Origin of the sequence: Cupriavidus sp. H19C3 (assembly GCF_049393815.1) — a bacterium.
GTDB lineage: Bacteria > Pseudomonadota > Gammaproteobacteria > Burkholderiales > Burkholderiaceae > Cupriavidus.
In genome coordinates, this window is the sequence record NZ_CP184985.1 from 1,660,007 (window position 1) to 1,713,152 (window position 53,146).

68 protein-coding genes and 1 tRNA gene (1 of these 69 only partly in view) are annotated in these 53,146 nt (G+C 63.8%); 22 read left to right on the forward strand and 47 right to left on the reverse strand.

The genetic code is table 11. From position 1 onward, the window contains the following. The 34 genes from DFLDMN_RS07560 to DFLDMN_RS07725 form a co-directional block, all read right to left on the reverse strand. Positions 1 to 89: the 5' end (the start) of a hypothetical protein gene (locus DFLDMN_RS07560; RefSeq protein ID WP_423197844.1), read on the reverse strand. Its footprint begins 178 nt before the window's first position; the window shows 89 of its 267 coding nt (coding positions 1–89); it begins with the start codon at positions 87 to 89; its stop codon lies off the left edge, out of view. Continuing rightward, positions 86 to 400, reverse strand: coding sequence for a hypothetical protein (locus tag DFLDMN_RS07565; protein ID WP_423197845.1), 315 nt, complete (start codon positions 398 to 400; stop codon positions 86 to 88). The genes DFLDMN_RS07560 and DFLDMN_RS07565 overlap by 4 nt, the downstream gene beginning before the upstream one ends. A gap of 27 nt (positions 401 to 427) precedes the next feature. Then, entirely contained in the window at positions 428 to 2,461 is a 2,034-nt protein-coding gene (locus DFLDMN_RS07570; RefSeq protein ID WP_423197846.1) for a hypothetical protein, read from the reverse strand. A 127-nt stretch (positions 2,462 to 2,588) separates the two neighbouring features. Further along, complete coding sequence (locus DFLDMN_RS07575) at positions 2,589 to 5,054, reverse strand: glucosaminidase domain-containing protein (RefSeq protein WP_423197847.1); 2,466 nt, start codon at positions 5,052 to 5,054, stop codon at positions 2,589 to 2,591. Positions 5,055 to 5,056: 2 nt separating this feature from the next. Further along, positions 5,057 to 6,208 (reverse strand): hypothetical protein, encoded by a 1,152-nt coding sequence (locus DFLDMN_RS07580; RefSeq protein ID WP_423197848.1) that lies wholly within the window; start codon positions 6,206 to 6,208, stop codon positions 5,057 to 5,059. 8 nt (positions 6,209 to 6,216) lie between these two features. Beyond that, positions 6,217 to 7,227, reverse strand: coding sequence for a hypothetical protein (locus DFLDMN_RS07585; RefSeq protein WP_423197849.1), 1,011 nt, complete (start codon positions 7,225 to 7,227; stop codon positions 6,217 to 6,219). A gap of 2 nt (positions 7,228 to 7,229) precedes the next feature. Further along, entirely contained in the window at positions 7,230 to 8,078 is an 849-nt protein-coding gene (locus DFLDMN_RS07590; RefSeq protein WP_423197850.1) for a hypothetical protein, read from the reverse strand. Next, entirely contained in the window at positions 8,075 to 8,425 is a 351-nt protein-coding gene (locus tag DFLDMN_RS07595; RefSeq protein WP_423197851.1) for a hypothetical protein, read from the reverse strand. Before DFLDMN_RS07595 ends, DFLDMN_RS07590 begins: the two co-directional genes overlap by 4 nt. Positions 8,426 to 8,437: 12 nt before the next feature. Next, positions 8,438 to 9,175: a hypothetical protein gene (locus tag DFLDMN_RS07600; protein WP_423197852.1), complete on the reverse strand. Its 738-nt coding sequence runs from the start codon at positions 9,173 to 9,175 to the stop codon at positions 8,438 to 8,440. Next, positions 9,175 to 10,593, reverse strand: coding sequence for a hypothetical protein (locus DFLDMN_RS07605; RefSeq protein WP_423197853.1), 1,419 nt, complete (start codon positions 10,591 to 10,593; stop codon positions 9,175 to 9,177). The genes DFLDMN_RS07600 and DFLDMN_RS07605 overlap by 1 nt, the downstream gene beginning before the upstream one ends. After that, positions 10,593 to 11,000 carry a hypothetical protein gene (locus DFLDMN_RS07610; protein ID WP_423197854.1) on the reverse strand — a complete coding sequence of 136 codons (408 nt, stop codon included), beginning with the start codon at positions 10,998 to 11,000 and terminating at the stop codon, positions 10,593 to 10,595. The genes DFLDMN_RS07605 and DFLDMN_RS07610 overlap by 1 nt, the downstream gene beginning before the upstream one ends. After that, complete coding sequence (locus tag DFLDMN_RS07615) at positions 11,000 to 11,332, reverse strand: hypothetical protein (RefSeq protein ID WP_423197855.1); 333 nt, start codon at positions 11,330 to 11,332, stop codon at positions 11,000 to 11,002. The genes DFLDMN_RS07610 and DFLDMN_RS07615 overlap by 1 nt, the downstream gene beginning before the upstream one ends. Then, positions 11,259 to 11,693, reverse strand: coding sequence for a hypothetical protein (locus tag DFLDMN_RS07620; RefSeq protein WP_423197856.1), 435 nt, complete (start codon positions 11,691 to 11,693; stop codon positions 11,259 to 11,261). Before DFLDMN_RS07620 ends, DFLDMN_RS07615 begins: the two co-directional genes overlap by 74 nt. After that, positions 11,686 to 12,120, reverse strand: coding sequence for a hypothetical protein (locus DFLDMN_RS07625; RefSeq protein WP_423197857.1), 435 nt, complete (start codon positions 12,118 to 12,120; stop codon positions 11,686 to 11,688). The genes DFLDMN_RS07620 and DFLDMN_RS07625 overlap by 8 nt, the downstream gene beginning before the upstream one ends. Positions 12,121 to 12,179: 59 nt before the next feature. Further along, entirely contained in the window at positions 12,180 to 13,265 is a 1,086-nt protein-coding gene (locus DFLDMN_RS07630; protein WP_423197858.1) for a DUF4043 family protein, read from the reverse strand. A gap of 11 nt (positions 13,266 to 13,276) precedes the next feature. Further along, on the reverse strand, positions 13,277 to 14,020 hold the full coding sequence (locus DFLDMN_RS07635) for a hypothetical protein (protein WP_423197859.1): 744 nt from the start codon (positions 14,018 to 14,020) through the stop codon (positions 13,277 to 13,279). 24 nt (positions 14,021 to 14,044) lie between these two features. After that, complete coding sequence (locus DFLDMN_RS07640) at positions 14,045 to 16,132, reverse strand: hypothetical protein (protein ID WP_423197860.1); 2,088 nt, start codon at positions 16,130 to 16,132, stop codon at positions 14,045 to 14,047. Between the two features lie 17 nt (positions 16,133 to 16,149). Next, positions 16,150 to 17,739, reverse strand: a complete 1,590-nt coding sequence (locus DFLDMN_RS07645) for a terminase large subunit domain-containing protein (protein ID WP_423197861.1) — start codon at positions 17,737 to 17,739, stop codon at positions 16,150 to 16,152. After that, positions 17,705 to 18,244 (reverse strand): terminase, encoded by a 540-nt coding sequence (locus DFLDMN_RS07650; protein WP_423197862.1) that lies wholly within the window; start codon positions 18,242 to 18,244, stop codon positions 17,705 to 17,707. Before DFLDMN_RS07650 ends, DFLDMN_RS07645 begins: the two co-directional genes overlap by 35 nt. A 116-nt stretch (positions 18,245 to 18,360) precedes the next feature. Further along, the gene (locus DFLDMN_RS07655; protein ID WP_423197863.1) at positions 18,361 to 18,783 is read right to left on the reverse strand and encodes a hypothetical protein; all 423 of its coding nucleotides are present in this window, start codon (positions 18,781 to 18,783) and stop codon (positions 18,361 to 18,363) included. After that, a complete protein-coding gene (locus tag DFLDMN_RS07660) occupies positions 18,780 to 19,340 on the reverse strand; it encodes an HNH endonuclease (RefSeq protein WP_423197864.1) in 561 nt (186 codons plus the stop codon). The genes DFLDMN_RS07655 and DFLDMN_RS07660 overlap by 4 nt, the downstream gene beginning before the upstream one ends. 309 nt (positions 19,341 to 19,649) lie before the next feature. Then, a complete protein-coding gene (locus tag DFLDMN_RS07665; protein WP_423197865.1) occupies positions 19,650 to 19,862 on the reverse strand; it encodes a hypothetical protein in 213 nt (70 codons plus the stop codon). Beyond that, positions 19,859 to 20,044 (reverse strand): hypothetical protein, encoded by a 186-nt coding sequence (locus DFLDMN_RS07670; RefSeq protein ID WP_423197866.1) that lies wholly within the window; start codon positions 20,042 to 20,044, stop codon positions 19,859 to 19,861. Before DFLDMN_RS07670 ends, DFLDMN_RS07665 begins: the two co-directional genes overlap by 4 nt. 3 nt (positions 20,045 to 20,047) lie before the next feature. Further along, entirely contained in the window at positions 20,048 to 20,299 is a 252-nt protein-coding gene (locus DFLDMN_RS07675) for a hypothetical protein (protein ID WP_423197867.1), read from the reverse strand. 36 nt (positions 20,300 to 20,335) lie between these two features. Continuing rightward, positions 20,336 to 20,686 (reverse strand): crAss001_48 related protein, encoded by a 351-nt coding sequence (locus DFLDMN_RS07680; protein ID WP_423197868.1) that lies wholly within the window; start codon positions 20,684 to 20,686, stop codon positions 20,336 to 20,338. Positions 20,687 to 20,710: 24 nt separating this feature from the next. Continuing rightward, a complete protein-coding gene (locus DFLDMN_RS07685) occupies positions 20,711 to 20,833 on the reverse strand; it encodes a hypothetical protein (protein ID WP_423197869.1) in 123 nt (40 codons plus the stop codon). Next, positions 20,830 to 21,045: a hypothetical protein gene (locus DFLDMN_RS07690; RefSeq protein WP_423197871.1), complete on the reverse strand. Its 216-nt coding sequence runs from the start codon at positions 21,043 to 21,045 to the stop codon at positions 20,830 to 20,832. Before DFLDMN_RS07690 ends, DFLDMN_RS07685 begins: the two co-directional genes overlap by 4 nt. Next, entirely contained in the window at positions 21,042 to 21,656 is a 615-nt protein-coding gene (locus DFLDMN_RS07695; protein WP_423197872.1) for a hypothetical protein, read from the reverse strand. The genes DFLDMN_RS07690 and DFLDMN_RS07695 overlap by 4 nt, the downstream gene beginning before the upstream one ends. Continuing rightward, positions 21,653 to 21,820 (reverse strand): hypothetical protein, encoded by a 168-nt coding sequence (locus tag DFLDMN_RS07700; RefSeq protein WP_423197873.1) that lies wholly within the window; start codon positions 21,818 to 21,820, stop codon positions 21,653 to 21,655. Before DFLDMN_RS07700 ends, DFLDMN_RS07695 begins: the two co-directional genes overlap by 4 nt. Beyond that, the gene (locus tag DFLDMN_RS07705; RefSeq protein ID WP_423197874.1) at positions 21,817 to 22,551 is read right to left on the reverse strand and encodes a hypothetical protein; all 735 of its coding nucleotides are present in this window, start codon (positions 22,549 to 22,551) and stop codon (positions 21,817 to 21,819) included. Before DFLDMN_RS07705 ends, DFLDMN_RS07700 begins: the two co-directional genes overlap by 4 nt. Next, positions 22,548 to 23,423 carry a hypothetical protein gene (locus DFLDMN_RS07710; protein ID WP_423197875.1) on the reverse strand — a complete coding sequence of 292 codons (876 nt, stop codon included), beginning with the start codon at positions 23,421 to 23,423 and terminating at the stop codon, positions 22,548 to 22,550. Before DFLDMN_RS07710 ends, DFLDMN_RS07705 begins: the two co-directional genes overlap by 4 nt. After that, on the reverse strand, positions 23,420 to 23,626 hold the full coding sequence (locus DFLDMN_RS07715) for a hypothetical protein (RefSeq protein ID WP_423197876.1): 207 nt from the start codon (positions 23,624 to 23,626) through the stop codon (positions 23,420 to 23,422). Before DFLDMN_RS07715 ends, DFLDMN_RS07710 begins: the two co-directional genes overlap by 4 nt. Beyond that, complete coding sequence (locus DFLDMN_RS07720; protein ID WP_423197877.1) at positions 23,623 to 23,895, reverse strand: MarR family transcriptional regulator; 273 nt, start codon at positions 23,893 to 23,895, stop codon at positions 23,623 to 23,625. The genes DFLDMN_RS07715 and DFLDMN_RS07720 overlap by 4 nt, the downstream gene beginning before the upstream one ends. Before the next feature lie 57 nt (positions 23,896 to 23,952). After that, a complete protein-coding gene (locus tag DFLDMN_RS07725; RefSeq protein ID WP_423197878.1) occupies positions 23,953 to 24,159 on the reverse strand; it encodes a hypothetical protein in 207 nt (68 codons plus the stop codon). Positions 24,160 to 24,234: 75 nt separating this feature from the next. Between DFLDMN_RS07725 and DFLDMN_RS07730 the strand changes: the two genes are divergently transcribed. The 19 genes from DFLDMN_RS07730 (at position 24,235) to DFLDMN_RS07820 (ending at position 34,703) form a co-directional block, all read left to right on the forward strand. After that, positions 24,235 to 24,663: a hypothetical protein gene (locus tag DFLDMN_RS07730; RefSeq protein WP_423197879.1), complete on the forward strand. Its 429-nt coding sequence runs from the start codon at positions 24,235 to 24,237 to the stop codon at positions 24,661 to 24,663. 453 nt (positions 24,664 to 25,116) lie between these two features. Beyond that, complete coding sequence (locus DFLDMN_RS07735; RefSeq protein ID WP_423197880.1) at positions 25,117 to 25,329, forward strand: hypothetical protein; 213 nt, start codon at positions 25,117 to 25,119, stop codon at positions 25,327 to 25,329. An 86-nt stretch (positions 25,330 to 25,415) separates the two neighbouring features. Then, positions 25,416 to 25,631, forward strand: coding sequence for a hypothetical protein (locus tag DFLDMN_RS07740; RefSeq protein ID WP_423197881.1), 216 nt, complete (start codon positions 25,416 to 25,418; stop codon positions 25,629 to 25,631). A 91-nt stretch (positions 25,632 to 25,722) separates the two neighbouring features. Continuing rightward, a complete protein-coding gene (locus tag DFLDMN_RS07745) occupies positions 25,723 to 26,016 on the forward strand; it encodes a hypothetical protein (RefSeq protein ID WP_423197882.1) in 294 nt (97 codons plus the stop codon). 34 nt (positions 26,017 to 26,050) lie between these two features. Beyond that, entirely contained in the window at positions 26,051 to 27,085 is a 1,035-nt protein-coding gene (locus DFLDMN_RS07750) for a DUF7666 domain-containing protein (protein ID WP_423197883.1), read from the forward strand. A gap of 8 nt (positions 27,086 to 27,093) precedes the next feature. Beyond that, positions 27,094 to 27,681 (forward strand): hypothetical protein, encoded by a 588-nt coding sequence (locus DFLDMN_RS07755; protein WP_423197884.1) that lies wholly within the window; start codon positions 27,094 to 27,096, stop codon positions 27,679 to 27,681. Continuing rightward, positions 27,678 to 27,929, forward strand: a complete 252-nt coding sequence (locus DFLDMN_RS07760) for a hypothetical protein (protein WP_423197885.1) — start codon at positions 27,678 to 27,680, stop codon at positions 27,927 to 27,929. The genes DFLDMN_RS07755 and DFLDMN_RS07760 overlap by 4 nt, the downstream gene beginning before the upstream one ends. Next, a complete protein-coding gene (locus DFLDMN_RS07765) occupies positions 27,929 to 28,057 on the forward strand; it encodes a hypothetical protein (RefSeq protein WP_423197886.1) in 129 nt (42 codons plus the stop codon). Before DFLDMN_RS07760 ends, DFLDMN_RS07765 begins: the two co-directional genes overlap by 1 nt. 1 nt (position 28,058) lies before the next feature. After that, complete coding sequence (locus tag DFLDMN_RS07770; protein ID WP_423197887.1) at positions 28,059 to 28,475, forward strand: DUF7448 domain-containing protein; 417 nt, start codon at positions 28,059 to 28,061, stop codon at positions 28,473 to 28,475. Then, a complete protein-coding gene (locus tag DFLDMN_RS07775) occupies positions 28,472 to 28,663 on the forward strand; it encodes a hypothetical protein (protein ID WP_423197888.1) in 192 nt (63 codons plus the stop codon). Before DFLDMN_RS07770 ends, DFLDMN_RS07775 begins: the two co-directional genes overlap by 4 nt. Beyond that, positions 28,660 to 29,559, forward strand: coding sequence for a YqaJ viral recombinase family protein (locus tag DFLDMN_RS07780; protein WP_423197889.1), 900 nt, complete (start codon positions 28,660 to 28,662; stop codon positions 29,557 to 29,559). Before DFLDMN_RS07775 ends, DFLDMN_RS07780 begins: the two co-directional genes overlap by 4 nt. A gap of 2 nt (positions 29,560 to 29,561) precedes the next feature. Beyond that, positions 29,562 to 30,587, forward strand: coding sequence for a recombination protein RecT (gene recT, locus DFLDMN_RS07785; RefSeq protein ID WP_423197890.1), 1,026 nt, complete (start codon positions 29,562 to 29,564; stop codon positions 30,585 to 30,587). A 158-nt stretch (positions 30,588 to 30,745) separates the two neighbouring features. Further along, positions 30,746 to 31,111 (forward strand): hypothetical protein, encoded by a 366-nt coding sequence (locus DFLDMN_RS07790; protein ID WP_423197891.1) that lies wholly within the window; start codon positions 30,746 to 30,748, stop codon positions 31,109 to 31,111. Between the two features lie 8 nt (positions 31,112 to 31,119). Continuing rightward, positions 31,120 to 32,244 (forward strand): hypothetical protein, encoded by a 1,125-nt coding sequence (locus DFLDMN_RS07795; RefSeq protein ID WP_423197892.1) that lies wholly within the window; start codon positions 31,120 to 31,122, stop codon positions 32,242 to 32,244. Continuing rightward, on the forward strand, positions 32,237 to 32,485 hold the full coding sequence (locus tag DFLDMN_RS07800) for a hypothetical protein (RefSeq protein ID WP_423197893.1): 249 nt from the start codon (positions 32,237 to 32,239) through the stop codon (positions 32,483 to 32,485). The genes DFLDMN_RS07795 and DFLDMN_RS07800 overlap by 8 nt, the downstream gene beginning before the upstream one ends. Next, the gene (locus DFLDMN_RS07805; protein WP_423197894.1) at positions 32,482 to 32,988 is read left to right on the forward strand and encodes a hypothetical protein; all 507 of its coding nucleotides are present in this window, start codon (positions 32,482 to 32,484) and stop codon (positions 32,986 to 32,988) included. The genes DFLDMN_RS07800 and DFLDMN_RS07805 overlap by 4 nt, the downstream gene beginning before the upstream one ends. Next, positions 32,989 to 33,972: a DNA cytosine methyltransferase gene (locus DFLDMN_RS07810; RefSeq protein WP_423197895.1), complete on the forward strand. Its 984-nt coding sequence runs from the start codon at positions 32,989 to 32,991 to the stop codon at positions 33,970 to 33,972. A 78-nt stretch (positions 33,973 to 34,050) separates the two neighbouring features. Continuing rightward, positions 34,051 to 34,338 (forward strand): hypothetical protein, encoded by a 288-nt coding sequence (locus DFLDMN_RS07815; protein WP_423197896.1) that lies wholly within the window; start codon positions 34,051 to 34,053, stop codon positions 34,336 to 34,338. Continuing rightward, the gene (locus DFLDMN_RS07820) at positions 34,335 to 34,703 is read left to right on the forward strand and encodes a hypothetical protein (RefSeq protein ID WP_423197897.1); all 369 of its coding nucleotides are present in this window, start codon (positions 34,335 to 34,337) and stop codon (positions 34,701 to 34,703) included. The genes DFLDMN_RS07815 and DFLDMN_RS07820 overlap by 4 nt, the downstream gene beginning before the upstream one ends. On the opposite strand, the gene DFLDMN_RS07825 is transcribed toward DFLDMN_RS07820, so the two are convergent. From DFLDMN_RS07825 to DFLDMN_RS07840, 4 genes are all read right to left on the reverse strand, one after another. Beyond that, positions 34,700 to 35,692, reverse strand: coding sequence for a tyrosine-type recombinase/integrase (locus DFLDMN_RS07825; RefSeq protein ID WP_423197898.1), 993 nt, complete (start codon positions 35,690 to 35,692; stop codon positions 34,700 to 34,702). The two genes, DFLDMN_RS07820 and DFLDMN_RS07825, sit on opposite strands and share 4 nt — an antisense overlap. 180 nt (positions 35,693 to 35,872) lie before the next feature. Next, a tRNA-Arg gene (locus DFLDMN_RS07830) sits at positions 35,873 to 35,947 on the reverse strand. Positions 35,948 to 36,226: 279 nt separating this feature from the next. Then, positions 36,227 to 36,475 (reverse strand): hypothetical protein, encoded by a 249-nt coding sequence (locus DFLDMN_RS07835; protein ID WP_423197899.1) that lies wholly within the window; start codon positions 36,473 to 36,475, stop codon positions 36,227 to 36,229. Between the two features lie 28 nt (positions 36,476 to 36,503). After that, on the reverse strand, positions 36,504 to 36,959 hold the full coding sequence (locus DFLDMN_RS07840; protein ID WP_423197900.1) for a lecithin retinol acyltransferase family protein: 456 nt from the start codon (positions 36,957 to 36,959) through the stop codon (positions 36,504 to 36,506). A 169-nt stretch (positions 36,960 to 37,128) separates the two neighbouring features. Here DFLDMN_RS07840 and DFLDMN_RS07845 point away from each other — a divergent pair, with 169 nt between their 5' ends. From DFLDMN_RS07845 to DFLDMN_RS07855, 3 genes are all read left to right on the forward strand, one after another. After that, complete coding sequence (locus DFLDMN_RS07845; RefSeq protein ID WP_025647994.1) at positions 37,129 to 38,397, forward strand: IS256 family transposase; 1,269 nt, start codon at positions 37,129 to 37,131, stop codon at positions 38,395 to 38,397. 496 nt (positions 38,398 to 38,893) lie between these two features. After that, a complete protein-coding gene (locus tag DFLDMN_RS07850; RefSeq protein WP_423197901.1) occupies positions 38,894 to 39,187 on the forward strand; it encodes a hypothetical protein in 294 nt (97 codons plus the stop codon). A gap of 109 nt (positions 39,188 to 39,296) precedes the next feature. Then, positions 39,297 to 40,070 (forward strand): PP2C family protein-serine/threonine phosphatase, encoded by a 774-nt coding sequence (locus DFLDMN_RS07855; RefSeq protein WP_423197902.1) that lies wholly within the window; start codon positions 39,297 to 39,299, stop codon positions 40,068 to 40,070. A 92-nt stretch (positions 40,071 to 40,162) separates the two neighbouring features. Here the strand turns inward: DFLDMN_RS07855 and DFLDMN_RS07860 are convergent, their stop codons facing one another. The 9 genes from DFLDMN_RS07860 to DFLDMN_RS07900 form a co-directional block, all read right to left on the reverse strand. After that, positions 40,163 to 41,590 carry a sigma-54 interaction domain-containing protein gene (locus DFLDMN_RS07860; RefSeq protein WP_423197903.1) on the reverse strand — a complete coding sequence of 476 codons (1,428 nt, stop codon included), beginning with the start codon at positions 41,588 to 41,590 and terminating at the stop codon, positions 40,163 to 40,165. Further along, positions 41,587 to 44,712, reverse strand: coding sequence for a peptidase domain-containing ABC transporter (locus DFLDMN_RS07865; RefSeq protein WP_423197904.1), 3,126 nt, complete (start codon positions 44,710 to 44,712; stop codon positions 41,587 to 41,589). The genes DFLDMN_RS07860 and DFLDMN_RS07865 overlap by 4 nt, the downstream gene beginning before the upstream one ends. Then, positions 44,693 to 45,445, reverse strand: a complete 753-nt coding sequence (locus DFLDMN_RS07870) for a peptidylprolyl isomerase (RefSeq protein WP_423197905.1) — start codon at positions 45,443 to 45,445, stop codon at positions 44,693 to 44,695. Before DFLDMN_RS07870 ends, DFLDMN_RS07865 begins: the two co-directional genes overlap by 20 nt. Positions 45,446 to 45,474: 29 nt before the next feature. Continuing rightward, positions 45,475 to 46,848 carry an HlyD family efflux transporter periplasmic adaptor subunit gene (locus tag DFLDMN_RS07875; protein WP_423197906.1) on the reverse strand — a complete coding sequence of 458 codons (1,374 nt, stop codon included), beginning with the start codon at positions 46,846 to 46,848 and terminating at the stop codon, positions 45,475 to 45,477. Further along, on the reverse strand, positions 46,845 to 49,436 hold the full coding sequence (locus tag DFLDMN_RS07880; RefSeq protein WP_423197907.1) for an FHA domain-containing protein: 2,592 nt from the start codon (positions 49,434 to 49,436) through the stop codon (positions 46,845 to 46,847). Before DFLDMN_RS07880 ends, DFLDMN_RS07875 begins: the two co-directional genes overlap by 4 nt. A gap of 197 nt (positions 49,437 to 49,633) precedes the next feature. Next, positions 49,634 to 51,082 (reverse strand): efflux transporter outer membrane subunit, encoded by a 1,449-nt coding sequence (locus DFLDMN_RS07885; RefSeq protein WP_423198355.1) that lies wholly within the window; start codon positions 51,080 to 51,082, stop codon positions 49,634 to 49,636. Positions 51,083 to 51,373: 291 nt separating this feature from the next. Continuing rightward, positions 51,374 to 51,649, reverse strand: a complete 276-nt coding sequence (locus DFLDMN_RS07890) for a hypothetical protein (protein ID WP_423197908.1) — start codon at positions 51,647 to 51,649, stop codon at positions 51,374 to 51,376. Between the two features lie 313 nt (positions 51,650 to 51,962). Further along, the gene (locus DFLDMN_RS07895) at positions 51,963 to 52,442 is read right to left on the reverse strand and encodes a DUF4399 domain-containing protein (protein WP_423197909.1); all 480 of its coding nucleotides are present in this window, start codon (positions 52,440 to 52,442) and stop codon (positions 51,963 to 51,965) included. A 31-nt stretch (positions 52,443 to 52,473) separates the two neighbouring features. Continuing rightward, on the reverse strand, positions 52,474 to 52,899 hold the full coding sequence (locus tag DFLDMN_RS07900) for a DUF4399 domain-containing protein (RefSeq protein WP_423197910.1): 426 nt from the start codon (positions 52,897 to 52,899) through the stop codon (positions 52,474 to 52,476). Positions 52,900 to 53,146 lie beyond the last annotated feature (247 nt).

A 53,146-nucleotide genomic window follows, 5' to 3' on the forward strand; every position in this document is an offset into this window, starting at 1 on the left:
ATGACCGTGGTGAACGCGGCGCCGGCGATCACCGTGCCGCGCTTGTGAAGCTGACGCCAGCCGTCAGCGAGTCCGAGTCGGAAGTTCATCGTGTCCACCTCTTGATTTCAGGCCGCTGCCCTGCGGCGTTGTCGAGCAGGTAGTCGCGGATCTTCTCCACGTTCTGCCCGATGGCGTTGAGCTTCTCGCTGGTTTCCTGCCGCTGTCGCGCGATCTCCGCATCGGTACGCGCGAATCGTTCGTCGTAGGTCCGTGCCTGAGCCTGAAGCACAACGACATCTTTCACGACACCGAAATAGATGGAGACGCCAAGCACCACGATGACGCCCACATTCCAGGCCAATTGCTGCACGTTGATCGTGAAATCGACACGGCGTTTCTTTTCCTGCTGCACGTCCATGCTGCTACCCCCGGTTGACTATGCCGATTACCTCGGAATAACGTTGGCAGCCGAAATGGTGCCGGTGAAGTTGACGGAGATGTTGTCCCCTGGCGATACACGCCACGACCCTGACGTGCCGCCAGCCTGCACGCTCACGCTCACGCCATTGCGCGTGTATGTCGCGGCGGTAATGGAAGTCGCGCCCTGCACCTGAAAATCCACTTCGTACTTGTTGTTGTTGACATAGGTCATGGGCGTCGCCGTCGGCGTCACAGCGGCGATCAGCTTCTTGCTCTTGCCGTTGATCAGCGTGTTCACACCGGCGTCGATGATGTCGCCAACATCGATTCCGTAGACCTGCGTGTTTGCCGCGGTCGATCCGATGTTGAGTTTTCGGCCCTGAGTCAGACCCTGAACCACGATGCCATCGGAAAAGTCGATGTCGATATCGTTCGCGAGCGCACCGCCATCCACAAGACTGCCTGCCTCGATCGTGACGCCCTTGAACTTTGCCGCTACGCCAGAACTCTGGTCCGAGAATGCAAACGCCTTGGCGGTGATGCTGGATGATCCGTTGATGATCGGCCCAATACGGATGCCATAGCGGCACGGGTAGTAGTTGCCTGCAGGAGCCGTAGCACCGACGTTCGTCAGGCTCACCACCGATCCGGTAGCATCCACCGCTCCCGTGACCACTGCGCGATGCACGACGCGACCGATCGTGATGTTGTTGTAGTTGGAGTTCATCTGCACCAGGGCATTGGGAGCGTGCCCGGTGGCGAAGCCTGTCGAATTGATGAAATCGACAACCAGATCGGTGATGGTGTTGTTCGCGCCGTTGGAGCCATCGAGCGTCAGAACTGGTCCCCAAAGGCCGCCTGTGTCGATGAAGTCGAACTTGATGTCGCTGCACTGCTTGTTCATCTTCGGCTGCATCAGCCAGCCGGCACACCGGTAGATTTCCTGATACGGCACGCGCATGTGGCTCGACCCGTAGCAGATCACCGCATAGGTCGCCTTGCCGTCGTTGCCCTCGATCGAGAGCTTGTCCGGGAAGTGGCAGTAGTCCACCTTCAGTGCGTCGGTGGCCTCGCCGATCTGGAACACGGATGCGATTGTGGAGGTCGCCACGAACCCGGCCGGCGTGCGAATGACCGTCGCCTGTTGCTTGGACGTCAGGATGATCGGCGCGTCCACCTTCCAGCGCGGGCCCCACACATCGTCACCGGAGATCTTGAACGTCGTGGCCCATGCGTCGGTAGCCGCCGGCTTCGAGAACACCACGATCTTGCCAAGGCCGTTCGTGTTCTGGATGCCGCGCTTGCAGAAGTCCCACTTCGTCGAGGCGTCGGTGCCGTCGAACCATGCCACGTCGATCTCGCCGCGGTTGATGATGACCGTGCCGAGCCCCTTGAAGATGACCTTTGACGGCGCGGTGATGTTCCCGTTGATCGTCAGCGTCTTGCCGCTATCGATGGTGATCTGGCCGCCCGTGAAGATCAGATCCGTCGTCACGGTAGTGTCGGTCGAGACGCGATAGGTATTGCCGCTGGCCGGGACGAACAGCGTATTGACCGCGCTGGTGCCGAACGTAGCCGAATCGTCGGTCGTGCCGTCGCCCTTGGCCCCGAGGTCGAATGCACTGATGTTCTCGGCGTTCTTGTCGTGCTGCGTGCGCGCGACGCCGCCGGTCACCGGTTGCTTGACCGCCACCAGCGCGTCGCCCGCGCTGAGCGAGTTCGGGTCCTGAATCTCCGACGAGAACGCGGTGATATTGTCCCGGTCCCAAATCGTCGCATCGAAGGCGTTCTTCAGCACGAAGCGGTAGGCGCCGCTGCCGTAGACGGTGCATTCGCCGCGTTCGTTGAGTATGATCGGGTTCGTGTTCGGGATGGCGCCAGCCGCGTCCTGATAGGTGGCTTTGGGCGTCGTCGTGCCTGCGGCGTAGGTGAAGAGCTGACCGCCATTCAGGGGACGGCCGTTGCTGTCCTCGTAGGACTGGATCGGCTCGGGGAGCAGGCTGAGCAGGGGCATCTTTTCGACCTTTGGAAATGAAAAAGCCCGCTCGGCGGCGGGCATAAAAAAACCGGCTCAAGGCCGGCTGTGGGGGTGTGCTACGCTTATGGCTATGTCGATTCAGGAAAAGCTGCTTTTCGTGGCGGCTATCTATCTCCCTCTGTGCTTCCTAAAGGGCCTCGTTCAGGGGCTATTGGGCATTGGCTCCAGCGGGAGACGGGCGCATAAGCAGATTCCCCCCGGCGATGCCCGGGCGGATCAACTGAGGCGCGAGGCGCTCCAAGAGCGCATTGCCGCCCGCCGTGCCGGCCGCTTGCGCTCCACCGACGTTCTGTAGGGCCTGCTGCCCCAACTGCGGATCCAGCAGCATCTGAAGCAATCTGTTCTGGATGTTCTCGTTCGCGCCGCCGTAGATCCAATTTCCGACCTTCCCCGCCAGCGTCCCTACCGGTCCACTTGTGCCGCCCGCCAGCGCCCGTACCGGACCTGGCAGCGCGTTTTCGAGGATGTTGTTCGTCGCGAGGTTCTGGAAGGTGTTGGAGCCGACAGAGCGTCCGGCGCCGGAGTTGGACTGCCGCAGCAGGTCGTCACGCAGTGCGGTGAGCGTGTCCAGTTGCGACTGGCTCACTGCCTTGGCCCCATTGGCACCGCTCGCCGCACGCTGTTTGGTCAGATTCGCAATAGCGTTCTGCACTTTTGCAAGCGTGATGTTTCCCTGTGCGTCGGTCAGCTTCAGGCCCTGAAGGAACTCCATGGCGTTGATTGGGCGAGAAGCCGCGGCATAGTCCGATAGGTACTGACCAAATCCAGGTGCGGCGGCGGAGATGTCCTGGTCGAGCGCGTCGCGCACGGCGATCAGCTCGCGCGAGGCTTGCAGACCTGCCGGGTTGCTCGCCGCGGTACGTGCGTCAAGCAGGTCACCGATCTGCTTGCGAACCGAGTTGTATAGCGTCTCCGCATTGGTTTCGAGACTTCCATCAGCGTTCACCAGCTTGGATCGGATGTTGTTGAGCACCGCGCGCACGGAATCCCGCTTGCCGCTCGGGCCGTTCAGGATAGAATCGATGACGCCCAGCGCGCCCTGTGGGTTCGCCGGCTTCGCGTTCTGGAATGCAGCCGCCAGTTGCTGCGACGCCTTAGCTCCCCGTGCGGCCTCTGCTGTGGCGATATCTGCTGCCGTGCCGGTCGCGCCTTCCAGCGCAGCCCCGCGGGCAGCTGCATTCTGCGCGGCACGCTCCGCGAAAGCGTTGGCTCCCTGCGGCGTGGCGCTCTGAATCCCGCGTTCGAGCGTCGCGATGCCAGCGTTGCCCGTGGCCTGCGCCAGCGTTGGGCGCGAGCCTGGCACCAGCGCGGCCGCGTTCGTCGTCAGCGGAGCATCCCCTGCGAACTGCCGCAGGATGTTGCCAGCAATGCGGTTCTGGCCGGCTTCGGTGAACGGATCGACCAGAGACCGCGCGGCATTGCCGACATAGCGGCCGGCAGTCGTTGCGGCCCGACCGGCGACCGGGATTGCGGCACCCACCCCAGCCCCCGTGGCGATCTGCGCCAACTTGTTCTGCGCGAAGTTGCCATCGTCTTGCGTGACGGGCGTCACGGCCCCGGAGATCGCACCCTGCGCGCCAGCCCGGAGGGCGGTACCGGCCAGACCGCCAGCGCCAGCCAACGGCACCAGACGGTTGAGCGGATTGGCGACCGAGCCCGCTACCTCGCCGACAACCGCCGTCACCGGATTGGCATCGGCGTATGGCTTCGTCTGTGCTTCGAGATTGCGCGCGCCCTGCGTGGCGTCCTGCACGAGCCAGTTGCCCGCGCGCTGGACCGGATTGGCCCCCGCGCTTGCCGCGTCGCCGCTTCCGATGCCCTGCAAGATCTTCCCCGCCAACTGCTGCGCGCCGAGCACCGCGTTGCCGAACCCCTTGCCAGCCGTGGCGCCGAGCGTGGCGATGATGCCGGGCTCGTCCGTGGCGGCCTGCGATGGCGCGGCTGGCGAAGCAGGAGCAGCGGCAGGAGCGTTTGCCGCCGGGGCAGCCGCCCCGATCCCGAAGTGCTGCCTGATATCGGCGTCGCTGTACCCGGCGTCGCGCGCCTGCTTCAGCTTGTCTGCAAAGCTTTGGCTCTGGCCGAGATACTGGAAAATCTCGTCGTCGGAATAGCCAGCATCCTTGGCCTGCTTCACCTTCGCCGCGAGATCGCCACCAGTGGCTGCGTTCGCCGTGCCAGATACCGAGGTGAGTGCCATGTCTGCGAATTTCCTTACAAGGTTCGTGGCGCCGGCCAGTTTCGAGACGTAGGCCGGGTCTTCGGCATAGCCGGCCGCCTTCAGCGCCGTCGCGAACTTGCTGGCATCGGCCCCGGCGCCAACCGCACCGCGGTACCGACGTGAGATCAGGTCGGCAAAGTCGCTGCCGAAAGCCGAGGGCGTGGCGTAGGAACGGTATGCGTCGTTCGAGCCGGTCATGTTGTCAACCGCGCGCACGCCGCCGCCGGAGAAGTCCTTGATGTTCCCGAGGTTGTTAGTGCCAGGGACGACGGACTTTCCCCACCCGGTTTCCAGACCCCACTGGCCTAGCAGCACGTCAGGTGCGACGCCGATGCGCTCTCCGACCTCTGCGGCCACGGGGCCGTAGGTCTGCGCGAACCGCTTGACGTTATCCATGGTCAGTTGCCGAAGATGTCGGAGAGGGATGGCTTCGGCTTCGATCCACCCGCGCTGTAGGCGGCCTTACCCGCGCCGCGCTTCAGGCCTTCGATTGCCGTGCGGCGGTTCGCGGCCTTCTGCGCGATGACCTCGGCGCTGTCGCCGGGTTGCGGGAAATACTGCTTGCGGGCGTTGTCGAACTCTTCCTTGCCGATCACGGCGCCGGATTCGAGGCGCAGAATCGCGTTGATGAAGTCGCGTTGCGCCTGTTCGGCGCGCTGGTTGTTGTTGGAGGTGACGAGGTTCGCCGCCGCCCCAAGCGCGCCGCCCACCACCGGAACATTCGACGCAGCCTGCTTTGCGGACAGCGCGGCCGGGCTGTAATCAACGCTGCTGAGAATCTTGTCCGCCTCCTCCGCGCGCGCGCCGAACAGCGCGGCCTTGGACTGGAATTCGGTTGGGGCTTTGTCGGCTGCTGCCTTGGCAGCATTCGCTTCCACCGCGCGGGCGTTCGTCAGGTCCTGCCCCCGACGCGTCGTATCTGCGCTCAGGTCTTGGCCTCGCAGGGTGATGTCTTGCCCTCGGCGAGTGAGATCCTGACCGGCGAGCGCAGTTGCTTCGCTCGCGCGGTTATGGCGCATCGTCTCTCCGATTTGAAGCTGCTGAAGCTCCTGCGCCAGTCGGTCCTTCACCGATAGCGCCTGAGCCTGCCCCTGCGCGATTTGCTGCGGGTCGTATACCGAGGGGATACGGGCGGCGGCCTCGGGGCCGATGATCGAGGCGGCTTGCTGGCGCGCCGCGTCATAGCTCGCCTGATCGCGCACGCCAGAGAACAATTGGCCCATGGCCTCGAACTGCTTCAGGCCATTTTCCAACTGCGCCTTGCGCGCCTCCATCTGCGACTTGTCCTGCGCAGCGAACTGCGTCTGAAGCGCGGGGATCTTCGAGCCAAGACCCTCCTGCGCGTAGCCAGTGACGAGCTTCGTGCGATCGATAGTGCCGTCAGGGCCTACAGCAGCCGCATACAGGCGGTTCGCCGTCTGGTCCTGCTGGTAAGCCTGTTCTGCGCGCTGCATCGCGAGGTCCTGCAGGCGATTGCGCTGGGCAGTGTCGAAGACGTTCTGCGTTGCCTGAAAGCCCTTCTGGAAGGCGAGCGGATCGATTTCAGCCATGGTTCACCTTATGCGATGGGCGTGCCGTTGACGCCGGAGTAATAGTCGGTCACCGGATACGAAGTCGCGCCATACCCACCGTAGCCACCGTACCCGGGCCGCAGGTAGTTCACCAAGCCACTGGTAGCAGAACCGATTCCCGCGCCGATGGCGTTCGCCGAGTTGGCATAACCAGAGGCGCGCTGTGCGCCGGCATACAGTGTGTTGGCGCCCGCCGCATTGGCAGCACTCGTGCCGGCTGCCTGTACTTGGTTGGTGGCCTGCTGACCCACGCCAGCGATACCGGCCAGTCGATTGAAAATCGTGTTCTGGTCGTTGTTGAACCGGTTGTAGGCGTTGCTGTACTCGTTCGAGGCAAAGTCCTGGTTGTACTTCGTCAGCGCCTTTGCCGCGGCACCAGACAGCAAACCGCCGCGTGCAGCGGCTGAACCTTCGATCTGCTTCTGACCCTGCTGGATGCGGAAGTCATATCCCGGATCGACCTTGAAGTCGTCTGCCGTGAAGGATCGCAGCAGCGAGCCGTAGAGCGGATTGCCAGCGGCGCCAGACTGCCGCGCAGCATCAGCCTGCTGCGCTTCTGCGATCTGCGGCGCCAATGCCTGCTTGAGCTGCTGGTTGATCCACGCAGCATCGCTGTCCGACGTGTATGCCTTGCCGTAGCTCTGGTAGTGCTGTGCGGCCAGCGCATCCCATGCATCGCGATAGGCCTGATTCGTGTTGTATAGCGTGAGGTTCGGCTCAGGAACGCCGGTGGAGGAATCGACCAGATTGCCCTGCGCGAGCGAGCCCGGGTTGTATCCGCCAATCCCGAGGCGCATCGCGAGTTCGTTGAGCGCGTTCGTGCCAACGTAGGTGTACGGGAACTGGTCTTGCCGGTTCTGCGAGTACATGCCCCACTGCAATGCGTTCGCGCTATTGGCGGCATTCGTCGTGGCGTCTGCCCCCTTCTTGGCGGCCATGTTGCTCGCCACGCCACCGATAACGGCGCCGCCGACGACTGCTGTTGCTACCCCGGACATGGTTATTCCCCTTTGATCTGAAGCCCAAGCGCTTCGCGATAGTCGATCGTGATTTCTTCGCCCAACTGTCCGCCCCTGCATCCCATGATCGCACGCAATGCCACCAGGTCGATATCCGTGCCGCGCATCACCATGCGGGCGTTCGGGGTGGCAGAGTGGTTGGTGAAGCGGCCCGCTGGCGTTCGCATGCCGCCGATACGGGCAGGAGCGATGCATTCGCCTGCATCAATGCCAGCCATCGCAAAGAGGCCGCGGCCTTCGATCTGGGATGGCATGACCGCTACCTTGTAGCTGCCCATTGGGAAAGGGATCTGGTCTTCCTCGTTCTCCGATTGCGCGCGAGCAACTTCCTCGGTGAATCCAAATTGCTCCAGCACGAGGCGGTAGTCAGTCCTGTCAGCATCGAACGACAGAAGGGGCAGGCTAGACTGGTGGGAATTCCACACGTCGCTCTTGTCGAGAAACATCGCTTCCAGCTTCTCGATGTCGGTCTCATCCGTGGCGTACACGTTCTGCCAAACCATTTCCTCGTGGACATATCCGACCTTGCGGCCCGGCTGCCCGACAAACGTCATGGGCGCCACCAGTTCGGTAGTAGTCCCATCCTCATTGACGACAGACACGCGGCCTTTCAGGAAGATGTTCAGGTGCACGCGTTTCTGTGCATGGCCGATCGCATAGCTACCAGCCGGCACGCGGACCTCGCGGATATAGATGCCGGGTCCGAACCGATGCACGACGGGGCATTCAACCTGATCCATCTTCAGGAACTCGGCCTCCAGCCGATCCACCTTGCCGTGGAATGTTGCGCCGAACGTGACGGACGGTTGCACGCGTGGAATCAGGTTCATGACGAGTAGTAGGCGCCGGCCATGAAATGCACCGTGATGACCGAAGCGGTACCGGCCTTGCCCTGCACGAAGTCGCCCGGCTTCAGTGTCGGGATGTCCACGTCTAGATAGTCGTTCGCCGGCACCGTCTTGTTCGTCGGAAAAAGCTGATTGGCGACGCCAGCCGAGCCGCCCAGCGGCACTGCATCGAGCTCCACCGGCACCGCATTCGCCGACGTGTTCACGAGCCGGAACCGTCCGCCGCGGAACGTGGATCCGGCCGCGAGCGCAGCATCGACACCGAAGATGGTCGCGAGCGATGTCCCGAGCTGCGTGGGCTCGAACATTTTCTTGAAAGTGATACTCATCGGAGAGTCCTGTCAGAGTTTGCGCCGGCGCGCGGCGAGAATGCCGTTAGCGGTTGCCGTGCCGCCGGCGAAGCCGATGTTCGACACGAGGTAAATCGTCGTCGGAGCGGTCAGGACCAGCCGGCGCTGTGGCGGCGATCCCGTCTGCCCGAAGTTGGTTGTTCCAGCGCCAGACCATTGCGAATAAAACGGCGATGCGGGGATCGTGCCACTCACCGTATTGATGCCAGTGATGACTACGCTGAAGGCTGTCCCTGTTCCCGGATTGCATGAGACATTCCCCCACACATCCCAATCGCCTGGAGTGAGCGGAAGGGAAGTGATATTGGCGGGCGTGCTATTCGTCAGAGCCACCCCTGATGCGGTTGCTTCGGCGTAGTCCTGAACGCCAGTCATCGCTTGCGCGAAGTTGAACGGCTGGATGTCCAGCAGCAACGCCTCGATGTCGTCGAGCCGGCGGCGGATACCATTCAGGTCGGGCTCGGTGCGCATTTCGACCATCGCGCGAAGTTCTCCCAAGCCGCGCAGCGCGTCTGCCACACCCGTGGGCTCTGGCGCGAATGCCTGCGCATCGGCCTGCGCCTGTACCTGCTGGATCATCTGGATGATCGCGCTCAGGTCCGGGACGCTGCCGCCGCCGATCACCTTGGGCAGGCTCTGGAAGAACAGCCACCACGGCCGGCTGATGTTGCCGCTGGCATCGAATACCGGTTCGCGATAGCCTGGCAGCGAAACTTGCGTCGTTGCCATCAGTTGCCCACCCCTGGCACCGCGTTGACGAATGCGCCATTGAAGGCGATGCGCGCGTTCGCGCTGGTGCCGACACGGAAGATGCGATCCTGACCCGAACCGCAGCGGGTGACGGTGACCTGCTTCTTCGACTCGCCGAACTTGCCGAGCGAGCGGATGACGGAGGCCGACCACGATACGCCGCCATCATCGCTCCACTGGATCCAGCAGTCCGGATCGCTGCCAAGCTCGTCACCCACGCCTACCTCGCAGTCAAGTCGGAACTGCGAATAGAACATGCGCACGCCCTGCGAGTTGTGCGGAAAGTCCTTGAAGCGCTCGATCTCGTCGCCGTTGTCCTGATTCACATCCATCGAGAGCGAGTAGATATCGCCTGTCTCGAAGTCGCCAATCAGGTGCAGCGATTGGAAGTACGCATGGCAGTTGCCACGGTGGCGGATCATCACGCCATCGTCGCGCCGGTAGCCGCGCTCGTGCCATAGGCCCGTGGCTACGTCATACACCCACGTCTTGCTAGCCGTCGGGAACACCAGCACGTAGAAGGTGTGCCCCTCAAGTTGGTACGTCCACGAGAACGCATCATCGGTGCGCTCGTACTTGTTGATCTCTTGTTCGATTGCATGCTCGCTCACACGCTGCGGCTGGTAATTCGCGGCGCGGAAGACCATATTCCCGCCATTGCGGTCGCGGCCGAGCCAATAGATCGTGTTATCCAGCCGGTTCACCGAGTGCGGCGCTACACATCCGACCTCGTTGAATGCGCCCTGTACGCGCTGATACGGTTGGTCCGGGTCGCCGCTGTCGTAGAAGATCTCAAGGCTTTGCGGCCCCCAGAACCACAGCTCTGCGTGATCCACCAACATCGCATTAATCACGTCCGGGGAGCCTTCCGCGCTAGCGAAGTCCAGCGCGTCCAGCGTCAATGCATACAGGCCAGTCCAGTAAAACTGTTGCGTGCCAGGCTTGTTGAAGATCAGCCTGCCGTTCAGAAAGTAGACGAAATCGGCGCCATACCAGCCGTCGCCAGACATCGTGCCGGTGGTGAAGTCGGCCAGATCGACGGTCGGGGCTGTAGCCGTGCCATCGACAAACACGACGTCAAGGCCGTTGTCAGCAGCGACCACACGGCCCGCAGTCGTGCCCATCGTGCCGCATTCTGTCCATGTGCCAAGGCTGTACCGATAGACATGCTGGCCGCGCACGGCGAATAGCGTGCCGGTGCTTGCCACATACTCATGCCGCACCGGGCCATCGCCGGGAACCGTGCTCCACAGCGTGTATCCGGGCGTGCCATAGAACGTGGTCGGCGCGGGCGCGTCCTGCGGATTGGCCTCCGGGAACAGGTTCATGCAGCGCTGCGCGGACGCCTTCTTGCTGCGCGCGGTATAGGCTGCGGTGAGCAGGGGTACGCGCGTCATTACCAGCCCCACCAGCTATAACCGTAGTCGCGCGGCCACGCGTACGGACCGCAGTCACCATGCACGACGATGAAGCCCTGCGCGATCGTGCGGCGTCGCCCGTCCGTCTGCGTCATGCGCATCAGCCATGGCGCGCGGCCCCAATACCGATTGAAGTCGATAGGCGCCATGTCGAACGTGATCTCGCCCGTATCGGGATCAAGCACGCCGGCAATCGTCGCGCCGGGGGGGATGAAACGGTAGCCGACGACGATCTCTACCGTCGCGCCCGCGAGATCCATGATCGGATCAATGTCACCGTCCCGCGTGAAGAGCTTCGCCACCACGCTGAAGTCGTCGCCGACGAATGCTTCCATGTCGCGACGCCCAGCGGGCTGGTCGAGCGCGATACTGAAGGCGTAGTCCATCAGAAGTACTCCCCGGCGGTCGGTGCATCGGTCATCGGAGCCGTGTTTGCAGCATTCAGGAGCGACATGCCGACCTGATATGCACCGGTGTCGGGCGGCTTGCTGAACGACGGCGCGGCGAAAAGCTGGCCCATCAGGACGTATGGTTCCTCGGCATAACCCGGGATGTCATCCCACGTCCAGCGCAGCTTCCGGAGAGCCAGAAGCTGCGCGTGCACGACGTCGAGCTTCTGCTCGGCAATCTCGATATCGGAAGCGTCAGGCGTTTGCCCGTCGCCCACGACGCCCAGCGCTACCAGCAGCCGGTTCGCCAGATCCCGTTTCGTTGCCATCGTTGCTCTCGTCGTTGGACTTGCCGGTCATCGCCGCTTCCACGTCATCGCGCACGCTCTCGGGCAGTTGCCCGTCGAGCAGCTTCTGTGCAACGACACTTGCATCGGGTTGATCGGCGAGGTCGGGCACGGTGTCGGCAGACTCGCTCGACACCGCCTGCGCGCTCGATGCCTCGGCTTCCTTTACGGCTGCCACGGCTTCGGCTGACGCGCCGGAGACCTTGAAGTGATGATTGCCGGCCAGCTTGTCGGCAATCGCCTGGGATACGGTGACAGGCACACCGCGTTTGAACTCGACGCCCCGGAAGGTGATGACATCCGGGTCGTCTCGTCCTTCTCCTGTGAAGGTGACTTTAGGCATTGGGGGGGAAGAAGATCACGGTGATCGACACGGTGCCGGTGGTGGCGCCGGTCGCGGGACCTGCCTTGACGAGTACGTCGATGGTGTCGTTCGCCGTCAGCAGCAGGGGCTTGGCAGTCACTGCGCTCGCGCGTGCAACGCCGCCAGCCTGGCCGACGGTCGATGCTGCGATGAAGTAGTCCGGGTCGTCGCCGTAGCCGACGTCCAGCGTGATTGTCGGCGTGCCGTTCGTGTCGAGGTCGGTAGCGACCACGATCACGTCGAGCACGGTCGAGCCGGCCGCGATGATGGGGGACTGGATTACGTCGTTCAGCGCCAGCGCAGCGGCCAGCGAATAGACGCCGCTCACGGCCTTGATGCCATGGCCGTCGCCGATGCCAGGCACTGCATTGGCCGCGCCGGTATTGGTGCTCTTGAAGGTTGCCATTTCGGGTTCCTCGAATCAGGTATGGGAAAGGGAGAACGGCCCCGGGCGGGGCCGATTCATCAGGCGTCGGCGACGGCTGCCGTATAGACGGTCACCACGCCGTGTTGCACCAGATCGTCGGTGTCAGCCGGTCCCTTGCCGAACAGCAGCTTCTCGATGCCGCGGATCTCTTGGATCGCGACGCCGTTGCGGAAGCCGTAGTCGCGGACATCCGTGCGGCTGCGCGGACGCTGCGCCCAAGCCACACCAAGCGCCTGCGCGCCGACGAGGAAGTTGCCGCCCACCGTGATGCCGCCAGCGCCGACGCCGGGGAGCAGCGGGATTTCCGGGATTTCGCGGATGATCACGCCGTCCCACACCAGCGAGCCGCCGGTGAAGAGCGGGTTGTCGTCCACGTTGCGCGGGCGCGCATCGCGGTTGGCCTGTTGCATGGCCGGGTCGAGCGTCAGGTCGCGGAACGACATCGAGTTCGCGAACATCACGAACCATTCTTCGTCCTCGCGCAGGCGAATCGGCTTGATAGCCGGCGATGCGGTCTGCGCCATGCGCTTGGCGAGCGAGATCACGCCGGTCGTCAGCTTGTCGGCCGTGTTGTCGATGTTCGCCAGCGATGCCGAGTGGTCGTTGCCGGTGTTGTTCGACTTCGCCGAGCCGAACAGTACTCGGTCGGAGTTGTCGGCCAGCCACGCATCCTTCTGCGCCTCCGACGCCGCGGCGTACAGCACGCCGTTGATCGAGTACAGCGAGTTGATGGTGTCGTCGCGCATCGTCTCCATCTCCCACAGCTTCAGCGCGGTCTTGCCGGCGTTGCGCAGGTCGATGGCGGACTTCTGCTCGTCCCATTCCGTCACCATGACGGCGTTGCGCAGGACGTTCACGGCAACCGACATCGAGCGCGAGTCGAGCTCTTCTTCGTTGCCTTCGAGAACCTGATTGCCGCGCACGCCCTGGCCCTTGAGCTTGCGCACATTGGCGAAGGTGACGCGGTCGCCCGGCTTGCGTGTCAGGTCTTCCTTGATGTGGATGATCGAGTTTTCGTCCGTGCCCATGTACCGCTTGAAGCGGCTGTCGCGGACGTACTCCATGAAGAACTGGTCATCCCATTGCTGTGGGGTCAAACCAGCGCGTGCGGTGGTATCTGCCATGATTGGTTACCTCAACGTTTTCCGAGAATCGAATCGAGCGACGACGGCCCGGTCCATGCGGGCGCAGAGCGCGACGCGGCGGAGCGAGCAGTAGCCAGGGATTGGGGAATCTGAGCGGCGGGAGCTGCGGCGGGCGCTGCGGCGGGAGCGGCTGCCTGCGTCTGGCCGAGTTCGGCCATGATTTCGGCTTTCAGCTTCTCGCGGTAGGAAGTCGGGTTGTCGCCGATCTCCTGCAGCATCTGGATCTTCGTGGCCTCGCGGTACATCGCGCCCCACGGATGGGGATCGTTGAACACGCGCTGCACGAGCGTCGGATCGGCTTGCGCGGCCTTCTGAAACACGGCGAACTTCTCGTCGAGGTCCGGGTGATTCTGGCGCGCGATCGTCTCTGACATGTTCAGGTGTCGATGAAATGCGCGCATCTCGACCTGCTGCACAGGATCAACGTCCTGCGGCTCGTACTGCTGCTGCGGCTGTTGGGCTTGCGCACCGCGTTGATACGCGGCGAGTTCGCCTTCCAGTCGCAGGGCCTTTTCCTTCCAGTCCTTGCGTTGCTTCCGTTCAGCTTCCAGAGCGTCCAAGGGAACGGTCTTGGTTTCTTGTGCAGCCGCCGGCGGCGCAGCATTTGCTGCAGCGGGATCGCCTTGGGGCGGTTCGGCTTGCGCCGGGTCGCCCTGCGGTTGTTCCAACTGCTGCGGTTCGCCCATCGGTTCGTCGGTGTCCGGCGATCCGTTCAGCACTTGATCGAGTTCCATCTTTCGCTTACCTCAACGCCCGATTCAGCCCGGCGGCAGCCCAACGCCCGAGTCCCCGGCGGCGGGGCCGGGAGGAAGCCCGGCGCTTTCTTGCGGCAACAAAAAACCCGCCTCGGTGGGCGGGTTCGGTTGCATCTGTTCGATGCCGGGAGGCATGGCCTCGGGCGGCGGTGGGGGTGGAGGCGCAGCCTGCATGCCGATGCCGGCGTTCTGCATGGCCTCCATGAATACCTGCGACGCCAACATGACGATCTGCTCAGGCGTCATGCCCGGCGCTGTGGCCGTGAGGCGCTTCGTTTCCGCGTCGTAGCGGCCGGTCTCGGCCTCGTATTGCGCGACTTGGTTCTTTGCCGCGTTGTCGTCGTTCTGCGCCTGCAGGTCGTTGTACTTCTCGCCCAACTCCTGCAGTTGAGCTTCGAGCTGCTGGACCTGAGGCGATTTCTTGCCCTCCCCGCGCATCTCCTTGAGGATCGTTTCCTTGTTGCGCAGGCTCGATGCTTCGATGATTGCGTCCGGCGGGATCGGTAGGCCCTTCGAAGCAAGGTCGGCCAGTTGAGCGAACTGCTCCGCCTGAATCGTCACGACGTCAGGGCCCTCTTCGATGATGATGTCCACGTCGAGCCCGGAGATGTCGTTGTCCACGCGGACTACCTGCTCGAGCCGCGGATCACCGGGCTGCAGGCCCATCTGCTGGACGATCTGCTCGGCCTCCTGCGGATCCATCTCGCCCAGCGCCTCTTTCAGCGTGACCGGATGATTGAGCCCGACCCACTTCATGTTGCGGTCGCTGTCGGTCACGCGGACCCACTTCTCGTCGGTCCAGAACTGGCGCACACGCAGCCACACCGCTTGGTAGATGTCGCGCGTCCACTGGCGCAGCGAATCCATCTGCGGTTCGATCTCCACCGCGCCACCCTGCTGCTGCGCCTGAATAGCACGGCCGGACTGGTCGCGCGGATCTTTGCCGGCCAGCGCCGCATTCGGGCCAGACGCCTGCATCTCGCCGGTCGCCTGCTGCAGCATCTGGAGATTTCCGGCCGCCATGTCCTGCGTCTGAAGCACCTCGAACTTCAAACCGGGGTTCGTCTCGATATATCCGTCAGGCTTTGCAAGTTCCTGCTTCGCCTTGTTGACGTCATCGACGGCGCCGCGCTCGCCCATGACCTGACGCATGTTGATCAGGTGCAGCGCCTTGCTGCGGCGCTTGTTGATCTCGTCCTGTAGCGAGATCAGGTCGCGGACGGAGCCGTAACGGTTGTTCTCGCGGTCGATATATGCCGAGCGCATGATCAGCGAGCACGCCGGACGCCCGTACTCGTCCACATAGGGCGAGCGCTGCGGGTCAACGAGGATGCCGCCCTTTGTGAATGTGCACACCCACCATTCACCGCCCTCCTGCCAGTGGATCTGGACAATACGCACTCGCGAGCGGCGGTTGTCGCACCACATGAAGCGCGGCCGGTCGTCGTAGGTGTCGGAGATAGACACGCCGGCCAGCGTGGCCTCGATGGCGTCAGCGCGGTCCGGATACGTGTCTAGCGCATCCGACTTATCGGTCCAGATGACGATGCCCTTGTACTTGGCGTCCGAGAAATCCGGCTTGCGCGAGTGCGGATCATAGAACAGCCGGTCCCACGGGACGTACTGGATCGAGACATCGACGCCGGATGGGTGCTGCTCGACGATCACATCGGCGCCACCATAGCCCTCGATCAGCAGGTTTTCATAGACCTGCGAGCGGATTTCGTCGAAATCGTTCTGGTCGGCGACAAAGCGCAGTGAATCCGTCGCGGCGTCAGCCATATCGGCATGCTGAGGCGTGCGGGGGTATGCCTTCGGGTCGCTGCGCTGGCGACGCTCATAGCCACGGAGGAATTCGACCTTGCGCTTGATGTAGTTGATGGTCAGCGCAGGCTGCTTGCGCTTGCGGAGAATCGCCAATTCCTCGCGCGTCCATTGGTCGTTGTCGTAGTAGTCGCGATCGCGTTCGGACAACTGCCGCGCCTCATACGTCTCGTTCTCTGCCTCTTCGAACCAGCGGCACAGCGCGTAGACGTCGGCGGTCGGGCCATACTGGTCATCGGCCGGACGAGCGAGATCGGCTTCAGCCATGGCTGCGCCCCGCCGGATCACGAAACTTTCCAGCTGTCTTCATCGTCGTCGGTCCTGTTGAATGCTCGATCCCACCTGTCGCCAGATGGCTTTTTCTCTTCGGGGGGCACGATCGCGGGATGTGCGTCTGCCAGGGCGCGGCCGATCAGGCTTGCTGCATCGACCTCGTCGTCGTTCTTGCCGGCCGGGAATTTCAGGTACTGCTCGATGACGTCGTCACCTTCCGGCCCCTCTGGAATCCATACGCGGCCCATGGATGCCATCGCCTGAAACGCCTGAGCCTTCACTTTCTTGTCGTTGCCGTGCGGCGAAATCGGCTCGATGCGGCATGCCTGGCGTTCGGAACGCATCTGCTTCGCGACGAACCCCGCGACTGATTTCCAGTTGTTGTCGTCCTCGGGGAACCATGCGAACGGCTTGTGTTTCTCGAGCAGGCCTTTCTTTGCCTCGGCCCTGACACCAATCACTCGCTCGGCCAGCGCGTCCATCTTGATCTGTCCGCGGAAGCCGTCGAGCATGTACAGATCGCCTTCCGGATCGACGCCCCACACGCGCACGCACTGGTAGTCGCTGTCCGCATCGCCCTGCGGTGCATGGTCGCTGGTCATGTACCGGTGCAGGTTCTTCGGCTGCTCGCCGGGCCGGTAACGCCTGAACCAGTCGCGCTGGAAATACGTGCCATCGTCAGGCGACGGCTTCTGCTGGTAGAGGCTCGACCACGTGCGCTTGTTGCGCTTGAACGGCTCCCAATGCGCGAGGCTGAACCACTCTGGCCATAGCGTCTCGCCTATCTTGCGACCCAGCGGATCATCCTGGCGGTCGGCGATTGCTGGCAGACAGATGACGTACCAGCGGCGCCCGTCGCGCCCGTCGAACCATCCCGACTGGCCGTCCCACCCTTCAGGCAGAATGCGGCCCGCGGGGTCATTCTCGTGCCAGCGCGTCAGGATCATGACCTGCGGCGCGCCGGGAATCAGGCGCGAGCAGAAGTCGTCGATGTACGCGTCCCACGTCTTGTTGCGGATCGTTTCAGACTCGGCCGCCTCACGCCCGCGTATCGGGTCATCGAGGATGCCGAGTGCCGCTCGGTTGCCCGTGAGGCCGGAGAGCAGGCCGCCAGCCATGTATTCGGAGCCATTCGACAGCGCCCACTCGTCGGCCGCCTTCTGGTCATCCTTCAGGCTCTCGCCCATCAGGTTGAAGAACGACTTCGACTGGATCAACTGCCGGGCTCGCCTGCCCTGCTTCTTCGCGATGTCGCTGGCGTAGCTCGCGAGGATTACGTTTCGCCGCGGCTTGCGGGCCATGAACCACGGCACGAACACCACGTCGCTGTAGGTCGATTTCGCGCTGCCTGGCGGCATCAGCACCATGAGGTTGGGAATCGAGCCGTCCTCGACGCCCTGCAGCTTCGACAGCAGCAACGCGTGATGCGCGGCCAGTTTGTCCAGCTTCATGACGCTGAACGCGTCCTCGTCCTCCGCATCCGTCAACGGGACGGTCGGAATATCCACCATGCAGGAGAAGCTGGTGAGACTGCGCTGCGCCAGCTCACGCCGCGCCGCAATAACATCACTCGGCGTCAAGCGGGATAGAGGCGATTGCACGCAGTTGCTCTTCTGTCAGTTTCGTCACGTCAAGCGTGTGGGCGTTCTGGATGGGGCCACCATCCTTCCCCACGTGCTCAGCTGTTACCTTTTCGCCGTATTTCTTCGGATGCCACTTCGCCAGCAACTTCAGCCGCGTCTCCACCCGCAATTTCCGGTGACCGAGCATGTCGCCGCGCTTTTCCTTGGTCGTGCCTTCCGACCCAATCTCCAACTCGACGCCTTCTTCCGTCGTGTCTGCGATGCGAAGCGCTTCCTCGGCGATCGCATCAGCCCCAAGGTCGCGCGCCCGGTCCATCGCCTTGGCAAAGTCCGCATCCGCCTCGATCCACTCGTACACACGCTGACGAGCGGGCATTCCCGGCTCGTCGCGGCAGATGGAGCTAAGCGTCCGCCCCTCGCACATCAGTTCCACGATGCGCGCCTGTGCCTCGGCCTTTTCCTCGTCACTGAAGACGTGAGGCGTCGGCCCGACTGGCTTCTCGGGATCGCGCTTGCGTGGCATTGAAACTCCGGGAAAAGAAAACCCCGGCCGGAGCCGGGGCGGGAAGCGGCGGGGTCATTCGCCGTGGAGGAGACAAGGAATGCCGAGACACCAATCTCAGCATTGCCGAAATGCTACTAAATCACTTGAATTCCTGCGGGTGATTCGACTGCGGCCTCATCCGCAGTGTGCTCAAGGTGAATGCGCTTGATTCTTGCACTCGCCTTCAGCGCACGGCGTGCGAAGCGATGGATGCGGTCGTAGAAAGTGCGCTCTCCAATCTGGAGCGCGCACCAAATTGCCTTTACCGGAGTGAACTGGTGGAAGTAGTAGAGCGAAAAGCAAATGCTCTCTTCCGGGAACTCTTCGGCTAGGCTATGGATTGCCATGTTTAGAAACGAGAGGTCCGGATCGAGAGGACCGTCTGGCTCTCGTGAAGCACGGCGCCTCGGTTGAAACTGAGCAAGAATGTTTTGTGGAACTGGAGGGGCAAAGTATCGGCGCGTGTAGCACCAATAGGCCCACTCAAAACAACGAGCGTGCAATTCCTGATCTGTCATGCCGTCCTCCCATGGTTGGCGTGGTATCCGTGCTCCGTCTCTGCCTGTTTCCTGGCATTCACTGCATCCGCCATATCACGGTAGCGTCCAATCAGGCGCGACCTTCCACCCACACTGATCTGAGCAACCCATTTCCCGTACCGATCAGACCAGCTAACGCCATTGACGCCTGAGCGATTCGTCACCGGCATCTTCAGATTCCGCTGATTTTCCTGAGCCGACACCAAACGCAGATTCGCCAGCCTGTTGTCGGTGGGGCTGCCGTTGATATGATCGATGTCCAGCCCATTAAGCGGGCCATTGGCATGCATCCAAGCCAATCGATGCGCCAAATACGACTGGTAGTTCAGGATGATGACGACGTAGCCATCTTTCCGAATGCATCCGGTCTGCTTACCTGAGAAGCGGGTGTTCCACATCTTCGCGTGCCCAGGCGTGGCGAATTCACTAGTCGGGCGTTCCCTCCACCGGAAAATCCCGGTGTCCTTGTCATAGTCAAGAAGTCGCCTTACTTCTTCTTGTGTCAAATCCGCCTTTCTAGTCCGTCCGTGGTTCATGTCTTCGCTTCCCTCGTATCAGTTGGTAGCAGGCATGGCACCAGCTTCCGTTTGGATGCGGTGTCATCGAATCCTCCAGCGTCGCAGCAAGTAGCGTTCATCTACCCAGTAGCCACGCTCCATTAACTCGGTGTCTGCCCAATACCAGACATCCGGGGCGAGACCATGGCGGCGCTTCCAGTAGTTCAACACGACGAGCGCCCATAGCATCAGTAGTCGCATCGCTTCTCCTTCCGCTCGCGGCGCTGGCCCGTCACCGTCGCCGCGAGCAGGTAGTGGATGAAGATGGAAATGAAGAAGAGGGGCATGTCAACGCTCTCGTTTCGCAGTCTTGACCCACAGCGACTTACCGTCGCAGGCTATCCGAACATCGGATATGCGTTCGTCTTGACGGCCACCGCAATGCATAGCCAGAAGAAGATGCTGACCGCCAGGCTGGATGCGCTCCCATCCATCGCGCGTCATGTCGCGCACCTCGCGACGATATCGAAGTGCGCCGCGCGTAAATTGGGTCACGATCATCTCTCCTCCTTCGGCAGCAGCGCACCCACGACGCCCGTCACGAGCCCGACGACGACAGCGCCGACGAACGCCAGCGGCAGCACGAGCACAGCGAGCGCGACCGTGACGAGCCAGAAGCAGAGCATCATCGCGGCGATGAGGACGACACCGATGGTGTCGATGATGTTTTGGAGGGCTTGCATCGCTCACTCCGCCCGATGAAACGTAGCCGCGGTGGCGTCGGCGTGGGGGACTTTGACGCTGGAGTGCTTCCACGCGTCGCGCCCGGGATAGAACGTCTCCCCGTCCTGATCGATGTATCCGTGCGGCTCGGGCAATTCGTCCTCGCCCACGCGTCCGGCCGCCTGGAACAGGCACATCACGAGGCAGCCCATGCTGCAGCCGGCCATGAAGACCGCTGCGATGAGGAAGCCGAGTTGGCTGTAGGTCAGGTACATGGTGGGCTCCTATGCCGGCGCGCGGCCGGCGTGTGGTCAGAATGCGTCGATGCGAGCGGCAAGCAATTCCGAGTACACCGTCATCGCAACAGCTTGGCGTTGCAGCCGATCCTGCTCGTCAGTCGGAAGGCCGGCGAACAATGGTGCGTCGAAGAACTGGCGTAGCTTGGTCAACTTGTCATCGAGCGCGGCCTTCTCGCCGATCACGCGCTGCTGGTGTGCAGGTAGGTGCGCCACGTGGCCGATGTCGATGTAGGCGCCCTCGAAGACATCCTTCGGGCTCCAGCTCGTGTAGCCGTCCGCGTACTTGACCGCATAGCCTTCCCTACCGTCCTTCTCCTGCGGCCATGCCGTGACCTGCTTGGTGCCGATGTACTCATGCGTCATGTTTCTCTCCTTCGGTTGTGCCGCTCACGCGGCGGTGGAACAGGGCGCAGTCGGCCCGTAGTAAAGCCTGAAATGTCCGATGCCCATGGCGCCTAAAATTGCAAGCGCCGCGACGATGGCACCTATCAGTGCGAGAAATGTCTTCACACCGGCTCCTTCGCCTCTTCGGGCTGCTCGTCGTGGACCATTCCACGCCATGCGACGATTTTGCCAAACACAGGCTGCATGTTCTCGTTGAGAAATTGCTCCCCGTCCCACCACCAGTTATATGCAGAAACGCCGTCCCGCTCCCACTCGACGTGATACCAGCCCTTATGCACGGGCTTGATCGACATCGGGAACCATTCGCTTTCTTTCATGCTGCTCTCCCCTTCTTCTCGATTTGTGCCAGCGCCGTGACAGCGACGCCGAGCGCGGCCCACGCGTGCGACGAGACGCCGTACAGCGGACCAGGTTGCGATTTCGTGCCAATCTGCGGTGTCTTGCCGCCGCCAGTGCGCGGGAACATGTCCAGCAGTGCCTGGCGAATGTTGGCGTCCTTGGCCTTCGGCGAGCCGCATAGGTGCAGCTTCACGTCGCGGCGGTAGACGAGGCGCACGGCCTCCGGCGAGTGCCACGCCTGCACGAAGCGGCCGATCCACACGCACGTCTCGAACACCTCGCGGCCGACCGCCATGCCGTAGCTCGCGATCATTTCGATGGCGAGCGTGTACGGCCCCTTGCTCCCTACTGCCAGCATCGCGACCACTTCCGCGTTTGGCATGACGCCAGACGTCACCACGATGTCGCGGTCGAGCAGGCACCACCCGCTCGCTGTCGTGCCCGGATCGATCGCGAGAATGCGTTTCGGCAAATGCGCGCGCGCGCCTGCGCGGGAAGCGTCCGGCGTACCAGTTTCTGCGATCTTCCGCATAGCCACTGGCTCCGGATCGGCGCAGGTCATGATCTCGAGGAATTCGGCTTGGGTCATTGCGGCGCTCCGGTGGGCAGGCCGAGCGCGCGCTTTGCCATGTCCATCACGGTCACCGTGAAGCGCTCGCCCGCGTTTTCCCGTTCGAGGATGCGTCGCGCCCAATCCCTGCCATCGTTGCGGCGCTCGATAAGCGCCTCCGGCCATTTCGTCGTCGCCATCATTGCTGCGCTCCCTTCCGATAGTTCTCGATGCGTTCCGCGATGGCGCGCTTGGCAGCTATCACCGCATCGCGGTCTGCTTTCACCGAGGCGTCTCGAGCGACGACCCGGTCCATCCGCGACATGTTCATCTTTGCGATCTCGTCCTTGACGCGCTGCAGCCCCTCCGGATTGTTCGTGGCCTTGGTCGGCATGGGGGGAGGCAGAAGCGCGGCCACATGCGGAGCCGGGAGCAGACCCTGGCGCTTCGCCTCCGACAGCGCCGCGTCGCGCTTGTGCGGGTCGCTTCCGATGGATGGCCACCACTTGACCGGATCGGTGGCCGCGGCGGTGATGCGCTGGTACGACTCCTTGAATGCCATCCGCGCGCCGACCTCATCGCCGAGGTCCATGATCGGTTTGCAGATGCCCCACGCCTGTGCGATCTCGTCGTTCATGACGACGGTTTCGGTCTCGTCGCACGCCTTGACCGCGACCGCCCACGCTTCTTCCGCGCCGAGCCGGCCGGCCTTGTTGCCGGCGTTCAGGATTTCGAGGATCTGCCCGATGGTCGGGGGGAACTTCGGATCGGACACGACATGGCGCGAGAACGCGAGCCGCACGGTCACGATCTCGAATTCGGCGAGCAATCCCCACCACATGCGCAGGGTCTCCTGCATCGGCGCCTCGCGGCCGTAGTTGTTGAACGTCGCGCGCACAACCTGCGCGAATTCGGCCCGGTCCTTTTCGTTCATCGCACGTTCTCCATGTCGATCACCATCGGGTCTTCGGGCTCGCCGAAGCTATCGAGAAATCCTTGGATGTTCGCGTCGGATCGCGCCTGCATGCCGTTCGCGCGAGGCGCCGGCTTCTTCGCGATGCGGGCATTGATGGCTGCAGCGAGCCATGCAACGGGCTCAAGCGGCGCTACGCGGATGCACTCGGAAGCCAGTTCCCAAGCGCCAACGTCCTCGAGCTGCTTGCGGGCACCGCCGAGCAGTGAGCGCGCCGTCTTGTCGGGTACGCCCCGTGCGACGAGCCACGGCACGGCGATCTGGAACAGGGCGTCAGCCGGGGTCAGCGACGCGGCAGCGTCAGAACCGATAGGTTCTGCAGGTTTTGATACCGAAGTAGAAGATGAAGAAGAAGATGAAGAAGAAGGGGGGGGTTCTTTCGGGGGTTCTTTGTTTTCACCAAGGGGGGTTTCAAGGGGGGTTTTTTTGTCCCCTTCATCCTTCTTCGGACGCCCCCCTTTCTTGCCGTGCTCGGCACCCTTCTTCCCATGCTCTGAACCCGCCTTGCCGCCCTCTGCCCGCGCGTTGCGCACGCCTTCATCACGCACCATTCGACGCGAGAAGATGCAACCATCGTCGGTCATCGAGGGGACGCCGGCATCAACCAACTCGGCAAGCACTCGCGAGTATTCCTTCTCGGAGATCCCGACAAGGCGCGCGATCTGCGACGGCTTCATAGGCTTGCCGTTCACGGCCAGGTGCCCGTAAGGCTCGCACTCGTGCATGAGGCAAAGCATCTCGTGCCAAAGGCCCCGGGCAAGGAGGGAACAACCTTGCAGCGCAGTGTCCTTGCGCCAGTCGGCCGGATAGAACTGAAACGATGGCCGCTTCATGGCTTATCGCTTTCCCGGCGCACGATGCTGCGCAGAGGATGGTTGGCGCCCAACAAGAACTTCTCCACGATCGTAGATAGTGCGGCGGCTTCGCTGTGGTAGCCGTTCGCTTCCTTGTAAAGCTGGAACTCCGCATATGCCTCATCGGTGAGACGGGTCTTGACCTCTGAGCGATACGGCGCGCGCGACTTCATGGCAATCATCCCTGCGCTGCCATGCGCTGGAACTTGCGGCTCTCGAGATAGCGGAGCGCCATGTCCTCGAGCGCGATCATTTCGTGGCGGTCCACGACCATCGAATCCGCTGGCACGACCTGAAGGCCGAACGCCGCGAGCAGGTCGAGTTGCTCCTGCAGCGCGGCGAGATCGCGGCTGATCGTGCTCGGGTGCACGCCAAGGCACGTTGCTGCATGGGCCTGCGTGATGCGCTTGGAAGCGCGCACGAGCTCGGATTTGTTGCGTGCGCCGAGCATGCGTGTGCTTTCCACTTCATCCGGTGAAACTGCGTCCGTCGTCATCACTGGCTCCGGTCAGGCGGCGGCAGGCTCGGCCGGTGCCGAGAAGCCATCCGGCAGAGTCTTGCCGAGACGGATCGCTGCGCCGACGACGAGGTCGGTCATCCGCTGGTCGAGAACATCGGGCCACTGAGACACGGCACTACGCGTAATCCCGAGGGCCCGGCCCGTCTCAGCCCCGGTTCCGAAGATCCCGATGGCTTGCTGTTTCGTGAGTGTCATGGTCCGCGCTCGCTTAATAGGTTTAACAAGCATATGTCAAATGCAGTAAGCGAGCAAGTGGTTAGCATGTTAAACATGAACTTCAGCGAACGAATCCACCTCGCCATGAGCGAGGCGCATGACATGTCCCAAGCCGAGCTGGCACGGCAGGCGGGCGTCACGCGCGCGGCCGTCGTGCATTGGATGCGATGCGAGGACGTGAGCTACCCCATGAAGGGGGAAGCGCTCCTGAATGCAGCAACCGCCCTGCGGGTGTCGCCCTACTGGTTATATCGGGGGGAAGGACCGATGCGCGCACCGATGGTGGATCCCGACACAAGGCAGTTGCTCGACGCCTTCGCGCGGCTACCGGCCAAGGCAAAGGCGACTGCTGTGGCTCAGCTGAAGGAGTTGGCAGAACTCACGGCCGAGGGCGGCGCCCTGGTTACTCACGCCGCGGGAGGGCGTGCCCGGGCGCGCGACCCACAAGAAGCAGGAATTGCCACGAAAGGAACGGGAAGATGACGAGAGGAACAACCGCCGCAGGCGTTATAGCAGTCGCTGCTTTCATGTCGGCATGCTCGAGCACCGGGATCACGCCGGCCGACGGAGACACGATGTTTGTTGCCAAGCGCAGCCCTCAGGTGGGCTTCGGGCCGCCGGACGGGGTGAGAGCCGACATCTACGCAGAGGCGAATGAATATTGCTCGAGCCGCGGGAAGCTCGTTGAGACAGTAGACCTAAAGACTGTGAACTCTGGCTTCGGCCGCCCCGCGAGCGCCGCCCTTCAATTCCGATGCGTCGAAGGGAAGAAGTCATGACCGACTGATTGGTCCCAAATTTTTACCCAGTATAAGCCCGCACATCGCGGGCTTTTTTGTTGCCGAAAGCACATATCACGGCACTTCAAGAGCGGACACTTCTCAGAAACCACTTAAAAAAACTAGGTCGCGGGCAGTCATTTCGGGGACAGCTGCCATGGGTCGCGTCGTAGATTTCGCGCGCTATCAGTGCGCGCGGCCGCCGCATTCCGTTTCGGAAACACAGCCGGACAGCATCGAATTCATCCTCCTTCCGGACGGCACTTACGAAGTGACGTATCGGGGGCAATATGCAGGCTCGCGCCTTCTGGCCGCCGAGCACCTAGCCGACGCCCTTCTGCACATCACGATCGCAATCCGAGACGCATAACGTCGCCCAACACGCTTAATGTGCTTGACATGCGCTCGAGCATGTCGTTTAATGTGTTTAACGAAACGACGAACCCGGAGCCAGCGATGACCCAAGCCCACTACACCGTGACCGCCCTGTACATGGACGCCGAGATTGCCGCGGGCGAAGGCGACTCGCACGAGTACGCCGTGCGCGAGTGCATGGATGGCGTGAGCGATATGTACCCGGCCGAGGACGTGACGCTCGAATGCAAGAGCAGCGCGATGCCGCATGTCGTCGTGACGATGCCACTCGATCTCGCGCAACGCGCCTTTGCCTGAAGGACTGACATGACCCGCCTCGACACCTTCCTCCTGACGCTGATGCTGGCGTGCGTGCCGGCGCTGCTGGCCCTCGCCTTTGGAGCCTGACATGCCCGCCACCATCCACCAAGAAGTCGATGACCTGATTGCAGGTCTGCGCTTCGATCAGCAGGAATCGCTGCTGCGCGAACTGCTGCTGGTGCTGGCCACCGACGCGAGCGAGTACGGCAGCGACGAGAAGTCACTGAACGACTACCGCGTGGAGACGATCGAGCAGCTGATCGACCTGCGCGGCCAGTACGAGCAGATGGCCGGCGAGCAGATGGACCTGTGGGACCGCGAGGCACGTGTGTATGCGCGATCCGAATACCGCGAGCGCACGGCAGAACGCCGCGCCGCCTGAAGCAAAACTACCAACACACCAGAGGGGAACCGCAATGCAAGAGAAAAAGACCGACGCCGCCGAAGTGATCACTTCGTACAAGGGCTTCGACAAGGACATGCAGTGCCGTGGATTTCAGTACGAGGTTGGCAAGACGTACGAGCACGAAGGCGAGGTGAGCGCATGCGGCTCTGGCTTCCACGCATGCGGATACCCGCTCGATGTATTTGGCTATTACCCGCCGGCTGGTAGCCGTTTCGCGATCGTTCAGCAGTCCGGCGACCTGAGCCGCGAGGAAGATGGCGACACCAAGGTGGCGAGCCGCAAGCTCACCGTCTCTGCCGAGATCAGCATCGTCGGCCTGATCAAGGCGGCCATCGAGTACACGACCAGCCGTTGCTTGCCGATTGACCCGGAATCCCCGGCGTCGAGCACTGGCGACCAAGGCGCGGCGTCGAGCACTGGCGACCAAGGCGCGGCGTCGAGCACTGGCGACCGTGGCGCGGCGTCGAGCACTGGCTACCAAGGCGCGGCGTCGAGCACTGGCGACCGTGGCGCGGCGTCGAGCACTGGCTACCGTGGCGCGGCGTCGAGCACTGGCTACCGTGGCGCGGCGTCGAGCACTGGCTACCAAGGCGCGGCGTCGAGCACTGGCGACCAAGGCGCGGCGTCGAGCACTGGCGACCGTGGCGCGGCGTCGAGCACTGGCTACCAAGGCGCGGCGTCGAGCACTGGCTACCAAGGCGCGGCGTCGAGCACTGGCTACCAAGGCGCGGCGTCGAGCACTGGCTACCAAGGCGTGGCGTCGAGCACTGGCGACCGTGGCGTGGCGTCGAGCACTGGCGACCGTGGCGCGGCGTCGGCGCTCGGTAAGCACTCGGCTGCCATGTCGTCCGGCTTCTATGGTAAGGCCAAAGGCATCGACGGCGCCGCCATCTTCCTGGTGTTTCGGGATGTTGATGGCGAAGGCGACGAGTACGGTCGCATCGTTCATGCGCGCGCGGCGATTGTTGGCCGAGACGGGATCAAGCCGGACACGTTCTACACGCTGAACGCTGAAGGCGAGATCGTTGAAGCGGAAGACAAGTGAGAGACGCCATGACTGACAAGCAGCTCGCGGTTCGCGAAAGCGACATTCATGCCGCATACGGGAGGGCCCGTTTGAATTGGGAGCGAGAAGGCGGCGATTTGGTTGCGCTGATCACGCGCGAACTGAATGCACTGCTCGCCGCCGCTCCCGCCGCTCCGACCGAAGGCGCGCGCGGTGCATCGGCGCGGCAGGATGAGCGCGAGGCGTTGAGTGCGCCGGAGCCAATCGAAGGCAGACGCTACTGGAACGACACGCCAGAAGCGCAAGCCGCGCGCCAGATTGGCGGAATAGACCCGTGCCAGCAGGTACAGGCCGATGCGGGGGCGGGGACGGAGGTGGCGTGGCTCCAACGAGCCAGAAACGGAATGATCCGTTGCGCCAGAACGAAGCGCCCAGATTCCGACGACATTGCTGTCGCTGAATTTGATGGCGACACGATAACGCCCCTCTATGCCCACCCCGACCCGCTCCTAGCCGAGTGCGTCGAGGCGCTGGAGATGGCTGAGTTATGGCTTGAGGAAACGAACAATGCGGCCATTGCTGAAATCCGGCGAGTCCTCGCCAAGGTGCAGGCCGCGAAGGAGGGGAAGTCGTGAGCAGCCCCATCGTTCGACGCATGCTCGAAAGCACCATGAAGCTCGCGCGCCGCGATGCCAACGAATTCCGAATTCTTGGCCTTGGACGTGATGAGGAGACGAGGACTTACGAGCGCGCTTTCCTGCGCGGGATGCTCTACGCCACAGGACACTTCGAAAGCCCGATGTATCGAGCGGATATTGATGCATTCATGGGCGCCCGCAACGAGCTGAACTTCCTGTTCGGCAGGTACCAGGAGAGGACGTGATGCTGCACCCCGACGACCCTATCTACATCCGCGCCCGCCATTCGAAGTGGAACCGCTGGCTGAAGGTCGCCGCGATCTTCGGCGTGCTGGTAGTCGCCATCGACATCATCCGTCAACTGGGAGCCTGATATGGATTGGTGCAACGACAAAGAAGTCGATTTTTCGAGCCTCGTTGGGAAGACCCTCGTGGAGATCAACGCAACAGATGACGCCATCGAGTTCAAGGACTCCGATGGGAATGTCTATCGCATGGACCATCAGCAGGACTGCTGCGAGTACGTGTCCATCGAAAGCATCGTGGGCGATCTCGGGGACCTGATCGGAACGCCGCTCACGATGGCAGAAATGCCGTCGAGCGAAGACCAAGGCCCTCGGATCGATCCGGAATGTCCGGACTGGCAAGACGAATCCTACACGTGGACCTTCTACAAGCTCGCAACGATCAAGGGCTACGTGGATATCCGCTGGTATGGCACGTCGAATGGTTATTACAGCGAGGGCGTCGACTTCTATCTCGTCGGCGGCAACACCAAGGAGGCAGCATGACCATCACCGCCAAGATGCTGGACCTGTCGAAGATCGACACCGGCCTCACGCCCGATGAAGCGCGTGCCGCGCGCGAGGAATGCCAGCGCATGAAGCAGCGTCGCGCGCTCGGCGACCGCTACGTGCTGGCCCGCGCCAATGCACCGCAGCGCGGCGAGTACAACAACCAGGGTGTGAGGCTGGCATGAACGCGCCCCTTTTGACCACCCAAGCCGACCGCTCGAAGTTCATCGGCGGCTCCGACATCGCAGCGATTCTCGGTGTGAGCCCGTGGAAAAACGCTGTTGACCTTTGGCTTGACAAGACGCAGCCGCGCGTCGAAGACGGCAGCAACGTGGCCGCAAAGCGGCGTGGCTCGCGGCTTGAGCCCTACATCCTCGACATGATCCGCGAGGAATATGGTCTGACCATCGTCGCCTGCAATGAGCGCTATGTCGATCCGCGAACCCCGTTCTTGGCTGCCGAGATCGATGCTGAGTACGAAGGCGAGCATCAGCGAGAGAACATCGAGATCAAGACCGTTCACCCGTTCAAGTCGAAGGAATGGGGCGACGAGCTCACCGACGAACTGCCGCTGCACTACATCGCACAAGCACAGCACGGCCTCGGCGTCACGGGCCGCGAGCGCTGCCGCGTGTTTGCGCTGATCGGTGATGACCTGAAACCGTACGTGGTGGAGCGCGATGAGGAACTGATCTCCGTCATGCGCGAGAAGGCCGTCGATTTCTGGAACCGCTTCGTGCTTCCGAAGGTGCAACCGCCCTTGAATGTGCAGGACAAGAACGTGCTGGAGACGCTGAAGCGCCTGTATCCCGGCACTGACGGCACTGTCATTCAGGCCATGCAGGAGCACCAGAACTGGCGCGGTGTGTTCGAGCAGGCGAAGGAGATGCGTGACCACTACGAAGCGATCGTAGAGGGCGCCAAGGTGCATCTGTTGGCAGAAATGGGCAACGCCGCCGCTATCGCATTCCCCGACGGCAAGGCGTTCATCCGCAAGGTCATCAAGAAGAAGGCCTATACCGTCGATTTCGCAGCTACGCAGTACGTCGATTTCCGACTCGCAAAACTCAAGGAGCAATGAGCATGTCCACGCAAGCCCTGAAGGCCATCGCCACCGGCAAACCTGCCGAGAAGAAAAACCCGGTAGACAAGGTAGCCGCGATGCTGGCAAGCCCTAGCATGCAGGCTCAGATCAAGGCCGCGCTGCCGCGCCACATGACGCCCGAGCGCCTGGCGCGCATCGTGACCACCGAGATCCGCAAGGTGCCGAAGCTGGCCGAATGCACGCCTGTGTCGTTCTTCGGTGCCGTCATCCAATGCGCGCAGCTCGGCCTCGAACCCGGCAACGCGCTGGGCCACGCCTACATCCTTCCGTACGAGAAGCGCGGCAAGGTAGATGGCCAGTGGAAAACCATCGCGACCGAGGCTCAACTGATCATCGGCTACCGCGGCATGATCGATCTCGCGCGCCGTTCGGGTCAGATCGTGAGCATCGACGCGCGCGCGGTATACGAGGGCGACAAGTTCGAATGCACGCTAGGACTTGAATCGCACATCGAGCACGTGCCGGACTGGAACAACGCGAATCGCTCCAACCCCGACAAGCTGATGTTCGTGTACTCGGTCGCCAAGCTGAAGGACGGCGGTGTGCAGTTCGATGTGATGAGCCGCGCCGAGGTGGACGCCATCCGCGCTCGCAGCAAGGCAGCTGACAAAGGGCCATGGCAAACCGATTACACGGCGATGGCGCTTAAGACGGTCGTGCGCCGCCTGTTCAAGTTCCTGCCGGTCAGCATCGAGATGCAGACGGCTGTCGGCCTTGACGAGCGTGCCGACGCGGGGTTGCCGCAGGACAACGGCGCAATCATCGACGGACAGTTCAGCACGGTAGACGAAGACGGCGTAGTGCATGACGCCCCCGCTCTCGACAACCAGCCCTCCGGCGACGTGATCGAGTTCGACGTCAACGGCTTCACGGCGCGCATGGACGCCTGTCAGGACACCGACACGCTCGACCTCATGGCCGAGGACATCCGGCAGGCGCCCGAGCAGCACCGCGCCGCGCTGGAGGATCACTACCGCGCGCGCCGCGCCGAGCTGACCGACTGATACCCCCTTACCGGCGCTGATGTCCCGCGTCCCGCCGGGCTTTTTATTCTGGAGTGTGCGATGACCTACCGCCTATACCACCACCGCGACGTCTGCTGCTGGTGCGGCATGACAGGGCATAGCTCCGACGAGTGCACCAAGATGAAATGGAGGAAGCAATGGGTCGCGCCAACGTCCGACATCGAGTGATCCGCGCTCTCGCGGACGGAGAGGAAATCGTCGCTGCCGATTACGCCCGCAAGATTCGCGAACGCCAGTCAGCCGTTAGCAATGTGCTTGGCGGCCTCGGCAGCAGCGTCGTCAAGGTGCGCAAGGGCGTGACGGTGGTCTACCGCGCTGCCGATGTCGCGAAGATGCGAGAGAAGTTGAGCGATCTCGAATACACGATGGCGGGACTCTCGACTAGCCCGTTCACGTTCGATGGTCTGCTAGCCGCCTGGAATATCGCACCGCGCGTCCTTGATCTGCCGAGCCACGTTCATCGCATGGCGGTTAAGGAAGACAAAGAACTACTTTTCGGATAGGAGAAAGCATGGACGACAAGAACAAGCAGGAGCGCGAGGCGTTCGAAGCATGGTACGACACTCAATGGCAGAACAATGGTGACACGACTAGCGAAGCTGCATGGATGGCCCGCGCCGCCCTCTCGCAGCCGCAAGCCGGGAGCACACTGAGTGATGCGGAGATTCAAAGCATCTGGCGACAAACGTACCCAAAAGCAGTACACGGGGCACCGCTTGAATTCGCCCGCGCCATCCTCGCACGTAGCACTGAGCCGGCGCCGAAGAAAGATTTTCTGAACGGCTGGCGCGAGGCAATCGAGCAACTGCCGGTGAGCCGGGAACCAGCACCCGCACCGGCTGCGCAGGCGGGGTCTGTACCGGGTGGCACGGTACATGCCGCCAATCTGTATGAGCAGGTTCTACAGAAGGCCATCGACATGGGCTACGCGAACGTCTCCGCCGCACTCGAAGACGCTGCGAAATGGCGGAGTCGCGCCGCCCCGGCAGACGCGGCGAGCGAAGAAAAGTGCGCGCATGAATATCGTGTTGAGCCGCCTTATGGAATGCGGTGTAAGACTTGCGGCCAGTTTCAAGATGATGAGAAATCAACCACCCCGGCGCCCACTACGCAGGCGGATGAGAAAATGCCCGTCAAGTATTACAAAGACGGCGGAGTTACTTACGCGGTCTATGGATCATCATCCATCGACTACGTTAACTTGCTGCTCGCCCGCCAGCAAGCCGCCATCCCGGGAGTGCCTGTAGCGGAAGTAGCGGCTGGCAACCTCGGCAAACGGCTGATGTGGCACACCGAAGATGCTAAGTCCCTTACGCCGGTTGGTACGCTGCTCTACGCCACCCCGGCAGAATGCGCTGACCAATTCGAGCGCATCGATATGGAGAACCATCGTTTGCGTCAAGGGATGAAAAAGTTGATGGCGCGCCTGACAACCCTATTGGATGAAGACCAGTTTGCCGACTGCGAAAGTATCGTCAAAGGCGTTGGGGTAGAGCCCCCAGCAGACACGGCGAGCGAGGCGGTGTGGACTGCTATTCGGCGTCTGGAACGAGGTTACAACCCTTGGATGATTGCGGACGAACTCCGCGCCGCCATGTCCAATCAGGCGCAGAAGGGAGGCGCGGACAATGGCTGACTATCTCAAGTTCTGGTTCGCCAAGTTCATCGTTGAACACGGCATCGAGTTGTTATTCATCACCATCTGTCTGGGCATCATAGCCGTGTTATCCGCACAGAAATGGCTTCGACAGGCACGCTGCAAACACGGTGGCCGCCTCTATGAAACGCAGGCATGCGAAGCGATCTGCCAACAGTGCGGCAAGAACCTTGGCTTCATCGGGGCCTTGAAGCGCACCGAATCAGGAGACGACAAGTGAGCGAGAAATACGAAGACCTGCGGGCGAAGTTCGACGCTGAAATGCGCGACCGTATCGAAAACCCGCTGAAGCACATGGCGCGTCGTGACCTTGCCGATGAACTTCAGCACTGCATCGATGACACGAACGTTGGGCAGCCAAATCGCTACGTGTCAGTCTCTCTACTGGAGCGCGCCATATCCCGCATCCGCGAACTGGAAGACGACCGCGACTCTTGGGCCGAGCAGGCATCGCAGCGCGTTGCCGATTGGCAGCGCGAGCATGACCTCAGGGTAGCGGCAGAGCGGCGGGTTAGCGAACTGGAGCGCGCCAGCCTGGCTGGCAGCGGGGAGGCTGGGCAAACCTTACTGGCGCTGCTGGAACGTGTGTCGAACTACCACCACTACTACGGTAGCCGCGTTCTCCCCAAGGAACTCGTTGCAGCCATCGACGCCGCCATGCAGCGCACCACCGCACCCGCGCACGGCGAGAACGGGGGGATGCGCGAAGGTGGGGAGGGGTGAGTGCCGGCCTACTACAACGAGATCGAGCCCTACGCAGCGCAGTGGCTCCGCAACCTGATCGCCGCCGGGCACATCGCACCTGGCGACGTTGACGAAAGGGACATTCGAGATGTTCGACCTGACGACCTCCGAGGATACGAGCAGTGCCACTTCTTCGCCGGCATCGGAGTATGGTCGCTCGCGCTTCGTCGCGCTGGCTGGTCAGATGACCGACCTGTTTGGACCGGTTCCTGTCCGTGCCAACCTTTCTCCGCGGCAGGCGCAGGACTTGGGTTTTCTGACGAGCGGCACCTTTGGCCGCACTGGCACTGGCTCATCAGCGAGTGCCGCCCTCCAGTCGTCATTGGAGAGCAAGTTGCGAGCTCGACTGCAGACGACTGGATCGACCTTGTACAAGCTGACGTGGAAGGTCTGGACTACGCCTATGGGTGTGTCCCGTTCCCGGCTGCGGGCGTCAGCGCTCCGCACATCCGAGACCGCAATTACTGGATGGCCCACGCCAAACGCAGGACCACAGAACGACACAGACTCACGTTGGGAGTCACGCCGCGAAAAATGCGCGGCGAGGCACGGAAACAACGGATTCGGGATGACGCTGGGAATGGCATCTACGTTGGCCGGATGGCCGACGCCAACGTGCCAGGCGAACACGCATTGCTACGGGGCGCGGCAAAGCATCCAACTGAAGACGTTCGGAGCGGCGCGCCTAGCGGACCACTCAGACAAGTGGCCGGAGGGGCATCACAACATGGAAGGGTTCGAGAATCTGAACACGACTCAGCCGGCCCGACTAACGGCCCATGGCGAACTGCTGACTGGCTCCTCTGCCGGGATGGAAAGTGGCGGCCAGTTGAACCCGGCACATTCCAGTTGGCTCATGGGGCTCCCGCCCGAGTGGGACGACTGCGCGCCTACGGAAACGCGATCAACGCGGAAGCCGCGCGCGTCTTCATCGAAAGCATGATGGAGTGCTTGCCCGCATGACCGCACCACACCCGTTTTCCGCAGCAGCAGCACGCATCATCGAAACGACTCGGCAACTTTGGAATCTGGAGTACCACCGTGAGCGAATCAGACCTGATCGAGCGCCTGGCCGACGAGCTGGGCAAGCGCCTGAAACCGGCGGTGCCACTGAACGTGGCGCTATGGGATATCGCAATCATCGCCGCGTATCTACAGCGTGATCCGGATTCGGTGCGCGAGCGGATCGCATGCCTGCCGGACTTCCCCACGCCGATCCGGCTGCCGAGCGCTACGAAGCGCGGCGCGCATCCGCTGTACAAGGCGGTCGAGGTGATCGCGTGGGCCGAGAGCTATCGCGAGGGGGCGGGGACAAGGAGGGGGGTATGAGCGACGAAGGCAGCAGGATTGGCATCACGATTGACCTCGCGGAGGAGGACAAGGCCGTGGTGCTATCTTTCCCGGGCAAGAAGAAGCCGGAGGTTGATGAGGGCCCGTACCTGAAGCAGGTCCTCTACAAGCCGGGCTGCCAGCACCGGCACGGATTCATCATCAACGACAAGCTCATGGAGGTCGAATGCTCGGCCTGCCACGAGAAGCTCAATCCCATGTGGGCGCTGATCCAGCTCGCGAACATGGAGACGCGCTGGCACCAGCACCACGAGCAGTATCAGCAGGAAGTCGCGCGGCTTCGCGAGCGCCAGCGCACGAAGTGCCGCCACTGCGGCGAGATGACGCCGATCAGCCGGTCCTAATCCAGACGCGACGCCAAATCCTCAGGCGTAGGTGCGTAATAAACATTTTGGAGGATGCGAAGGTCGCGGTGCCCGCTGATCTTCGCCAGTTCCATCACGTTGAAGATCTTCGCCAGCCGCGTCAGACCTTCCCGCCGGGAGTCGTGGAAGGTCAGCCCCTCCACCCCGGCGCGGTCCCTCCCCTTCCTGAACAGCGCATCCAGTTGGGTGCCAGTCAGCCCAAACACCGGGTCATGCCCCAGCGAGTCCAGTTGGTCGAGTATCCCCAGCGCGCGCTTCGATAGCGGCACCGAGCGCGCGGAACCGTTCTTCGTGTGCGGCAGATGCACGTACCGCTTCTCACGGTGCACGTCGGCCCTCCTGATCCCGACTATCTCCCCGGCGCGCATGGCCGTCTCGATGGCGAACAGGTAGGCAGCGCCGCACCGCGCGGTCACCGTGACCGGCGGCTCGCCCTCCGCATACCCCAGCGCCATGCAGATGCGATCGATCTCGTCCTGTGTCGGCCGGCGCGAGCGCGGCTCAGGATTGCGCGGGCGCGACACCCCGCTGATCGGGCTCTCGTGGATCCACCCCCATTCGCGCTTGGCCGTCTGGAATGCCGCCGAGAACAGGTTGAGGTCGCGCGAAATCGTGCTGCCCGCCACCTTGGTCAGCCGGTCATCGCGCCACGCCGCCCAATCCGCGGTGCGCACGTCCTGGAGCTTCTTCGCAGCGAGTTCGGGGTAATCGCGGATCAGCGCCTCGACCCGGTTGTACTCGAAGCGGGTATCCCGGTTGGCCTTCTTCGGGGAGACGTGCGTAACGTAATGGCGTAAAAGGTCGGCAACCGTGTGGTCGGCGGTGACCTTGCCGGCCATGATCTTCGCCTCTTCTGCCGTGGCCCACGCGACTGCCTCGGCCTTCGTGTTGAACGTCCCGGACATGCGTACGCCCTTGCGGGCAACCTCCGCGCGCCAGACGCCACCGCGCTTGCGGTAGGACGCCATACCCCTCTCCATCGGTCTCGTTTTCGTTTTACGCCACAGGCGTGAAGCTGGCGTAGTGGCGGCGAGGAATATACCGTAAACCGTGGGTTTTATCGGAGAAGGCGGAAGGGTTCGAAATGCCGCGCAAGCCTTTGCTGAGGCGGTTTGCGGGGGAATGAGGGGGATAAAAGTGATCTATCGTGGTCCCGCCGACAGGAATCGAACCTGTATCTAGCGCTTAGGAGGCGCTCGTTCTATCCATTGAACTACGGCGAGCGGACCAGCGCCCCCCATGCAGGGAGCAGGGGCGGAGTATATCAAAAGGATCTGCGGAAAGGCGCACAAGCCGGCGCACAAGTCCGCGCACAAGTCGGCCGGGAATACAGCGCATCCCTTCGTGGGCGTTGCCCGGTCGGGGGAGCGCCGCATGAAACGGATGCGCGGCATGGTAGCGCGCGTGGTACGCGCTGCCGATGGCCGACCGAAAATTGGCCTCGCTCCGGGCGGCGTCAGCCATCGCCTCGGCGCAACGACACGGTTGAATCGTCTGCATTGTTACGACTCGCGCGTCGTCAGCACATGAAGGTGGTCACGGTCGGCGACACGCCGCGTGTCGCGCGTGGGAGAAAACACGCGCGGAATGTGCGAGCGGCGCCGTTGTTGAGCGCCGGCCCGGGCGCGCGTCTCCGGATGCGGGCTTGCGTGCGCGCATACCGGTGACAGAGCGCGATCGCGCGCGTCGCCGCGATGGCACCTGCGGCCGTTGCGGGATCGGCAGCTCTCCCAATCGATCAGTCCGGACATGATGGTCTCCTTGTTCGAGGCGTCGCGGTCAGGCCGGACGGAGTCCCGACTGCAGCAGTTGGCGCAGCAGTTGCAGGACGGTATGGAGGGCCGCGCGCGGATGGCGCAGGCAGGCTTCCACCTGCTCGCTGCGCGCGGTGCCGAGCACGCACCACGTGCAGAAGTGTTCGCAGTTGTTGGTGAGCAGGTGGTAGCGGTCTTCGCCAAGGCGCGAGCGCGCACGCAGTACGGCGTCCTCGCCGAGGTAGCAGGCGCATGGTTGCGCGCGGACCGCCACGGCATGGCCCGCGGCAAACGCCTCGAGCGAGGTTTCCTCGACCGGACCGGTGCGCAGCGCATGGCAGAAGCCGGCATAGTGAATGACACGGCCGTGCCCGATATAGATGCCGTGGTGGGCGTAGCCATGGCGTTCCGTCACGAGATGCGCGCCCGGCAGGTAGGCGTCGGCGGCGCGTTCTGCTTGTGGTTGTTGATGGGAGTTCATGGCGGCGTCTCGGTGCGGGGCAATGGTTGGTTGGTGCCAACCCAACCGCATCAAGCGTGCCAGGGATTGCCGGCCACGGTACGGCAAGGGTTTGCGGGCAATCGACCGTGCGGGCCTGTCAGATTTTTAGTGTGCCGAGGCCATGAGACGATAACGGAAATAACGTCCTATGACCGATGCAACCGTGACCAAGAAGAGCAAGAACCCGAAGGCGCCGAAGCTGTTCCCCGATGAGCTGATCGATCAACTGCTTGCCCAGGTGCAGAGCAAGGATGCCGAGTCGATCCTGGGCGAATCGGGCTTGGCCGGCCAGCTCAAGAAGCAACTGGCCGAGCGCATGCTCGCGGCCGAGTTGAGCCACCATCTGGAAACCGAGGCCGAGCAAGGCAAGGCGGGCAACCACCGCAACGGCACAAGCCGCAAGACGGTCCTCACGCCCAACGGCGAACTGACGCTGGATATTCCACGCGATCGGCAGGCGACGTTCGAGCCGCAGTTGGTCGGCAAGTATCAACGCCGGCTGCCGGGCTTCGACGACCACGTCATCAGCATGTATGCGCGCGGCATGAGCGTGCGCGAGATTCAGGGCCATCTGCTGGAACTGTACGGGCTGCAGGTGTCGCCCGATCTGATTTCCACGGTCACCGACGAGGTGCTGGCCGACGTCGAGCAATGGCAGCAACGCCCGCTCGAGGCCATGTATCCGATCGTGTACTTTGACGCGCTGCGGCTGAAGATCCGCGACGAAGGCACGGTCAAGAACAAGGCGGTCTATCTGGCGTTGGGCATCCGCGCCGACGGCCGCAAGGAAGTGCTGGGTTTGTGGATCGAGCAAACGGAAGGCGCCAAGTTCTGGCTGAAGGTCTTCAACGAGTTGAAGAACCGCGGCTTGCACGACATCCTGATCGCGGTGGTCGATGGTTTGCGCGGCTTCCCCGAAGCGATCGAGGCGGTCTATCCGGCCGCCCAAATCCAGACCTGCATCGTGCATCTGATCCGCAATTCGCTGAATCTGGCGAGCTGGAAGGACCGCAAGTCGCTGGCTGCCGCGATCAAGCCGATCTATCAGGCCGCCACGGCCGAGGCGGCGGCAGCGGCGCTCGACGCCTTTGCGCAGAGCGAGTGGGGGCGCAAATTCCCTACCGTCGCGGCCATGTGGCAGCGCCAATGGGAACAGGTGATCCCCTTCTTCGCCTATCCGCCCGAGGTGCGTCGAATCGTATATACGACGAACGCCATCGAGAGCATGCACATGCAGTTGCGCAAGATCGTCAAGAACCGCGGCCACTTCCCGAGCGACGAAGCCGCCAGCAAACTGCTGTTTCTGGCCTTGCGCAACATCGAAAAGGATTGGAAGATGCCGCCTATCACCTGGCGGCAAGCAGTCAATCAGTTCGCCATTCTGTTCGGCGAGCGATTCACCGCCGCCATCAGCTGAGATCTTTTAACCGACCTCAGCACACGAAATTCCTGACACGTCCGACCGTGCCCGCGCCGCAGCGGATGTCGTGGCGGCGCCAACAGGGCGACGCCGATTGTGTTGGTATGCGGGCGTCTGTCGCGCGCCAATGCGGCGCGCGTGGAGGAGCGGCGCCTACCTGCCCGACTAGTTGCCACTGCCTCCCCCCACGGCCTACCCCACCCACTACCTTCCCCTCCTACCTACCCGACTACCTACCCGACCACCTACCCGACCACCTGCGCAACGGACTACCCGATTACCTCCCGTCACCCTCGCCGACCAGCGCGCGATCCGACACGGTGGTGGCGAGCAGCCACCACGCTGCCGCCCAACTGTTGGCGCCCACCCAACCGCCTGACTACCGCGCTCTCCCGTGCCGGCAAAAACACCAGCCAAATCAACCGGTTGCCGCCACCGCCAGAACTGGCACACCACTTGCTGCTGTCAGGTCGTCCACGACCGGAGACCCATCATGGCGACCCTCACCATCCAGGACCTCGATGTCCACCGCGAACTCGATTTCCGCGCCATGTCGTGCATCCGCGGCGGCGGCGCGCCGTGGGTGTTCGGGTGGATCCAGCCCTATGTGGCGGCCCGCCCGTCAGCGTCGGGCCCGGTCGTCAATTTTTACGAGATCAACTACAGCTTCTATGCTGAACAGATGAATAATCAGTTCCAGACCATCGACGTCCGCAACGACGCGCCGAATTCCTCCATCAGCGTCGACGCGGGCCAGGGTGCACGGAACCAAGGCCGGCTGGTCTGAGCCGGTCCGGAACCCGCGGCCGCCGCGATCGCCGCGGGCCTGCCGTTGAAGCTGCCCCCGGGGGGCGGCGCTTGCGCGGAGCCGCTTTTGATCCGCGCCGGAGAGCACCGTGACCTGCGCAACGCAATTCCGCTGGACATCCGCCGCCTGCTCGGACGTCGGACTGGTCAGGGAACGCAATGAAGACGCCTGCTTCGATGCCCCCGAGCGCGGCATCTGGGCGGTGGCCGACGGCATGGGTGGCCATGCGGTCGGCGACTTCGCGAGCCGCGCCATCGTGCAGGCGCTCGCCGCCATGCCAACGCCGGACGATCTGGACACGGGACTCGCCACCGCGCGCGCGACGCTCCAGGGCGTCAACCAGGTTCTGGTCGACGAGGCCGCGCGCATGCAGGTACGCGTGATCGGTAGCACCGTGGTCACGCTGATCGCCTGCGCGCGCCGCTGCGCCTGCCTGTGGGCGGGCGACAGCCGCCTGTACCTGTTCCGCGACGGCCATCTCAAGCAACTGACGCGCGACCACAGCCAGGTGGAGCGTCTGCGTGCACGGGGGCTGATCACCGCGGAGCAGGCCAGGCGGCATCCGGCCCACAACACCATCACGCGTGCGGTCGGCGCGGCGGCGGCGCTCAATCTGGAACAGCTGACGCTGGAGATCGGCGATGGCGATATGTTCCTGCTGTGCAGCGACGGCCTGAGCAACGAAGTCGAGGACGACGCGATTGCCGCCGTGCTGGCCAGCGGCGACTGCGCGGCCGCTGCGCGTGAACTGGTCGGCCAGGCACTGGCCAACGGCGGCCACGACAATGTCTCGGTGATCGTGATCCGCGCGGAAGATGTCGGCGGCGGATCGGACCGGACCCTGCTGAATCCCGAGGTGTGAGTACTACGGATAGCGTGGATTGGCGCGGATTGGCGCCGGCAGCGCGGATAGCGCCGCTCGCCCCGGCCGCGCTCAGCCATGCTGATCCGTGGTTACCCACGATTGCCGCGAAAATCCTTCGAATGGATGCCGTGCTTCTTCAGCAGCATCTGCACGTGCGAGCGGTTCATGTCGAAGCGCCGTGCCAACTCCGCCACGGTGCCGCCCACTTCCTGCAGGCCGCGCTCCAGGAACGCGCGCTCGGCCTCATCGCTGGCGGCGCGCTTGGCTTCGCTGAGCGAGGTGGCCGTGGCCGCATCGGCGGCCGTGCCCTTGCCGCCTGCCATTGCCGGCGCCGCCGGCATGGGCCGGATGTTCTGCGGCAGATGGGCGAGATCGGCGGTATCGCCGGCCAGGCAGGAGATGCGGTACATCACGTTGCGCAGCTCGCGGATATTGCCCGGATAGTCGTAATGCAGCAGGAAGTCGCGCAGGCGCGGCGTCAGCTTGACCGGCCGCCGCTTCAACTGCCCCGCCGCCTCGTCGCCAAAGTACGCCACCAGCAGCGGAATCTCGTCACGCCGTTCGCGCAGCGCCGGCAACGTGACATGAATCACGCTAAGCCGGTAATAGAGGTCCTCGCGGAAGGTACCCTCCTGGCTCATGCGCCGCAGGTCCTTGTTGGTCGCCGCCACGATGCGCGTGTCGACGGCAATGACCTCGTCCGACCCCACGCGCTGGATCTCGTGCGCTTCCAGCACGCGTAGCAGCTTGACCTGCCCGGTCAGCGGCAACTCGCCGATTTCGTCGAGAAAGATCGTGCCGGTATGCGCGCTCTCGAACTTGCCGCGGCGATCGTTGCTGGCGCCCGTGAACGCGCCCTTCTTGTGGCCGAACAGCTCCGACTCCAGCAGGCTGTCGGGAATCGCCCCGCAGTTGACCGAGATAAACGGCTTGTCCACGCGCGCGCCGTTGGCGTGGATGACCTTGGCCATCAGCTCCTTGCCGGTTCCGCTCTCGCCGTCGATGAGCACGGGGAGATCGGTCGGCGCGGCCTTCTCCGCGATCTCCAGCGCTTCCAGCAGCCGCGGGTTGTCGCCAAAGGTCCCCTCGAATACGAAGCTGCGCTCCAGCAGCGCCTGGCGCCGCCCGCGCGAGGACAGCACCACGGGCTCGACCTCGGGCTCGGGTTCCTGCGTGGCCGCCTGGACGAAGCGCTCCTTGTGCGACAGCCCCATGACCTCGTCGCGCAAGGTGGTGGCCTGCTTGAGCAGCTTCTCGATGTCGGGGCGTTCGAGCCGGGACGACCAGCGCAGCGTGGAGCGCAGGATCTCGATCTTCTCGATCAGTCCGGCAAACGACGCCGACGAGGTGATCGCATTGCGGGCGGAAGCGAGTGGCGAAGTCCGCGACGAAGTAAGCGACGGAGTAAGCGGCGAATCGAGCGGCGAATCGAGCGGCGAATCGAGCGACGAATCGAGCGAATTGCGGGGCGAGTTGAGGGGTGAGGTGCCCGGCGTCCCCTGATTGAATAGTTTCATGCCGCGCTCAGCTGTTTCTGGACCAACTGGTAGTACATGCCGCGCCGTGCCAGCAGTTCCTCGTGCCGGCCCTGCTCGACGATCGCGCCCTCGTAGAGCACGAGAATCTTGTCCGCCTGCATGATCGTGCTGAGCCGGTGCGCGATGATCACCGCGGTACGCCCGCGCAGGATGTCCTGCATATTGGCGAGGATATTGCTCTCCGACTGGGTATCGAGTGCGGAGGTGGCTTCGTCGAACACCAGCAGGCGCGGGTCGTGATACAGGGCACGCGCAATGCACAGCCGCTGGATCTGTCCGCCGGACAGCCCGATGCCGCGCTCGCCCACCACCTGCTCGTAGCCAAGCGGCAGCCTGGCAATGAACGCATGCGCGTCCGCCATCTTGGCCACTTCCTCGATGCGCCGCCGGTCCGGACTGTCGTCGCCGCAGGCGATGTTCTCGGCAATGGTGCCCGAGAACAGCAGATTGGTCTGCATCACGTAGCCGACCTGCGCGCGGAAAAACTCGGTATCCACCACGTTGAGGTCGTAGCCGTCGACCATCATCGCGCCCTCGGTCGGCTTGTAGAAGCCGACCAGCAGCTTCGCCAGCGTGGTTTTGCCCGAGCCGCTGCGCCCCACCACCGCCACCATCTCGCCCGGCCGGATATGGAGGCTGATGTTCTCCAGCACATAAGGCGTCTCGTCGCCGCCATAGCGAAAGTACACGCCGTCGAGCGAAATCTCGCCCTGCAGGTCGGGCAGCATCACGCGCGACAGCACATCCTGCGGCTTCTGCTCCGGTTCGAGGTCGAGCACGTCGCCAAGCCGCTCCATCGCCACGCCGGCATCGTTAAGCTGGCCCCACAGGGCCACCAGCCCCATCAGCGGCGCCAGCACGCTACCCATGAATGCATTGAAGGCGATCAGCTGGCCAATGGTCAGCTCCCGCTCCAGCACCAGCGTGGCCCCGACCCAGAGCACCGCGATGGTGGTCGCCGCATTGAGCAACTGGCTGACCAGCCCCACCAGGATATGGAACGACTGCGCCTGGTACTGGCGGTCGAGCGCCTTGGCGTACTTGCGCTCCCAGCGCAGCCGCACCGGCCGCTCGATGCCCATGCCCTTGACTGTCTCCGCCCCGCCCAGCGTTTCCATCAGGTACGCCTTGGCATCGGTGGACGCGGTGAACACGTCGCGCGCATAGGTCTTGAGGCGCGGCGTCGCCACCACGGTGAGCGCGGCGATGGGAATCACGAACGCGATCAGCAACAGGGTCAGCTTCACGTTGTAGACGAACATGATGCTGAAGTAGATGAACACCATCAGCAGGTTCAGCGCCGTGGTCACGGTCGACTCGGTCAGGAACGCGCGGATGGTCTGGTTCTCCTGGAAGCGCGCAAAGATATCGCCGGTCTTGCGCTTGGCAAAGAATGACAGCGGCAGCGACAACGTGTGCTTGAAGAAGTGCGACATCATGGCGAAGTCCATGTTGCGCACCATGAAGTTGGCCAGGTATGCGCGGATGGTCGCCATCAGCTGGGTGAACACATTGGAGATGACGAGGCCGGCAATCAGCAGGTGCAGCAGCCCGACGTTCTGGTGGACCACCACACCGTCGAGGATGTTCTGGATGATCAGCGGCGGCACCACGCCCAGCAGCTGGATCACGAACGTCGCCAGGAACAGATGTGCCAGGATGCGCTTGTACGGCGACAGGTAACCAATAAAGCGCAGCCACGGCGAGCGCGCGACCGCGAGCTGCGTCATCGACTCGCCCGCCGTGAACAGCAGGCAGGTGCCGCTCCAGCCGCGCTCGAACTCCTCGGTGCTCATCTTGCGGAAACCCAGGGCCGGGTCCGCCACCCAGACCCAGCGTGCCGACACGCCGTATACCACCACGTAGTGATAACCCTCCCAATGCACGACGAACGGCAGTTCGAAGCCGAGCAGCGCATCGCGCGTACATTGCACGCCGCGCGTGGTAAAGCCAAGCGATTCGCCGGCGCGTGCCAGGCTGTCGAGCGTGGCACCGGCGGTGGTCACGTTGGCCAGTTCGCGCAGTTTGCCAAGCGTCATCGGTATGCCGTAGTGGCGGCAGATCATGCCGAGGCACGCGGCGCCGCAGTCCATCTCCTCGGCCTGCTCGACCAGCGCAAAGCGCCGGATCAGGCGTTCGCCGAATTCCGGCTTCGAGTGCAGGTCCAGCAGCACCGGACGCTTGCGGCGCTCGGCCAGTTTCTTCTGCCGATGCAGCTCCCGGTCGATCACGCGGATGCGCTCCTCCAGCACCTCGCGCAGGCGCGGATTGCGCTCCAGGATCAACTGCACCGTTTTCTCGGGTATCACCAGCAGCCGCGCGTCGGTCTCGGCGATGGCCGAGGCAATCTGCTCCTGGCGCATCACGCAGGCGCGCTCGCCAAAGATGTCGCCCTGCCCCAGCGTAGCGAGCGGATAGGTGGTGCCATCCTCATTACGCACGATGCGCACCGTGCCCTGCCGCACCACGTAGAGCCGACGATCCTCGCGCCCGTCCTGCCGCAGGATCTCGCGGCCGGCCGTGACGCGCTTGACGCCGACGCTGCGCACCGCTTCCTCGAGCTCGGTCTTGTCGAGCTTGCCGCGCAGGTCGAACAGCCGGGCCACAAAGCCCCCCGCCGAGTTGATCGCGACGTAGCTCGTGATAAATGCCAGCGCGGCCGGATTGGCGGCCACTACCGCCTCGCTGACGACGCGCGGGATGCACAGCAGCTCGGTCTTGCCCGAGGCCCGCACCGACGATTCGTGCCGGTATTCGCGCAACATGGCGATATCGGCAAACACTTCGCCGGCCTTGCGCACGCCCATGCTGATTTCCTTGCCGTGTTCCTCGTTGAACACGCGCACCGAGCCGCTTCTGACAATAAACAGGCCGTCGGCCGGCTCGCCCGCGTTGCAGACCGTATCGCCAAAGCCGAACGCCAGCGTGCGCGCGCTCGCCGCCAGCCGGTCGAGCTCGTCGCGGGTCAGCGGTGACAGGATCTCGACGGTGGCAAGAAAGTCGGCCAGCGCGCCCGCCGCCTGCCCCGTTGCCTGTCCCGGTGCCGGCGCCGCGCCGCTGCCAAGGTCCATCCCGGGATCGCTAGCGGGCTTCGATGACATGTTCCTGCGCCCTTGCCATCAGCCAGTCCTCGCGCAACAGGCGGCGCACTTCCACCGCCACGTCGTCATCGAGCCGCGCCGGATGCTTGGCGCGCACCAGGAATACCTCGAAGCACGAACGATCGGCGGCGGGAAACGGCCCCAGCAGGTCGCCCGGTTCCGCGTTGAACACCTTGGCCTCGATCTCGCTCTTGAGCGAGCCGCGCAGCACCTTGCCGATCTCGCCGCCCTGCTCGCGCGTATCCGCCAGCGAATGTTCGCGCGCCAGATCGGCAAACGCGTCGGGATCGTCCCGCAGATACGACACCAGCTCGCGCGCCTTGCCTTCGCTATCCACCACGATATGGCTGATCTCGATGCTGTCGAACTTCGGCGAGTTGAGCTGGAAGTATTCCTCCACGGCGGCGTCGCTGCAGATGCGCGCCATCATCTTCTCCTGATACAGCCCGTCCGTCACAAACGTCTCGAACTCGTCCAGGCCGATGCCGAGCGCGTCGAGATAATGGTTCATGTCGGCCGCGCGGTGCAGGCCCTGTACGCGGCGAAACTGGTCGGCGCGTTCCTGGATTTCCTCGGGCGTCAGCGTCACGCCCTGCCGTCGCGCCGCGTGCACGGTCAGCTTGTCGCGCACGAGCTGCTCCACCAGCCCCTCGAACTGGCCGGTCAGCTTGAGCACGCGGATGAATTCGTCGACGTCGATCACCTCCTCGTCGATTCGCACGATGGCAGTCATCGCTTCCTCCTTGTTTCTCTGATGCGGGCTTACCCGGCAACCTGCCGGAACGGATCGAGCCCGAGATCGATCAGCCGACGCTCTCGTACCACGATCTCCGCGGTGGCCGTCATGCCGTAGCGCAGCGGGTACTTGTGGTCGGCCACGCTGTAGTAATCCTGTGCCAGCCGCACGCGCCCCTCGTAGACCGGCTGCTTGTCCGGCCCCGACGGCTTGGTGGCCGGCGAGATATATTCGAGCGTGCCCGCGATCAGCCCGTAGCGCTGATATGGAAACGCGCTGAACTTGAGCTTGACCGGCAACCCCTCGCGCAGGAACGCGCGGTCGCGCTCGGCAATCTCGATGCGCAGCACCGGGCGCGCATCCTTGGGCGCGATGCCGCCCAGCGGCGTATTGGCCTGAATCTTGTCGCCGCGCTGGGTCGAAGTCACATCGGTAATCACACCCGACACCGGCGCCAGGATAAGCAGGAAGTTGTCCTTGTCGATATTCTCGAAGCGGATGCGCGCGGCGGCTTCCGCCACCAGTCGCGCGGTCTGGACCTGCAGGCGCAGCTTGTCCTCGGTATTGCTGATCTCGCGCATCTGCGCGTCGTACTGGATGCGCAGATTGGCAAGGTCCTGCCCGCTGCCTTCCAGCTCCGCGCTGGCCTGCGTGTATTCGCGCGCCAGCCGCGCATCGAGCTCGGCCAGGCGCGATTGCGCCACGCGCAGCGTGTTCTCCGCATCCTGCGTGGCGGCACGCTTGGCCTCCACCTGCGACTGCGATACGCCGCCACCGCCCGGCAGCGCGAACAGGCGGGCATAGCGATCCTGCTCCTGGCGCGCAAAGTCGCGCGCACGGCGTGCGTTCTCGAGATTGCTGCGTGCCTCCTGCAACTGTGCGCGCTGCTGCTCGGCCAGCCGCGTGGTGCCTTCGGCCATGCGGTTCTCGTGCTGACGCGTGCCCAGTTCGAGCTGTTGCCTGAGCGCGGCCGCGCGGCGCTCCATCAGCGCCTTGCGTTCCGGAAACTGCTTCCATTCGCGCTCGGAGTCCTCCAGCTTCAGCTGCGCCTCCAGCGCGTTGGCGGCGGCCTCGATCGCGCCGCGCGCATTGAGGCGCGCCAGCACATCGTCCTTGGAGACCGGCTGCCCCTCGGCAACGTAAAGGTCGGCCAGTTCGCCATCGACCGGTGCATAGAAGCGCCGCACCTCGGATTCCGGGGCCAGCGTGCCCTGCGCCGTGACAATCACGTCGGCATGGCCGACAAACGACCACAACAACGCGCACAGCACCAGCGCCCCGGTCGCCACCACGGTCAGCAGGGTCAGGCGCGAAGGCTCCGCCGTCAGCAACGCAATGCCCTCCGCGCTGTGGTCGTCGAGCGCCTCGTGGAGCGGTCGCAGGCGGTTGTCGTCGTTCATCGCCGTCCTCCCGGAGAGGCCGCCACCGTAGGCGCCGGTGTGGCCTCGCCCACCAGCGCGAGCTTGGCCTTGAGCACAGCCGGATCGAGCACCATGCGCAGGTCATTGAGCGCGCGGCGTTGCAGGTCCACCTCGGCCTGGATATCGTCCTGGACCTTGCTCCACTGCGCGGTGTCGTCGACCTTGAGTTGCGCATAAATGCGCAGGCCCTGCCGCGCGTCGGCCTGGGCATCGGCCAGCAGCTTCGCCTGCGCGCGGAATTTTGCCGAAATGCCGGCCTCGAGCCGTTGCTCGCCGGCAATCAGGCCGTTGTTGCGGTACTGCCGCCACGCCGCGGCCGCGCGACCGAGCAGCAGGTTGGCACGCCGCAGCGCCGCTTCACGAATGCCATTGACGTCCTCGGCCACCGCGTGCGCATACCAGGCATCGGCAGCGGGATCGAGCATCGCATGCAGGGCCAGCAACTGATCTTCGTAGCCGGCACCGCCCCGCGCCTGCGGCAAGGCGCCAAACTGCTCGGCCACCTGCTTCTTGTGCGCGATGTCCTGCGCCAGTTCTTCGCGCCAGGGACCCGCCTGCAGCGGCGCCAGCGTGCTGAAGGTGGTCGCGCTGTCGCCGCGCTGCCAGGCTTGCATGGCCACGGCATACTGGCGCGAGACCTCGGCGTCGGGCAGCCTGGTGGCCGCGAGCTGGCGATACTGTGCCTGGAACGGCGGAGTGACGAAGTGCACCGCCGCCACCTGTGCCATCAGCGGGCCCAGCACACGATTGCGCAACGCCTGGATCAGCGCGGTGTACTGCGCGAGGTCGCGCTCCACGCCATCAAGGCCGGCCAGCCGGGGATACTTGTCCTTGTAGTCGGCCAGCATCGCGCGCAGGGCCTCGGGTTGCTCGCGCCCCAGCTCGGTGGCGATGGCGGCATTGAGCCGGTCCATCGCGCCGACGTACACGGCGTCGTCGTTCTGCAGCTTACGCAGCGCGCTGAGCGCATCGGCGTAGGTATCGCGGAAGGCCGGCGTGGTGTTGGCAATACGATCAAGCGCGCGCTGGTGCGCCTTGGGGTCCTGCTCCCAGCGCGCGAGCAGCGCGCGAATCGCGCCTTCGTCGCGATACAGCCTGATCTGGGCATCGGCGCCGCCACGCTCGGCGGCAAAGCGGCCGAGCTGGCCCACCCATGCCAGCTCCTCGACCAGCGCGCGTGCATCGGCGTTGTGCTGACTGCCGGCACGCATGCGCGCCAGCACCGCGTCGGCGCCGGCAAAGTCGTGCGCGCGCAGGCGCTCGACCCACTGCGGCACGTACGCATCGAGCAGCGCTTCGGTGCCGATGGCCTGGTATTTAGGCTGGCCAGGGTGACGCGCAAGATAGTCGTCCGCCAGCGCGGCGGCACGCGCATACTGCCGCTCGGCCATCAGCCGGTCCAGCGTGCGGTCGGGCGCGCTGCGCCAGTAGACGAGGCCACCCACCAGCGCAACCGCCAGCAGGAGCGCCCCGCACCACCGTGCCGCGCGCCGCGCGTGCGCGGGATCGGACAGGCCAAGGCTGTGCGCAATCGCGCCGGCCATCAATGCCACGCGGCCGCGCGCGCCAGGCCTGTGCACACCGGTCGGCGTGCCGGCATGCGTGGCGCCATCGGGCATCGGTTCCAGGTTGACTTCATCCTCCTGCTTCGCGGCATAGTCGACGCAGAAGATATCGAGGAACGAGTCGGCCGCCCCGACGAAGGTGGTGCGATCGCCGTCCGCCGGCATGCCCCCTGCCGGCGCGGGCTGCGCACCCGGCGCATCGAACAGGATCGAGCGCGTCGCGGTGGCGTCACCGTCGACCTCGCGCTCGATGGTCACGCGATAGACAAAATGATTGCCCCCGAACGCCACCACATCGCCTGACTCCAGGCGGATCGCATGATCGTCGAGCCGCACGCCGTTGACGAAGGTGCCATTGGTGCTTCCCAGGTCCTCCAGCCACGGGGTGCCGCCCTTGAGGTACAGATGCGCGTGCCGCCGCGACAGGTAGTTCACCTGGTGCGGATAGGCATCGCCGTAGCGCGCAAAGGTCTCGTCCGCCTTGCTGATCAGGTACGGAAAGCCGCTTACGACCACCGGCTGCAGGCCGACGTCATCGCGCATCGGCGCCAGCGCCACCGCCACGCGCGGCGCCTCCGGCGCGGTCGCACGCGGATACAGGCACACGCGATAGGTGAGCGCGGCGCCAAAGCTGACCTCGTCGCCATCGCCCAGCACAGCGGGTTGCTGTGCCACCGCGGCGCCATTGACGCGCGTGCCGTTCTTGCTGCCGAGGTCGGCCACATAAACCGCGCCATGCTCGGAAAAGATGCGCGCATGGCGGCGCGACAGCACGGCCCGCGCATCGGCGGGGTACGCCGTGAACGGCGCCTCGCCACGGCCGATCGCGAACAGATCCTCGCCGATGCGAATCTCGCCGAGCTCGGGCCGGGATAGCGGCATGAGCAGGACGTCGAAGGCCTGTCCCGGCGCGCCGGCCGCTGCCTGGGCGGCATGGGAGTCCACTGGAGAGGAGCGCATCATCACCGGCATGTCCATGATCGGGGCATCGTCGCGCGTCATGTTTCTCGAGAACCAACAGTCGGACCGGTGGCGCGACGCCGCGTGGCCGGGCCTGCGGGCGACGACGAGGGGCGGGATGTCACGGGTAAGAACATAGTAGGCGACGCCTTCGATGAGTCAATCCGCTGCGTTGCAGCGTGGTGGGTATGCGTGTGGCATGCCGGTGCGCGATGACGATCGATGCGGGTGCGCGCGGTCTATTGCGCCGCACCCGTGTTGGCCGAGACCGCCGTGCCCGAGGGCGCGTTGCGCACTTGTTCGGCCGGCCAGCCGCCGCCGAGTGCCTTGTAGAGCGTGACGGTGTCCGACAGGATCTGTTGGTGGACCTCCAACAGCGCAAGCTGCGCGGTCAACAGCGAGCGCTCGGTTTCGAACACTTCCAGTTGGGAGACCACGCCTTCCTTCAGTTGCGCCTCGATCTGCGCCGATACCACGCGCAGTTGCTCCACCTGCTGCTGCAGTTCGGCGCGCTGCTTCTTGTGCGCATCCACGTTGACCAGCGCGTTCTCCACTTCCTCGAACGCGGTCATCACGGCGCGGCCATACTCGTTCTCGACCACGCCAATATTGGCCTCGCTGGTCTTGACGCGCGCGCGCACATTGGGATCGAGCATCGGCAGGTTGATGCTCGGCATGAAGCCGAAGGTGAACGACTTCAGCAGGTCCGACAGCGCAAAGCTCGCGGTGCCGCCGCGCGCGGTCAGGCTGATGCTGGGCAGCTGGGCCAGACGTGCCTGGCCGACCAGGTTGTAGGCGGACAGCACGCGATACTCGGCGGCGACGATATCCGGCCGCCGCGCGAGCAACTGCGACGGCAGCCCGGCCGGCACCACCGGCAGGCGCACGCGGTCCTGCAGGCGTCCCACCGGTACCTTGAGCTCGCCGGCCGGCACGCCCACCAGCGTAGCCAGCGCATTCTCTGCCACATTGCGCGAACGGCGCAGCTCCAGCAGATCCTTGTTGAGGCGGTTGATCTCGGCCTGCTGCTGCATGACACGGATCTGCGGCACGAGACCATTGGCGTACATCGCCCGGTAGGTCGTCAGGATCTCGCCGTTACGGCCCACCGTGCGGCTTTGCTGGTCGATCTGCTCGTCGAACTGCAGGATCTGGAAATAGGTGATCGACACCGCCGACACCAGCGTGAGATACCCCGCGCGCCAGTCGGCCTCGGTGGCGCGGAACTCGGCGGTCTGGGCCTGCACGCCTTTCTCCACCTTGCCCCATACGTCGATATCCCAGCTGACCTGGGCGCCGAGGTTGTAGGTGCGTGTGAGCGGCTGGCCCGTGGTCTTGTCGAAGCTCGCGCCCGCGCCGATATCGAAGACCGGCAGCGCGCCGGCACGCGCCTCGCCGATCTGAGCGTTGGCGACGCGGATGCGTGCCGCCAGCACCTTGATGTCGTAATTGCCGGCGAGCGCCCGGTCCACCAGCTGGTCGAGGTACGGATCCTGGAAGCCCTGCCACCAGTTGGGCAGAATGGTCTCGGCCGGCGATACGCTCACCACGTCGTCGCGCGACCACGCGGCCTTGGCCGGCGTCTCGGGACGGTGATACTCGGGCGGACGGAAATCGGCACAGCCGGCGGTCACGAGGAGCACGAGCCCCGCGACGAACCATGCCAGGCACGCGCGGCATGATGGCAGGCGGGCGGTGTTTGCGGCGCGGGGACGAAGGCAGGCACAGGAGCGGACCCTATGCCGCGAGATGTTGCCGACAACCGTGCAAAGGCCGGAGCGGAAAGCGAAAGCGTCGGACACGATGTCCTCCTGAGGCAATGCCCAAGGTGTTCTGTATTGTGGGTCGGCACATCGAAGGTGCCAACCTCATTCATGCGAGCCGTGGTACGTGGAAAAAAAGCTGCCGGGGCGGAGGTGTCCCCGGCAACAAGCTCCCCGTGCGGTTCTCTTGCATGGGCTGGCCTGACGGCCAGCCGCTCAGCGATACACCGTGTTGCTGGCGTTCTGGTTGGTGTTGACGTTGTTCTTCAGATGATCCTGGAAGGCCGAGCCGTTGGCGAACATGTTGTTCACTTCCTGCATCTGCTGGTTCGACTGCGTGATCGTGGTCGACGAGTCGAACGACAGCTTCACCGGGTGATAGATCGAGGTGTACGGCACCCAGCCCAGGCCGAGGCCGCCGCGTACGGCGCGCATGCCCTTGGCATCGAGGGTTTCGGTGACGGACAGATCGTTGATGGTCAGCGTGGTCATGGCAGTTCTCCTTGAGAGATGTGGTGCTACTGGTTCAGGTGGTGAGCATCGGGTTGGTGTCGCGCTCGGACCAGATATCGCAGCAAGCGTGCCAGCCCATGGGCCAGCACCGTCGCGCCGCCGTCGCTCGCTTGCAATGCCTTGAAAACACGGGAGAAAACGCGTGGCCGCCGCGCGTATTGGGGCAACGTGGCGCAACGTGGCGTGGCGCCGGTGATGGCGCCGCGCAGACAGGTGCACGGGGAAACTGTTGGCGTACGGCAGACAGGCCGGCGCCGCCGGGATCGTCCGCCGGGCCGGCGGCCCATCGGGGCTACCGCACGTAGATCGTGATCTTCTTCGAGTAGACCGGCGGATTGGTCGGGATGTGCTTCTCGTCGCCCATCAGCAACTGCAGCGTGTGCTTGCCCGGTGGCAGCTCGATCGTGGTCTCGGTCTCGCCCGCGCCGAAGTGCAGGTGATTGCGGTCGTTGGGAATCTCCTGGTCCAGCGGCGGCAGGTCCACGTCGACCAGCAGATGATGATGCCCGGTGTTGGGGTACTTCACATCCTTGGGCGCCACGCCCATGTTGCGCAAGCCGAACCAGACCTTGATCGGCTTGCCGGCCGGCAGGGTCTGGTGGTCGTTGGGATAGCCGATATAGAGGTAGGCATTGGGCGGCGCGGCAGTGGGACCGCCGGTGGGCCTGGCACCCCTGGCACTCCCGCCCGGCTCGGCGGCGCCGAGCCCCAGCGGCGCGGCAAGCGCGACGGCGGCCAGCACGCGCGCGGCAACGATGATCGGCTTGGTCATGGCGTCTCTCCCCAACGCGGGCGTCGGTGTGCTACCGCACGGTGATCGTGATCTTCTTCGAGTAAATCGGTGGCTCGAACGGTACGTGCTTGCTGTCGCCCATCAGCAGTTGCAGGGTGTGCCTGCCCGGCGGCAACTCGATGCGGGCGTCGGTCTCGCCCGCGCCAAAGTGCAGATGGTTGCGATCGTTGGGAATTTCCTTGTCCATCGGCGGCAGGTCCACGTCGATCAACAGGTGATGGTGCCCGCAGTTGGGCCGCTCGATGCCCTTGGGGCATACGCCCATGTTCTTGAGCCCCATGCGGACCCAGAGCTTGCCGCCGTCGATCACCGCGCCGTCCGCCGGCCAGATGATGTAGGCCTCGGCATTGGCGGGCGCCGGCGTGGGACTGGAAGCGAGGGGATGCACGGCCAGCAGCGCGGCCGCCACCATATGGAGCAGGGATCGTCTGGACATACACGCTCCTCCCAGTCGTATTCTTGACGGACGTTGTGACGCGGCGCGCGCTCGACGTGTCCTACAGCGTAGTCCGGATGCGATGAAAATGCGAACCGGCCACGTGGATGAAGCGAGGCCATGCCGACACCCATGCGCGCGCGAATGCATGCGGGCACGGGCACATGGGCGCGCACAGGCGAACTGCCGTGGCACGAACGCTGTGCTATCTTGAAACGAGCCGGAGGCAGGTCACGGCAACACCACG

Bases quoted from the DNA above. Each gene is read 5' to 3' on its own strand.
- DFLDMN_RS07565 (WP_423197845.1), bottom strand. From the start codon at position 400: ATGGACGTGCAGCAGGAAAAGAAACGCCGTGTCGATTTCACGATCAAC.
- DFLDMN_RS07570 (WP_423197846.1), bottom strand. From the start codon at position 2,461: ATGCCCGCCGCCGAGCGGGCTTTTTCATTTCCAAAGGTCGAAAAGATG.
- DFLDMN_RS07575 (WP_423197847.1), bottom strand. From the start codon at position 5,054: ATGGATAACGTCAAGCGGTTCGCGCAGACCTACGGCCCCGTGGCCGCA.
- DFLDMN_RS07580 (WP_423197848.1), bottom strand. From the start codon at position 6,208: ATGGCTGAAATCGATCCGCTCGCCTTCCAGAAGGGCTTTCAGGCAACG.
- DFLDMN_RS07585 (WP_423197849.1), bottom strand. From the start codon at position 7,227: ATGTCCGGGGTAGCAACAGCAGTCGTCGGCGGCGCCGTTATCGGTGGC.
- DFLDMN_RS07590 (WP_423197850.1), bottom strand. From the start codon at position 8,078: ATGAACCTGATTCCACGCGTGCAACCGTCCGTCACGTTCGGCGCAACA.
- DFLDMN_RS07595 (WP_423197851.1), bottom strand. From the start codon at position 8,425: ATGAGTATCACTTTCAAGAAAATGTTCGAGCCCACGCAGCTCGGGACA.
- DFLDMN_RS07600 (WP_423197852.1), bottom strand. From the start codon at position 9,175: ATGGCAACGACGCAAGTTTCGCTGCCAGGCTATCGCGAACCGGTATTC.
- DFLDMN_RS07605 (WP_423197853.1), bottom strand. From the start codon at position 10,593: ATGACGCGCGTACCCCTGCTCACCGCAGCCTATACCGCGCGCAGCAAG.
- DFLDMN_RS07610 (WP_423197854.1), bottom strand. From the start codon at position 11,000: ATGGACTACGCCTTCAGTATCGCGCTCGACCAGCCCGCTGGGCGTCGC.
- DFLDMN_RS07615 (WP_423197855.1), bottom strand. From the start codon at position 11,332: ATGGCAACGAAACGGGATCTGGCGAACCGGCTGCTGGTAGCGCTGGGC.
- DFLDMN_RS07620 (WP_423197856.1), bottom strand. From the start codon at position 11,693: ATGCCTAAAGTCACCTTCACAGGAGAAGGACGAGACGACCCGGATGTC.
- DFLDMN_RS07625 (WP_423197857.1), bottom strand. From the start codon at position 12,120: ATGGCAACCTTCAAGAGCACCAATACCGGCGCGGCCAATGCAGTGCCT.
- DFLDMN_RS07630 (WP_423197858.1), bottom strand. From the start codon at position 13,265: ATGGCAGATACCACCGCACGCGCTGGTTTGACCCCACAGCAATGGGAT.
- DFLDMN_RS07635 (WP_423197859.1), bottom strand. From the start codon at position 14,020: ATGGAACTCGATCAAGTGCTGAACGGATCGCCGGACACCGACGAACCG.
- DFLDMN_RS07640 (WP_423197860.1), bottom strand. From the start codon at position 16,132: ATGGCTGAAGCCGATCTCGCTCGTCCGGCCGATGACCAGTATGGCCCG.
- DFLDMN_RS07650 (WP_423197862.1), bottom strand. From the start codon at position 18,244: ATGCCACGCAAGCGCGATCCCGAGAAGCCAGTCGGGCCGACGCCTCAC.
- DFLDMN_RS07655 (WP_423197863.1), bottom strand. From the start codon at position 18,783: ATGACAGATCAGGAATTGCACGCTCGTTGTTTTGAGTGGGCCTATTGG.
- DFLDMN_RS07660 (WP_423197864.1), bottom strand. From the start codon at position 19,340: ATGAACCACGGACGGACTAGAAAGGCGGATTTGACACAAGAAGAAGTA.
- DFLDMN_RS07665 (WP_423197865.1), bottom strand. From the start codon at position 19,862: ATGATCGTGACCCAATTTACGCGCGGCGCACTTCGATATCGTCGCGAG.
- DFLDMN_RS07670 (WP_423197866.1), bottom strand. From the start codon at position 20,044: ATGCAAGCCCTCCAAAACATCATCGACACCATCGGTGTCGTCCTCATC.
- DFLDMN_RS07675 (WP_423197867.1), bottom strand. From the start codon at position 20,299: ATGTACCTGACCTACAGCCAACTCGGCTTCCTCATCGCAGCGGTCTTC.
- DFLDMN_RS07680 (WP_423197868.1), bottom strand. From the start codon at position 20,686: ATGACGCATGAGTACATCGGCACCAAGCAGGTCACGGCATGGCCGCAG.
- DFLDMN_RS07690 (WP_423197871.1), bottom strand. From the start codon at position 21,045: ATGAAAGAAAGCGAATGGTTCCCGATGTCGATCAAGCCCGTGCATAAG.
- DFLDMN_RS07695 (WP_423197872.1), bottom strand. From the start codon at position 21,656: ATGACCCAAGCCGAATTCCTCGAGATCATGACCTGCGCCGATCCGGAG.
- DFLDMN_RS07700 (WP_423197873.1), bottom strand. From the start codon at position 21,820: ATGATGGCGACGACGAAATGGCCGGAGGCGCTTATCGAGCGCCGCAAC.
- DFLDMN_RS07705 (WP_423197874.1), bottom strand. From the start codon at position 22,551: ATGAACGAAAAGGACCGGGCCGAATTCGCGCAGGTTGTGCGCGCGACG.
- DFLDMN_RS07710 (WP_423197875.1), bottom strand. From the start codon at position 23,423: ATGAAGCGGCCATCGTTTCAGTTCTATCCGGCCGACTGGCGCAAGGAC.
- DFLDMN_RS07715 (WP_423197876.1), bottom strand. From the start codon at position 23,626: ATGATTGCCATGAAGTCGCGCGCGCCGTATCGCTCAGAGGTCAAGACC.
- DFLDMN_RS07720 (WP_423197877.1), bottom strand. From the start codon at position 23,895: ATGCTCGGCGCACGCAACAAATCCGAGCTCGTGCGCGCTTCCAAGCGC.
- DFLDMN_RS07725 (WP_423197878.1), bottom strand. From the start codon at position 24,159: ATGACACTCACGAAACAGCAAGCCATCGGGATCTTCGGAACCGGGGCT.
- DFLDMN_RS07730 (WP_423197879.1), top strand. From the start codon at position 24,235: ATGAACTTCAGCGAACGAATCCACCTCGCCATGAGCGAGGCGCATGAC.
- DFLDMN_RS07735 (WP_423197880.1), top strand. From the start codon at position 25,117: ATGGGTCGCGTCGTAGATTTCGCGCGCTATCAGTGCGCGCGGCCGCCG.
- DFLDMN_RS07740 (WP_423197881.1), top strand. From the start codon at position 25,416: ATGACCCAAGCCCACTACACCGTGACCGCCCTGTACATGGACGCCGAG.
- DFLDMN_RS07745 (WP_423197882.1), top strand. From the start codon at position 25,723: ATGCCCGCCACCATCCACCAAGAAGTCGATGACCTGATTGCAGGTCTG.
- DFLDMN_RS07750 (WP_423197883.1), top strand. From the start codon at position 26,051: ATGCAAGAGAAAAAGACCGACGCCGCCGAAGTGATCACTTCGTACAAG.
- DFLDMN_RS07755 (WP_423197884.1), top strand. From the start codon at position 27,094: ATGACTGACAAGCAGCTCGCGGTTCGCGAAAGCGACATTCATGCCGCA.
- DFLDMN_RS07765 (WP_423197886.1), top strand. From the start codon at position 27,929: ATGCTGCACCCCGACGACCCTATCTACATCCGCGCCCGCCATTCGAAG.
- DFLDMN_RS07770 (WP_423197887.1), top strand. From the start codon at position 28,059: ATGGATTGGTGCAACGACAAAGAAGTCGATTTTTCGAGCCTCGTTGGG.
- DFLDMN_RS07775 (WP_423197888.1), top strand. From the start codon at position 28,472: ATGACCATCACCGCCAAGATGCTGGACCTGTCGAAGATCGACACCGGC.
- DFLDMN_RS07780 (WP_423197889.1), top strand. From the start codon at position 28,660: ATGAACGCGCCCCTTTTGACCACCCAAGCCGACCGCTCGAAGTTCATC.
- recT (WP_423197890.1), top strand. From the start codon at position 29,562: ATGTCCACGCAAGCCCTGAAGGCCATCGCCACCGGCAAACCTGCCGAG.
- DFLDMN_RS07790 (WP_423197891.1), top strand. From the start codon at position 30,746: ATGGGTCGCGCCAACGTCCGACATCGAGTGATCCGCGCTCTCGCGGAC.
- DFLDMN_RS07795 (WP_423197892.1), top strand. From the start codon at position 31,120: ATGGACGACAAGAACAAGCAGGAGCGCGAGGCGTTCGAAGCATGGTAC.
- DFLDMN_RS07800 (WP_423197893.1), top strand. From the start codon at position 32,237: ATGGCTGACTATCTCAAGTTCTGGTTCGCCAAGTTCATCGTTGAACAC.
- DFLDMN_RS07820 (WP_423197897.1), top strand. From the start codon at position 34,335: ATGAGCGACGAAGGCAGCAGGATTGGCATCACGATTGACCTCGCGGAG.
- DFLDMN_RS07825 (WP_423197898.1), bottom strand. From the start codon at position 35,692: ATGGCGTCCTACCGCAAGCGCGGTGGCGTCTGGCGCGCGGAGGTTGCC.
- DFLDMN_RS07835 (WP_423197899.1), bottom strand. From the start codon at position 36,475: ATGTCCGGACTGATCGATTGGGAGAGCTGCCGATCCCGCAACGGCCGC.
- DFLDMN_RS07840 (WP_423197900.1), bottom strand. From the start codon at position 36,959: ATGAACTCCCATCAACAACCACAAGCAGAACGCGCCGCCGACGCCTAC.
- DFLDMN_RS07845 (WP_025647994.1), top strand. From the start codon at position 37,129: ATGACCGATGCAACCGTGACCAAGAAGAGCAAGAACCCGAAGGCGCCG.
- DFLDMN_RS07850 (WP_423197901.1), top strand. From the start codon at position 38,894: ATGGCGACCCTCACCATCCAGGACCTCGATGTCCACCGCGAACTCGAT.
- DFLDMN_RS07860 (WP_423197903.1), bottom strand. From the start codon at position 41,590: ATGAAACTATTCAATCAGGGGACGCCGGGCACCTCACCCCTCAACTCG.
- DFLDMN_RS07865 (WP_423197904.1), bottom strand. From the start codon at position 44,712: ATGTCATCGAAGCCCGCTAGCGATCCCGGGATGGACCTTGGCAGCGGC.
- DFLDMN_RS07870 (WP_423197905.1), bottom strand. From the start codon at position 45,445: ATGACTGCCATCGTGCGAATCGACGAGGAGGTGATCGACGTCGACGAA.
- DFLDMN_RS07875 (WP_423197906.1), bottom strand. From the start codon at position 46,848: ATGAACGACGACAACCGCCTGCGACCGCTCCACGAGGCGCTCGACGAC.
- DFLDMN_RS07880 (WP_423197907.1), bottom strand. From the start codon at position 49,436: ATGACGCGCGACGATGCCCCGATCATGGACATGCCGGTGATGATGCGC.
- DFLDMN_RS07890 (WP_423197908.1), bottom strand. From the start codon at position 51,649: ATGACCACGCTGACCATCAACGATCTGTCCGTCACCGAAACCCTCGAT.
- DFLDMN_RS07895 (WP_423197909.1), bottom strand. From the start codon at position 52,442: ATGACCAAGCCGATCATCGTTGCCGCGCGCGTGCTGGCCGCCGTCGCG.
- DFLDMN_RS07900 (WP_423197910.1), bottom strand. From the start codon at position 52,899: ATGTCCAGACGATCCCTGCTCCATATGGTGGCGGCCGCGCTGCTGGCC.